This is a genomic window from Saccharothrix sp. AJ9571 (assembly GCF_021725495.1).
Taxonomy (GTDB): domain Bacteria; phylum Actinomycetota; class Actinomycetes; order Mycobacteriales; family Pseudonocardiaceae; genus Amycolatopsis; species Amycolatopsis magusensis.
Window position 1 is genome coordinate 9,840,484 of record NZ_CP091382.1, and the last position, 54,575, is coordinate 9,895,058.

Here is a 54,575-nt window from a genome sequence, read left to right on the forward strand (position 1 = left end):
GCGCTCACCGCGCCGGAAGCACTGGACCACCTGCGCCTGCGCGCGGTGCTCGCCGCCGCGGCCGCGGGCCTGCCCGCACCGGCCATGTCGGTGCACGCCAACGTCCGCGACGACGACGGGCTGCTGCACAGCACCCGGCGCGGCCGCGACCTCGGCATGTTCGGCCGCTCGGTCATCCACCCCCGGCAGCTCCCGGTGGTGCGCCAGGCCTTCGCGCCGACCGATCAGGAGGTCCTTCGGGCCCGGGAAGTGGTCCGGGCCGCCGAAGCCGCCGGCGCGCGCGGGGCGCTCGCCCTGCCCGACGGCACCTTCGTCGACCAGCCGATCGTCGACCGCGCCCGCCGCGTCCTCGAACTGGCCGCACGCCTGGCCGCCTGACCCACCAACGAGGCCCTAAGCCGCCAAGTTGGCCACCGGGCGAATGCTATGAGTGGGGCATTACTAGCGTTGAATGCAAGTAATGCCCCACTCATAGCATTCGCCCGGCGGCTCCGGTGGCCGTCGGCCTGCTGCCTGGCTTCGCCTGAACCCTGAAGCCACTGATGAGTGAATCGCCGCTTCGCACCGTGCGAACCATGTGGTACCGCACACGTTTCTCCGGAAGGGGCGGGGCCTGGCAGGTACCGATCGAGGCGCTGTGGCAGCCTTGGTTGTCGTCCTCGACGCAGTTTCGGAGAATTCCTTGCAGACCACCGCCGTAGCCGAACGCACACCCGAGCCGGCGCCGGCCGCCGCGCCCCGGCTCGCCTGGCGCCCGGTTTCGGCCATCGCGGGCGCGGTGGCGGCGCTGCTGCTGGGCACCAGCTGGCGCTACGGGTTCTTCGGCGACGAGCTCTACTTCCGGGCCGCCGGGCGGCACCTGGGCAGCGGCCTGGCCGACCAGCCGCCGCTGGTGCCGCTGGTGGCCCGCGCGATGGACCTGCTCTTCGGCGATTCGGTGGTCGGCACCCGGCTGCCGGTCATCGCGCTGGTGGTCGCCGGGGTGTACCTGTCCGCGCTGATCGCCAGGGAACTCGGCGGCGGCAAGCTGGCGCAGCTGCTCACCGCCGGGGTCTTCGCGGTGTCGCCGTTCTTCATGTACGGCGCCGGACACACGCTGTCCACCCAGTCCTTCGACTCGTTCTTCTGGACGCTGATCAGCTGGCTGCTCGTCCGCTGGGTGCGCAAACGCGACGACCGGCTGCTGCTCTACGCCGCGCTGGCCACCGCGGTCGGCCTGCAGGCCAAGGCCATGCTGCTGGCGTTCTGGATCGGCATCGCGATCGCCGTGCTGCTGCTCGGGCCGCGCGTGATGCTGATCAAGAAGCAGCTGTGGCTGGGTGCGCTGGTCGCCGCCGCGCTGGCCGTGCCGTTCCTGCTGTGGCAACGAGCCCACGACTGGCCGCAGGCGGCGATGACCGAGGTCGTGGCCAAGGAGATCGAAGCCGCGGGCGGCGGCAAGGAAACCTTCTTCCCGGTCGCCTACGCCTACGTCGCCGGGCCACTGGGCGCGGCGATGCTCATCGTCGGCGTCCTCTCCCTGCTTTTCGCGCCCACGCTGCGGCCGTTCCGCTTCTACGGCCTCGCCGCGGCGGGCATCATCGCCGCGTTCTGGTACAGCGACGGCCGCCCGTTCTACATGGCCGGGCTGTTCGTCGTGTGCTGGGCGGGCGCGGCGGTGGTGATCGAGCAGCGCAAGCCGAAACGCGCGCAGATCCGCTGGATCGCCGGGCCGATCTACGCGGTGTGCGGGGTGCTGATGCTGTGGGGCCTGCCGAGCGGGCCGCCGATCTGGCCGCTGTCCCACTTCGAGAACCAGCCGTTCAGCCCGTCCAACATGCACCTGGAGGAGTTCGGCTGGCCGCACCTGGTGGACGCGGTGGAGCGCGCCTACAAGGCGCTGCCGGAGTCCGAGCGCGCCACCACGACCGTGCTCGCCGGGCACTACTGGCAGGCCAGCGCCCTCGACGAGTACGGCCCGGAGCGCGGCCTGCCGCCGGTGCACAGCCCGCACCGCGGTTACTGGTACTTCGGCACCCCGCCCGAGACGGCCACCACCGCGCTCGTGGTCGGTTTCTCCCCCCAGGACGCCGAATCCATGTTCGCCGACGTCAAGGCGGTGACGCTGGTGGACAACGGGCAGCGGATCAACAACGGCACGCAGGGCCAGGCCGTCTTCATCTGCCGGGAGCCGCTGCGGTCCTGGGCGGAGAACTGGCAGCGGATGAGCCCGATGCAGTCCTGAGCAGAATTGAGACCGCGCGCAGCTCCGTTGAGGGTGGTGGGCGACGGGCGGGTCAGAAGGCCTCGCGCTTCACCTTCTCCGGGTGGATCACGAGGCGAACCTGGTCCGTGGCGAGGATTTCGGCGAGGTCGTCGGCGCGGGCGGGGTCCTCGTCCTGGTCCCAGTAGCGAGCCGCCAGGCGGGTGGCCAGTTCGTGCGCGCCCTCGGGTTCCACCGTGGCGCGGCCGGCGACCGAGACCCAGCGCTCCCGTTCCCCCACCGGGGCCGCGACGACGAGCGAAGCACGCGGGTCGCGCTGGAGGTGCCGCACCTTGAGCGAGTCCGGCGCGGTGAACAGCTGGACCGTGCCCTCGTCCGTGACCTCGAACCACACCGGCCGGGGCTGGGGTGGCACCGGGCCCCCGGCCATGGTCAGGAAGCCGTGCAGGGGGCGCTTGAGGAATTCGATGTCCTGGGCGGTCAGCGGAGTGTTGTCGGTGCTCATGACCTCGATTGAACACGGCCGGCTCGGACGAGCCCATGGGTAAGAAGCCGGAATACCTGCGTGATCGTCTAAACTGACCGGGTGGACGCTTTCAGTGACCTGATCCGCGGGGTGCGGGCCCACGGCTCGCTGTTCGGCAGCTCGACCCTGTCCCCGCCCTGGGCGCTGCACTTCGTGGACGGCGCGCCGCTGACCCTGTGCACGGTCCTCACCGGGGAAGGCTGGATCGTCCCGGAGCACGGTCCACCCGAGCCGCTGCGCGCCCGCGACACGATCATCGTGCGCGGGCCGGAGACGTTCACCTTCGTCGACGAGGTCGGCACCGCAGCGGAACCGGTCGCGTGCGGCGAGCACTGCGCCACACCCGAGCAGGGCGGAACCCGGCACCGGCTCGGCTGGCACGATCGCGACGGCGACGGCCCCGGCGCGACCACCCTGATCGTCGGCGCCTACCCGGTGCGCGGCGAACTCAGCCGCCGGCTGCTGGACGCGCTGCCCGTCGTGCTGCGCGTTCCCGCCGGGGGCACGTCCGATCCGGTGCTGGACCACCTCGCCGACGAGCTCGCCGTCGACACGCCGGGCCAGCAGGTGGTGCTCGACCGGTTGCTGGACTGGATGCTGGTCTGCACGCTGCGCGAGTGGTTCGACCGGCCCGGCGGTGAGCCCCCGGCCTGGTGGGCCGCCCAGCGGGACCCGGTGGTCGGCCACGCGCTGCGCCTGCTGCACGCCGAACCGGCGGCACCGTGGACGGTCGCCACGCTGGCCGAGCGCACCGGGGTCTCGCGGTCGACACTGGCCAAGCGGTTCGCCGAACTGGTCGGCGAACCACCGCTGACCTACCTCACCCACCTGCGCATGACGCTCGCCGCGGACCTGCTGGTCGAGCAGGACGCCGCGACCGTGGCGGACATCGCCCGGACGGTCGGTTACTCCGACCCGTTCGGGTTCAGCGCGGCGTTCAAACGGGTCCGGGGCGCCAACCCGAGCGAGTTCCGGCGCAGCGCGCTGGTCAACCAGTGAGCACTTCGCCGAGCACGTGGCGCTGATCGGGCCGCTGCGGGTCCTTGGCCAGCATCAGCAGGTTCTTCCACAGCGCCCAGCCGCGCGCCCGCGCCCAGGCGCCTTCGTCCTGGCCGACCGCCTCGCGGAAGGCCTCGCGGCTTTCGCGGTCGAGCAGGGTCCAGGCGACCACCAGGTCGCAGGCCGGATCGCCGACGCCCGAGGTGCCGAAGTCGATTACCGCGGTGAGCTTCCCGTTGTCCACCAACAGGTTGCCGTGAGCGATGTCGCCGTGGAACCACACCGGCTCGCCGGTCCACTCGGCCTCCAGCGCTTCCGCCCAGACGCGCGCGGCCGTTTCCGTGTCGACGTGACCGTCCAAGATGGACAGATAGCGCCGGGTATCCTCGTCGTAGCGGGCGGGTGAGGCGCCACGGTAGAAACTGTGCGCGCCGGCGAGCGGTCCGCCGGTGGTGTCGCAGCGCTGGAGCGCGCGGATGAATTCGGCTACAACGACGGCGAACGCGGGCAAGTCGTCGATCCGTTCGAGGCTGGCGGTCTCACCGGGTAGCCAGCCGCGGATCGACCACGGGTACGGATAGCCCTCCCCCGGCACACCCTCGCCCAGTATTCGCGGCACAGCCACCGGAAGCGCGGGCGCGAGCCGCGGGAGCCACTCGTTTTCCTTGGCCACAGCGGGTACGTAGCCTTCCGCGGTGGGCAACCGCACGGTCATCTCGTCGCCGAGGCGGTAGGTCCGGTTGTCCCAGCCGTCGACCTCGACCGGCGTCACCGGCAGACCGCTCCACCGCGGGAACTGCGCGGCGATCAGGCGCCGCACCAGCGCAGCGTCGATACCGGCACGACCGTCAACAGACATCCCCATGCCGCGATGATCGCCGCCCGCACGCACTCCCAGCAACAGATTTACGCGCCGCCCCCATCCCGGGCGAGTCCCACACTCAGGCAGCCGAGTTCCACACTCCCGCAGCCGAACCCCACGTTCGCCGCCCCCGACCAGGACACGAATGTGGCTTTGGGGGCGGATTCGGCCCCCAACGCCACATTCGTGTCCAGCCGGAGCTGACGGACGCTATGAGTGGGGCATTACTTGCGCTGAACGCTAGTAATGCCCCACTCATAGCATTCGGGGCGGTCAGCGAGGGGCGACGGCTGCTTTACAATACAGGGCTGTACTGTATTGTAAGTGCCATGAGTACCGCTGGGCGTCCCCGGAGCAAGGAGGCTGACGCGGCCATCCTGGCCGCCGGACTGGAGTTGTTCCTGGAGCGTGGGGCCGAGGCGTTCAGCATCGAGCAGGTGGCCAAGCGCGCCGGGGTCACCAGGGCGACGGTGTACCGGCGCTTCCCCGACAAGACCCGCCTGCTGCTGGCCACGATCGAATCGGCCTACGGCGGTCCGCCGCGGAAGCCGGAGATTCGCGACCTCGAGCACCTGCTCACCGCGTGGGCACAGGTGCTCGCGGACCCCGCCCAGCGTCGTCTCCTGCGGCGGCTCTACGGCGCGATCGAGGACTACCCCGAGCTGGCCGCCGCCTACCAGAGCCAGTTCGGCGAGGCCCGCGACGACGCCCGGCTGGCCGTGCTGGAACAAGCCCGAGAACGGGGACAGCTCCCCGAGGACACCGATCCGGCGATATTGCTCGACCTGCTCACCGGCGCGGGCTGGCAGCACCTGGCCACGCGGCCGGACACCTGTTCGGCGGCCGAGTGCGAACGCTTCCTGCGTGCCGTCTGCCACCAGGCGGGTTACCGAAGTTAGGAGACAGCCATGACCGCGCACCAGCGCACCCGTGCGTTCGCCAGGGTCATCGGACCCTACGTCGCCGTGTTCACCACCGTCTACGCGGTCCGGCTGCCCGCGTTGCAGGGGCTGATCGGCGAGTTGTTCGCCGAACCGGTGCTGATGCTGATGCTCGGCGCGCTCATGCTGGGCGCCGGGCTGGTGATCATCGGCGGCCACCGGAACTGGCGCGGCCCGCTGGCGGTCACCGTGTCGTTGTTCGGCTGGTTCGTCGCACTACGGGGCTTCCTGCTGATCGCCTTCCCCACGACCATCGAGTCGGGCGTGGAGGCGACCATGCTGTCTCCGACCGCGATGCTGCTGGCCCGGGTGTTCTTCGCCGCGCTCGCGGTGCTGGGCCTGGTCCTGACCTACGCGGGCTGGTTCTCCCGCACCACAACCTGACCCCCGGTTTGCATGATTATGCCCTTGGATGCATACTCTTGCCATGTCCAAGGTTCTCACCTCCCTGCCCACCGGCGAACGGGTCGGCATCGCGTTCTCGGGCGGCCTCGACACTTCGGTCGCGGTCGCCTGGATGCGCGACAAGGGTGCGCTGCCGTGCACCTACACCGCCGACATCGGCCAGTACGACGAGCCAGACATCGCCTCGGTGCCCGGCCGCGCGACCGCCTACGGCGCCGAGATCGCGCGCCTGGTCGACTGCCGCGCGGCACTGGTCGAGGAGGGCCTGGCCGCGCTGAGCTGCGGCGCGTTCCACATCCGCTCCGCCGGCCGCGTCTACTTCAACACCACCCCGCTCGGCCGCGCGGTCACCGGCACCCTGCTGGTCCGGGCGATGCTCGAGGACGACGTGCAGATCTGGGGCGACGGCTCCACCTTCAAGGGCAACGACATCGAGCGGTTCTACCGCTACGGCCTGCTGGCCAACCCGCATTTGCGCATCTACAAGCCGTGGCTCGACGCGGCCTTCGTCACCGAACTCGGTGGCCGCAAGGAGATGTCGGAGTGGCTGCAGGCCCACGGCCTGCCCTACCGCGACAGCACCGAGAAGGCCTACTCCACCGACGCCAACATCTGGGGCGCCACCCACGAGGCGAAGACGCTGGAGCACCTCGACACCGGCATCGAGACCGTGGACCCGATCATGGGCGTGCGGTTCTGGGACCCCGAGGTGGAGGTGCCGGCCGAGGACGTCACCATCGGCTTCGACCAGGGCCGCCCGGTGAGCATCAACGGCAAGGAGTTCTCCAGCGCCGTCGACCTGGTGATGGAGGCCAACGCGATCGGCGGCCGCCACGGCATGGGCATGTCCGACCAGATCGAGAACCGGGTGATCGAGGCCAAGAGCCGCGGCATCTACGAGGCGCCGGGCATGGCACTGCTGCACGCGGCCTACGAGCGCCTGGTCAACGCCATCCACAACGAGGACACCCTGGCCCAGTACCACAACGAGGGCCGCAGGCTCGGCAGGCTGATGTACGAGGGCCGCTGGCTCGACCCGCAGGCGCTGATGGTGCGCGAGTCGCTGCAGCGGTGGGTCGGCACGGCGGTGATCGGCGAGGTGACGCTGCGGCTGCGGCGCGGCGACGACTACTCGATCCTCGACACCACCGGCCCGGCGTTCAGCTACCACCCGGACAAGCTGTCGATGGAGCGCACCGAGGACTCGGCGTTCGGTCCCGGCGACCGGATCGGCCAGCTCACCATGCGCAACCTGGACATCGCCGACTCACGCGCCAAGCTGGAGCAGTACGCCGGGCTCGGCCTGGTCGGCAGCACGCACCCGAAGCTGATCGGGGCCGCGCAGGCCGCGTCGACCGGCCTGATCGGCGCGATGCCCGAGGGCGGCGCCGAGGCCATCGCCTCCCGCGGCCGCGCTTCCAGCGACGAGATCCTGGACCGCGCCGCCATGGAGTTCGGCACCGACTGACCGGCCCTCGTGGGTGCCCGGCCCGGCTGGGCACCCACGAGGTGGTTGACCTGAACCTTGGTTGAGGTTGTTCACTCACCACCATGTACGCGATGGTGTTGCACGAATACGGCCCGCCGGAGAACCTGCGCTACGAACAGGTCCCGGATCCGGTGCCCGGGCCCGGGCAGGTGCGGATCCAGGTCCGCGCGGCCGGAGTTCACCTGATCGAGACCGTGATGCGGGCCGGGCTGTCGATCGGCATGTCCCCGCCGCCACCCGAATTGCCCGCTGTGTTCGGCGGTGAGGTGGCGGGCACGGTCGAATCCGTCGGCCCGGACGTGGACCCGGCGTGGCTGGGGACGCGGGTGGTCGTGGGCGCGAGCAGTCCCGGTGGGTACGCGGAACTGGCCGTCGCCGAGGTGTCCGCGCTGCACCGGATCTCCGGCGACCTGGGCTTCGAGGCCGCGGTCGCCATGGTGGTCACCGGCACGACCGCGCTCGAACTGCTCGACGTCGCCCGGCTCACGCCCGCCGACACGGTACTGGTGACCTCCGCCGCGGGTGGCGTCGGGCAGTTGGTCGTCCAGTACGCGCGTGACCTCGGTGCCACGGTGATCGGCGCGGCCGGTGGCCCGGACAAGGTCGGGATCGTGCGCGCGCTCGGCGTGGACCTGGCCGTCGACTACAACCAGCCGCACTGGGAGAAGGCCGTCGGCGACCGGGTGGTCACCGCGGTGCTCGACGGGGTCGGCGGCGACAAGGGCAAGGCCGCCTTCGAACTGATCGCGGACGGCGGCCGGTACGTCACCATCGGCAACGCCTCCCAGGGCGAGTTCACGCCGGACCCCGCTCGGAACGTGACCACGACCAACGCGCTGATGGTGCTGCTCAGCAGACGCGAAGAAAGCCCGGCTTTCACCGTCCGCGCCCTGGCCGCGGCGGCCGAAGGCAAGCTCGTGCCCGCGGTTCAGACCTTCCCGCTCGCCGAAGCCGCCGCCGCGCACGCCGCTCTGGAGAACCGCGCCACCAGCGGGAAGGTCGTGCTCGTCCCCTGACCCCGGCGTGCGGACTCCGAAGTGGAGGCCGCCTCCCGGCCCACGCGTGAGTTTCGTTCGGTTTTCGCGTGGTACTTCCCGGAAGTGCGACGACTTGTGCGACTTCCGGGCGTGTACCGCCCGCAAACGGATACCCGCCTGCTGACCCGGGCGCTGGACGAAGCCGGGTTCCGCCCGGGCATCCGGGTACTGGATCTGTGCACCGGATCGGGGGCCGTCGCCATGGCCGCCGCGCGTGCTGGGGCGGCCGAGGTGGTCGCGGTCGACCGCTGCCGCCGGGCCGTGCTCACCGCGTGGCTCAACGGCAGGCTGAACCGGCTGCCGCTGAAGGCCTTGCGCGGCGATCTGTCGACTTGGGACGCCCTGGGCCGGTTCGACGTGGTGCTGGCGAACCCGCCGTACGTGCCCGCCGACCCGCGACGCCACCACGGTCGCGGGATGGCGTGCGCGTGGGACGCCGGGCCGGACGGCCGCCGCTATGTCGACGCCTTGTGCGAGCGGGCGAACGACCTGCTCGAGGTGGACGGCACGATGCTGATGGTCCACTCCGACGTGTGCGATCCGGCGGTGACGCTGGACCTGTTGCGCGAGCGGGAGTTGAAGGCATCGGTGGCCGCGCGCTGCGTGGAGCCGTTCGGGCCGGTCATGCGCGAACGCCGCGGCTACCTCGAACGGACCGGGCTGATCGAGCCGGGTCAGCAGTTCGAGGAGCTGGTGGTCATCCGCGCCGACCGGCCCGCCCTCAGCTGAGCGGAGCCCGCAGGGAGGAGCGGCCGGCGGCCCACGAGGACAGCAAGTGCTCGCCGAACCGCCCCTCCAGGAACTCCGTGGCCTGGATGCCGAACACCACGTCCGCCGCGAGTTCGGGCTCGTGCTTGAGCAGATCGCCGATGACGTCGTGCCGCAGCACCTGCTCGTGCACGGCGTCGGCTTCGATGTGCTCGGTGTAGAAGTGGCGGCACGGCTCGGGACCGTCCAATCGCGAGACCGCGGCCGCCATCCGCCGCGCGCTGGGCCCGGTGCTGATCTCGGCGGCGGCGAAGTGCCCCACCAGTGCGCCGCGCAGGCTGCGGTGCAACCCGAACAACGACATGGCGTTCACCACGGCCAGCATCTGCGCGGGCGCGTTCTCCAGGTACGCCAGGTAACCGGAGTCGAGTCCGGCGGCGTCGAGCAGGTCCGCGTAGAGCTGCGCGTGCACCCGATCACCGCGCCCGCCACCGAATTCGTCGAACTCCACGGCCACCAGCGCCGCCTTCGCCTGCCCGCGCAGCCGCGGGATGACCCACGCGTGCGGGTCGGCTTCCTTGAGGTGGTAGATCGAGCGGTGCACGAAGTACTCGTTCAGCTGCCACAACTCCCCCGAGTCCTGCAGCAGGTGCGACACCCCGGTGCCGTCGACCGGTTCGACGAGCAGCTCGTTGATCTCCCCGTCCACATCGGACCCACCGGCCACGGCCGAACGCAGGCCGCCGAGGAAGATCCGCTCCAGCTCGCCCCGCAACCGGAGCAGGCCAGGATCCCACTCCCACTCGGGGTCGACCTCGTCCCAGCCCTGGTAGTGCAGTTCGTAGCAGGTGTGCAGGGCCAGTTGCACGTCCTCGGAGAACGGGTCGTCCGCGCTCACGCCGCCGAGGTCCTCGTCCCGCCGGTCGTGCTTGAGCGCGTTGATCACCTTGGCGGACAAGGGACCTCGTGCGGTGGGCAGAACAGCCACCCTTACCTCCTCGATACTTCATGGATTCGCATCAGCCGCGCGACCCCGGCCGGACCGGCCTCGCGCTGCCGCCGCGCGCCGGTGCCGTGGTGGTGTACCCATTCGACGAGCTGTTTCACCAGCGCCAGATCACCGTGTTCCTCCAGCGCGGGCCGCACGTGCACCAGCAGTTCGGCGACCAGGAGCGCGGCGGGTTTCGGACTCCCCGACCGGAGGTCCACGCCAGGGCCGTCCAGGCCGTACCGGGCCGCCGCCCACACCGCCGCGGCCGCGACCTGGGGCGAAAACGCGGGTGCCTCGCGTCCCGCGACCACATCGGACAACGCGGTGCTCAGCAGCGCACGAGCCAGCAAGGCCTGCAACAGCGCCTCACCGACGGTGCCCGCGGTGTCCGCCACCCGGAATTCGATGGTCGGGAACTTTCCCGACAACCGCGCCAGCCAGAAACTCATCTGGCTGTCGATCAGCACCCCGCAGTCCACCAACCTCGAGACCTCACCCTCATAGGCCTCGAGGTCGGCGAAGTGCGGTGCCACACCCGAACCGGGGAAGCGGGACTGCTGCACCATGCGCCAGCTGCCGTACCCGGTGTCGCGGCCCGACTGGAACGGGGAGTTCACCGAAAGCGCCAGCAGGCTCGGCAACCACGGCCCCAGGTGGTTCAGCACCGCCACCGCCTGCTCGCGGTCCGGCACTCCGATGTGGACGTGACAACCGCACGCTTCGTAGTCGTCGACCACCCCGCGGTAGCGCTCGTCGATCGCCCCGGCGCGCCCGCTCGAAGCGCTGGGTGGCGGTGACGGCCACACCGGGGTGCCGGTGGCCAGTGGCACCGCGCCCGCGGTGGCCGCGGCCTTCGCCACCAGCTCGCGCCCGGCGATCAGCTGGTCCTCCAGTTCGGCGGCCGTCCGGCAGATTCCGGTCGTCACCTCGATCTGGGTGTCCCGCAGCTCCCGCCGGACCACGTCGTTCGCCGCCGCCCGCAGCACGTCGTCGGCCACGGGCGCGGCGATCCCGCTTTCGGCGTGGGCGAGCAGGAACTCCTCCTCGACCCCCATGGTGGTCATGGTCATCGAGTACCCGGGGTCCGGCGATCGAACCGGCGGGCCCGCGTGCGCTGGACCACTGGCTGTTTGCCGCCGGTTCGCGGTGGTATCTGACCGCGGTGAGCGACGAACACACCGCGGAACTGCGCCGGCTCGCCGAGCGGTGCTTCGGCTGGCCGGAGCTGAGCGCCGAGCAACTCGAAGCCATGGAGGCGGTGGTGGCCGGGCACGACGTGCTGGCCGTGCTGCCCACCGGGGCCGGCAAATCGGCCATCTACCAGGTGCCCACCCTGGTGCTCGACGGCCCGGCGCTGGTGGTTTCCCCGCTGCTCGCCCTGCAGCGCGACCAGATCGAAGGCCTGGCCGACAACGTCGGCGACGAGGTGCCCGACGCCGTCGCGATCAATTCCGCGCAACGCGCCAAGGAGCGGGAAGAGGCCTGGGAGGCGGTGCGGTCGGGTACCGCGGCCTACCTGTTCCTCGCGCCGGAGCAGCTGGCCAAGGACGAGGTGGTGGCGGAACTGGCCGAGCTGGGCGTGGCGCTGGTGGTGATCGACGAGGCCCACTGCGTCTCGGCCTGGGGCCACGACTTCCGGCCGGACTACCTGCGGCTGGGCTCGGTGATCGACCGGCTCGGTCACCCGCGGGTGGTGGCCCTCACCGCCACCGCGGCGCCCCCGGTGCGCGAGGACATCGTGCGGCGGCTGGGCCTGCGCGAGCACCGGGAGGTGATCGCGAGCTTCGACCGGCCGAACCTGCACCTCGCGGTGCGGCGCCACACCGACGACCACGGCAAACGCGAAGCCGTGCTGGCCGAGGTCCGGGCGCTGACCGGGGATCCGGCCACCCGGGGTGGCCTGGTCTACGCGGCCACCCGCCGGGACACCGAGTTCTACGCCGACGAGCTGGCGAAGTCCGGGATCCGCGCCGAGGCCTACCACGCGGGCATGAACGGCGACGATCGGACGCGCGTGCACCAGGCGTACCGCGACGGCGAACTGGACGTCGTGGTGGCGACTTCGGCGTTCGGCATGGGCATCGACAAGCCGGACGTGCGGTTCGTCGTGCACGCCTCCGCGCCGGACTCGCTGGATTCCTACTACCAGCAGATCGGCCGGGCCGGACGGGACGGGGAACCGGCTCGGATCGTCCTGTTCTACCGGCCGGAAGACCTGAGCGTGCAACGGTTCCTGACCGCGGCCAAGGCCCCGGAGGACACCGTCGACGCGGTCGCCGGCGAACTGCGGTCCCACGGCGAACCGGTGTCCACAGAGGACCTGGCCGAAGAGGTGGACGCTCCGGCCGCGCGCCGCACCCGTGCGGTCAACCTCCTCGAACAGGCCGGTGCGGTCACCACCGACGAGCACGGCGAACTCGCCTACGCCGACCCGGATCTGCCGGTGGACCAGGCCCGCGAGCGGGCGCTGGAGGTGGCCGAACGGAACCAGCGGCTGATCCAGTCGCGGGTCCGGGTGCTGAGCGAATACGCCGACACCACGGACTGCCGCAGGCGGCACCTGCTGGCCTACTTCGGGGAGCAGCTGGCGCAACCGTGCGGCTGGTGCGACACGTGCGAGGCCGGGACCGCGTCGGCGGCACCGGCGGACTCCGCCGAGTTCCCGGTCGGCAACCGGGTGAGCCACGCGGAGTGGGGCGGCGGAGCCGTGCTGGCCGTGGACGAGGACCGGCTCACCGTGTTGTTCGACGAGGTCGGGTACAAAACCCTGTCGCGCCAAGCCGTGCTGGACAACGACCTGCTGCGCCCGGCGGGCACTTTCACCGAGGCCTGAATCCGCGAACAGCGGCCCCCGGGCTGTTTTAGGCTCGCCGCCGCTCAGTGTTTCCGGCTACTTGGGGAGAACTTTCACGTGGGAATCAAACGTGCGGTCAGCGCGCTCGCGCTCGGCCTGATGACCCTCGGCGGCGGCCTGGTCGCCGCCCAGCCCGCGGTGGCGGCCCCGGCCGCGCCCGCCGACGTCTCGGCGCAGATGGGCTGCGGCTTCGGCGTGGTCGACGGCTGGGCCAAGTACAACCACTGCGGCAGCGGCTGGATCACCATCCGCGTCCGCTGGTTCATCGCGGGCGTGGCGGAGAAGGACCGCTGCGTCGGCCCCGGCATCACCAACCTGGAGGACGGCACGCCGGCCGACCGCTTCATCACCAACGCCTGGTACATCGGCGGCTGCTGACCCGGTGCCTGCTGTGGGTGGTGTCGCACACCGCCCACAGCGGCTTTGACCTTGACATCGGTGTGAAGGCCTACCATCGCCGAGCACGGGTTGATCTTCGACGGAGGAGTCGTCATGCCGGGAGCCATCGTCATCGGAGCGGGACCGGGGATCGGCCGGTCGGTCGCCCGCCGGTTCGCCAGTGAGGGCCTGCCGGTCGCGCTGCTCGGCCGGACCGCGGCCACGCTCGACGCGGTGGCCGCCGGGATCAGCACCGAAACGCACATCCTGACCGCCGACAGCGGCGACGAAACCTCCCTGCGTGCCGCGCTCGACACCGCGATCGAGCGGCTCGGCACGCCGGACGCGGTGATCTACAACGCCGCCATCATCCAGCCCGACGCACCCGGCGACCTGAGCGTCGACGAGCACCTGGCGGCGTGGAAGGTCAACGTGCTCGGCGCGCTCACCGCCGCCACGCACGTCGTGCCCGCGATGACCGGTGGCTCGTTCCTCATCACCGGCGGCATGCCGGAGCCGAAAGCCGACTACACCAGCCTTTCCCTGGGCAAGGCCGGGGTGCGCACGCTGGTCGAGCTGCTCGACCAGCGGTTCGGGCCCTCGGGTGTGCACGTCGCGTCGGTGACCGTGGCCGGGCCGGTCGCGCCGGGCACCGCCTTCGACCCGGACGACATCGCCGAGCACTACTGGCACCTGCACACCCAGCCGCGGGCGGAGTGGACGCGCGAGATCCTCCACAGTGGACTCACGACCGGCTGAGCCGGTCAGCCGTCGTGCACGGTGATGGCGTAGCCCTCGGGACCGGCGAAGGTGAAGGTCCGGCCGAAGGGACCGGTCTCCGGCGCGCGGAGCACGGTGATCCCGTCGGCGGCCAGCTTGTCGTGCAGCGCCTGGGCGTCGTCCGCCCGGAACCACAGCGCGACGCCGGCACCGGGGCGTTCGAGCGCGTCGAGATCGACTCCCGGCAGCGGCTCGCGGACGGCGAACGGGATCGGCGTGGTGGCGAAGACGACCGCTCCCGGCGGTGAAGCGGGGGTCCGGCGCAGGCCGAGCTCCTCTTCGAAGAAGCGGGCGGCGTCCTCCACCGCACGCACCTGGAGGGCGACGAAATCGAGTCCGGTGAGCATTGCTGGAACCTCCCACGTGTCAGGACTTTGACATGGCCGAAGGTAGCCCGGCGCCCGGAGGTATGTCAAACTCCTGACATGCCAGACGACGTGACCCAGCGCCTCGGTTACCGCCTGAAGGGCGCGGCCGCCGCCCTGCGCGGCGCCATGGACAAGGCCCTGCGCACGCACGGACTGACCGTGCCGCAGTACGCCTGCCTCGAACTGCTCGACCAGCAACCCGGCCTGTCCAACGCCGAACTGGCCAGGGGCACTTTCGTCACGCGCCAGTCGATGAACGTCGTGCTGCGCGGCCTCGAAGCCGAGGGCCTGATCACGCGGCCCGCCACCAGCGACCACGGTCGCGCACTGCCCGCCCGCCTCACCGACGCCGGACAGCACCGCCTCGACCAGGCGCGCTCGGCCGTCTACTCGATCGACCAGCGCCTGACCGAGGCCATCCCCGCGCACCGGCGCGCCCAGTTCCTCGAAGACCTGGACCGGGCGGCAGCCGCGGTGGCGGGATCTCAGCGGTAGTTGTCGTCACCGTCCGTGTCGCCCGGACGGGATCCGCGACATCCTCGATCCATCCGACAGCGACGGAGAGGATGGGGAAGATGCGCAAGGCGATCGTCACCTTCTGGAAGGATTTCGCCTACGGGATCCACGCCGGGAACGCCATCCGGCACGGCCTGCCGGTGCCCGCACGCCCGGGCGACCCGGTGCACGCCGCGTACCTGGACGGCCGGGATGTCCGCTGGCAGGCCGTTTTCGACCGCGAAATCGCCGCCGCCGGGACGGACGGCAAGCGCCGCCTGCTGGCGTTGTTCGAGACCCTGCGCGTGTGCACCGAAGACCCGGCGCTGACCGGCTGCACCTTCGCCGGGGTTCCGCCGACCGGCCCGTTCAGCCAGCAGGTCATCCAGCGACACGAGGACACGCTCAGTGACCGCATGACCGAGCTGGCCGCCGAAGCCGGCGCCCCGGACCCGGCCGCACTGGCCGGGCACCTGCTCCTGGTCTTCCGCACCGCCGCGCTCCTGCACGAGACCGGCGCACGCCCCACCGCCGTGGCGGAGGCTGCCGTCACCGCGGCCGGGCTGATCGACGGTCACCTCACAGTTCCCGCTGGAACAACCGGGTATCGAGCCACCGCTCGAGCTTGAACCCGACGTTCCGGAGGACCCCGGCTTCGGTGAACCCGCACTTCCGGTGCAGCGCCACCGAAGCCCCATCTCCGGCGATCACCGCGATCACCTGGCGCATCCCGGCCTCACGGCACTGCTCGATCAGGGAGTCCAGCAGCAACCGCCCCAACCCTTTCCCGGTCCACTCCGGCGCCAGGTACACCGTGTTCTCCACCGTGTGCCGATAGGCCGGTTTGGTCCGCCACGGTGCCGCGTAAGCGAATCCGGCCACGGCTCCCTCGACCTCCACCACCAGGAACGGCAAGCCGCGTCCGGTCAGCTCCTCGGCTTTCTGCCGCCACTGCACGGCACTCGGCGAAACCGTCTCGAAGGTGGCCGTGGTGTGCTCGGCGTAGTGGCCGAAGATCGCCGCCACCGCGTCCAGGTCGGCGTCCTTCACCGATCGGACGGCCGCCTTCTCTATAGTGAACATTCATGCACTATAGTGCACATCGTGGACCTCGGAGAACTGGGCGCGCGCATCCAGAGCCTGCGCACCGAGCGCGGCTGGACGCTGCAGGACCTCGCCGGCTCCGCCTCGGTGAGCACCGGCATGCTGTCCGCCGTCGAGCGTGGGCAGAAGGCGGCCACCATCGTCGTGCTCGCCCGGATCGCCGACGGCCTCGGCGTGCCCGTGGCCGGCCTGCTGGCCACACCCCGGCGCGTGGTGCTCCGGCGGGCCGCCGAGCAGGACGTCATCGACGAACCCGGTGGCTGGCAGCGCACCATCCTCACTCCGGTGGTTCCCGGCGTGAACTTCGAATGGGTCCGCACCACGCTGCCCGCCGGTCGCGACGCGGGGGTGTTCCCCGCCTACGCTCCCGGCTCGCACGAGTTCGTCGTGGTGGAATCGGGCGCCCTGCGCCTCACCGTCGGCGACGCGGCACACCGGCTCGAACCCGGCGATTCGCTCTACTTCGCCGCCGACGCGCCCCACGGCTACGCCAATCCCGGCGACATCCCCTGCACCTACTACGTCGCGGCGCTGATCATGCGCCCCCGCCGCCCGGCGAGGACGTAGGTACTAGTACCAAGGCCGCTTCCGCGCCGCTGCCCGGAACCACCACCCTGCACGCATGCGCGTCCTCCCCGCTTCGCCGCGTGCCCGCAAACTGGTGGTGCTCGGCCTGATCGTCACCACCGTGCTGGCCGCTTCGGCCTACGGCCTCAACGTCCTCGTCAGCGCCCGCACCTTCCAGTTCTTCGGCGGCCTCACCCACCGCGTGGAGCTGCCGGACAAACTCGTGGCCCTCACCTTCGACGACGGACCCGACCCGGCGGGCACCGGCGAACTGCTCGAAACCCTGGCCACCACGGATGTCCCGGCCACCTTCTACCTCACCGGCCGGGAACTGGAGCGGCAACCGGACCTGGGCGCGCGGATCGCGCAGGCGGGGCACGAGATCGGCAACCACAGCTACTCGCACGAGCGCATGGTGTTCGTGACCCCGAGCACGGTGGCCGACGAAGTGGAACGCACCGACGCGCTGATCCGGCAGACCGGCTACCGAGGCGAGATCACCTTCCGCCCGCCCAATGGCAAGAAGTTCCTGGCACTGCCGCACTACCTCTCCCAGCGGCAGCGCAGGACGATCATGTGGGACGTCGAGCCGGACTCCTACGCCGAGGTCGCCGCCAGCCCGTCCGGGATCGTCGAGCACGCCGCCGAGCACACGCGCTCCGGCTCGATCATCCTGCTGCACGCCATGTACGAGAGCCGGACCACGAGCAGGCAGGCCGTCGCCCCGCTGGTCCAGCGGTTGCGGGGACTCGGCTACCGGTTCGTCACGGTGTCGGAACTGCTGGCACACCCACGGGGATGACCGCCCGGACCACCCAGCGCCGTCCACGCGGGCCGGCTTCCAGCCGTCCGCCGTGCTCCGCCAGTTCGGCGGTCAGGCTCGCCAGCCCGAAACCGCTGCCGTCTCTCGATTTTGTCAGGGAGAGCAGGTCATTGACGATCTCCACCTGCCACTCGCGGTCGCGGATCCGGGTGCTGATCCGGACCCGCGTGCCGGGACCGGCGTGCCGCAGGGCGTTCGTGGCCGCCTCCGCGATCACCCGCCCGGCCAGCGCCCCGGCGACCCCTTCCGGCAGCCGCACGGGTTCGTCCGGCAGCACGAGACCGGCGGCACGCAAGCGTTCCAGCAGTTCGGGCAGCTCGGCGGTCACCGCGCCGACGTGCTCGTCGTCCTCCGCGAGGTCCCGGAGGGTCTGCCGCACCTCGGTGAGCGCTTCGCGGCCCGCGCTGAGGATCGCGTCGACGCGCTCGCGGTCGGGACCGCTGAGTTCGCTGGTGGCGCGCAACGCTTCGGCCTGCACGAGCATCACCGTGGTGGTGTGGGCGAGCGTGTCGTGCAGCCGCCTTGCCGTGCGCTCCCGGCGTTCCGCGGCGGCGCGCTCCACGCCGTGCCGGGCGAGCCGCGCACGATCAGCCACGTGCCGCCGTCGTTCCAGCCCCAGCGTCCACGCCAGGCCGAACACCACCAGTGCCAGCAAGGTGCCCTCCACCAGGCCCTTGACCTCGCCCATCACCACCGCCACCGCCGCGGCGACCCCACCGGCGACGCCCCAGCGCACGGCCTGGCGCGGCGCGGCGGCCACGGTGTAGAGGCCGAGCAGGACGGGCACGTACGCGACGTTGCGGGGTGAGCCGAGGAGCAGCTGGGCCACGGTCGCGGCACCGACGACCGCGAGCACGACGCCGGGTGCCTGCCGCCGCACGGCGAGCGGCAGCAACTGCACGGCGCCCGCCAGCACCGCCTGCCAGCTCCCCGTGCCGAGGCCGCTGGCCCAGAGCAGCGCCCCGACCAGCACCATCATGCCGAGGTCCGAGCGGGCGCGGAACTGACTGAGCACGTCCCGACAGTAGAGTGCGGGGCATCGAGGTGATCTCCGTGGTTCGTGTCGTGGTGGTCGACGACCACGCGCTGGTCCGGGAAGGACTGGCGATGGTGCTGGCCGCGCAGCCGGGCATCGCCGTGACCGCCCAGTGCGCCGGCGGCGCGGAACTGCTGGCGTACCTGGCTTCCGGCGAACCGGTCGACGTGGTCCTGCTCGACCTCTACCTGCCCGGGATGGACGGCCTGGAGACGCTGCGGGCGCTGCGCGAGCGGCTGGCCGAGCCGCCTCCCGTGCTGATGCTGACCACCATCGGGCGACGGCACGAGATCCGGCAGGCGCTGGCCCGGGGTGCCGCCGGGTTCGTGGTGAAGGACGCCACGGGGTCGGAACTGGCCGCCGCCGTTCGTGGTGCTTGTGCAGGGATCACCGTGATCAGCCCGTCCGCCGCGGCGACGCTGTGTGGCGACCCTGATCCCGGATTGACACCCCGTGAGCGGGAAGTGTTGTCACTCCTGGGTTCCGGACTGTCCAATCGGGACATCGCACGCCGCCTCGGACTGGCCGAGCGCACGGTGAAGGTGCACGTCGGCAACGTCCTGGCCAAGCTCGGCGTGACCAGCCGGACCCAGGCGGCACTGCGCGCCGAAGCCCTCCTCGGTGGCTCCCACCAAGGACGTTGACTTATCGGAAGATATCTTCCTATACTCGTCCCATGCCGCGCCGGAAGCCGGGCAGCCTGCTGCCTCTCGAGACCGAAATCCTCGCAGCCGCGTTGTCGGCCGAACGTCCGGGACAGAACACCTTCCACGGGTTCGGTCTCGCGCAGGTCATGCGGGAGCAGAGCGGATCATCGGCGCTGACCAGCCACGGAACTCTGTACAAAGCCCTGGGCAGGCTGGAGGAATTCGGCCTGCTCACCTCCACCTGGGAGGACGCGGCCGAAGCCGAGGGCCGACCACGCCGACGCCTGTACGAACTCACCCCGAAGGGAGCCCAAGTGGCCGCCCAAGCCCAAGCCGACCGGGCCCCCCGGTTCGCGCCGCGCATCGCCCCGGAGTCCGCATGACGCCGGAACGCGCGGCCGAGCTAGTGGGCCGCTGGGTGCGGTTCTACACCAGGGACCTGCCCACCCCGATCGCCGGACGACGCATCGCCGAGATCGACGCAGACCTGCACGACCACCTCGCGCACGAACGAGCCACCGGCGTCGGTGACAGCCGCATCGCGCTCGGCGTCCTGTCCCGCATGCTCCGCGGCCTCCCGGCCGACTTCTCCTGGCGAAGCCACCACCTCGAGATCCCTTTACCGGAGAACGTGATGAAGAAGCAGAAGACCGCCTACAGATCCGCCGTCGTCGTCGCCCTCTTCGGTGCGCTGACCTTGCTGTGGGGCTTGGGCGCGGTCGGCCTCATCGGCGTCGAAGGCGACCGTGCCGACCTGATGTACCTGGGCGTACTGGCCGTCGGCGTCGTCGGCACCCTCGCCGCCCGCTTCCGCCCGGCCGGCATGTCCCGCGCCCTGCTCGCCACCGCGGCCGCCACCGCCGTGGTCGCCGTAATCGCCTTCGCCCTGGGCAAACACCACTCCCCCGCCACCTCCGTCCTCGAACTACTGGGCCTGAACGCCTTCTTCACCACCCTCTTCGCCGCCTCCGCCTACCTCTTCCACCAAGCCCGCCCCCACCCCACCCCCCACCCCTAACCCCACGTTCGCGCACCCCAGTCCCACACTCAGGCACCCGAACCCCACACTCAGGCACCCGAGTTCCACACTCCCGCAGCCGAACCCCACGTTCGCGAAGCCGAATTCCACATTCAGGCAGCCGAACCCCACACTCGGGTGCCCCAGTCCGACCTTCGCGGGCCCCGCCCCCACTCACGAAGCCGAACCCCACGCTCAGCCGAGTTCCACATTCAGACACCCGAACCTTACGTTCGCGCACTCGACCCCACGTTCGCGAAGCCGAGTCCCACGTTCGCGCGCCCGAGTTCGACATTCGCGCGCCCAATCCCCACACACTCGCGGAGCCGAGTCCCGCACTCATACACCTGAACCCCACACTGCCGAAGCCGAGTTCCACACTCGAGCACCCGAATTCCACATTCAGGCACCCGAGCCCCACGTTCACGCAACCGAGTTCGACATTCGCGCGCCCGAATCCCGCACCCCCGCAGCCGAGTTCCACATTCAGCCATCCAAATTCCATACAACTCGGGCAACCAGTGCGAGCTTCACGGGCCGCTCCGCTCACGAAGCCGAACCCCACGCTCCCGCAGCCGAACCCCGCACTCAGGTAGTCGAGTTCCACATTCAGGCAGCCGAGTTCGGCCCTGGCGAGGGGCGGGCTTGGGATGCGGGTGGTCCGTACCGGTTGCGTGAGCCGGGGTAGGTGAGTGCGGAACATGTTCGCCGGCCATCGGCTTCGCCCGCCCGAACTCGGATTCGCCGCCCGGGCGTGGGGTTCGCTCGCTTGGACGTGGAGTTCGCCTGCCCGAACGTGGAACTCGCGTGCCTGAACGTGGAGTTCGCCTGCCTGGACGTGGGGTTCGCCTATCCGAACGTGGAACTCGGATGCCTGAGCGTGGAACTCGCCTTCCCAAGCGTGGGGTTCGGGTGTCTGAGTGTGGGGTTCGGGTGCGGGAGGGGGAGCCGCCGAGATGGAAGGTTACCGGCCGGGGGGGGTGTCCCTATGGGTTTGTCAAGCGGCTGCCGCGGTGTGGGCTGGTTCGGGGTGTCGGTAGTGGGTGCCGGTGCGGAGCATGGCGTAGAGGACGTCGCAGCGGCGTCGGGCGAGGCAGATGAGGGCGGCGTTGTGTTTCTTGCCTTCGGCTCTTTTGCGGTCGTAGTAGGTGCGGCTGGCCGGATCGTGCAGTGCGGCGAAGGCGGCGAGGAAGAACGCGCGTTTGAGTTTGCGGTTGCCGGTGCGGGCGGGGTGTTCGCCTTTGATGCTGGTGCCCGAGGCGCGAGTGACCGGGGCGATGCCGGCGTAGGCGGCCAGGTGTGCGGAGCTGGCGAAGTTGGAGGCGTCGCCGATTTCGAGCAGGATGCGGGCGGCGGTCCTGACCCCGATGCCCGGCATGGAGGTCAGGACCCCGGCAAGAGGGTGCGCATCGAGTATCTCCTCGACCTCGGTGGCGAGCTGTGTGCGTTGCTGGAGCACGGTTTTCAGGCTGTCGGCGAGTCTGGGCAGCACGGTGTCCGCGGCGGTGGTTCCGGGGACGGTGACAGTCTGCTCGCCGAGCGCGGTCATGATCGCCTCGACCAGTTTGTCGCCCATGCGCGGGGCGTGGGCCTTCGCTATCGCGGTGAGTTTGCGGCGCCCGGCCTTGCGGATTCCGGTGGGGCCGCCGCAGCGGGACAGGATTTCCAGGACCGCCGGATGACTGATCTTCGGGCCGATCGCGCGTTCGAGGGCGGGATGGACGCCGGTGAGCAGCCCGCGGATGCGGTTGCCGAGGCGGGTGGCCTCACCGGCCAGGTCGTCGTCGAAGCCGACCAGCACCTCCAGCTCGGCCAGGGTGTCATCACCGACGTCGACCGGGCGCAGCGTGTGGGGCAGCGAGCGGGCCGCATCAGCGATGATGAACGCGTCGCGGGCGTCGGTCTTCGCCCGCCCGGGATAGAGGTCGGCGATCCGGCGCATCGCCAGTCCGGGCAGATAGGCGACCTGGTGCCCGTGGGCTCGTGCGACAGCGACCGGCAGCGCGCCGATCGTCGCGGGCTGATCGACGACCACCAGCAGCGGCCCGTGGCTGGCGAGTTTGTCGAACAGCGCTCGCAGTTTGGGTTCGCTGTTGGGCAAGGGGCCGTCGTGCAGCCTCTTCCCGGCCGGGTCCAGGCCCACCGCGTGGTGGGACTCTTTGCCGACGTCAAGACCGAGGAACACGCCGAAACTGCTGCTCATGCACGCGTCTTTCGTCCGTCGCGGGTGGTCGCCGGTCAGGCATCGATGGCCGGCACCCACGTTACGACGAGACCTACCCGGCGGGGTGGCCGTGTCCCTATCAGCGGTCCCTCGATGCCGCCAGGCCCAGTGACACCACCCCCCGGATCATGGACTCGACTGGGGGCATCAGTCATGCCGAACCTGGCGACCACAGCTCCTTGATCAGGAACTACGAAAAAGGTAACGGGGGGCAACCAGGTCTTTCGCGGCACCTGGCTCAGAGGGGGTCTTCTGGGCCACGATGGAGCCCATGTCCAACCCAGTCCGCGCGATCCGCGAACTCGCCGACGCCTATGCCGACGACCTGGCCGAGCTCAATCCGATCATCGGCACCATGACCGGACTCCGGCCCGGTGAGGACCGGCTGCCTGACTACTCCCCCGACGGGCACCAAGCTCGCGACGAACTCGACCGTCGTACCTTGGCCAAGCTTGGCGAGTTGACCGGGACGGAACCCGGAGATCCTGACGAGCGGCGGTGTGCGCGGCTCCTGCGTGAGCGGCTCGGATCGAACTTGGCGGTCAGCGAGTCCGGTGAGCACCTTCGTGACGTGTCCAACATCCTCGGGCCGGTGCACGTCACGCGGGTGGTGTTCGCGATGATGCCGACGGCCGGCATCGACGACTGGGCGGTGATCGCCCGGCGGATGGCCAATGTGCCGGCGACGTTGGCGAGCTACACCGAGTCGCTGCGGGCGGGGGCCGCGAAGGGGCTCACCGCGGCGCCGCGGCAGGTTCGTACGGTGGCTGGGCAGTTGGGCGACTGGGCCGCGGTCGCCGACGGGAGTGGCTGGTTCGCCGAGTTCGCAACCCAAGCCACACAAGCCACCCAAACCGAACTCCCGCACTCCCTCCGCGCCGACCTGGAGCGGGCCGCCCAAGAAGCCGGAGAAGCCGTGCGCGAGCTGAGCAGGTGGCTGGCCGAGGACTACCTGCCACGCACCGAGGGCACGCCGGACGGTGTCGGCGCCGAGCGGTACCAGGTGACCGCCCGCCAGTGGACCGGCGCGAACCTCGACCTGGCCCAGGCCTACGAATGGGGCTGGACCGAGTTTCACCGCCTGCGCGCGGAGATCACCGAGGAAGCCGCGAAGGTCCTGCCCGGCGCCCCGGTCGCCGCCGCGATGGCCCACCTCAACCAGCACGCCGAGCGCATCGAGGGCGTCCCCGCCATCCTCGCCCGGCTGCAGGCGCTGATGGACGAGGCCATCACCGAACTCGACGGCACGCATTTCGACCTCGCCGAGCCGATCCGCCGGGTGGAGGCACACGAGGCGCCCACGGGCAGCGCCGCCGCGCCGTACTACGTCCGCCCCGACCGGTCCTTCAGCCGCCCCGGCCGTACCTACCTGCCCACGCTCGGCCGGACCAGCTTCCCGCTGTGGAACCTGATCAGCACCTGGTACCACGAGGGCGTGCCCGGGCACCATCTGCAACTGGCGCAGTGGGCACACCTGAGCGACCGGCTCTCGGTCTTCCAGGCGGGCATCGGCGCGGTCAGCGCGTGCACCGAAGGCTGGGCCCTCTACGCCGAGCGGCTGATGGACGAACTCGGCTACCTCCGCGAGCCCGGCGCCCGGCTCGGCTACCTGGAGGGACAACTGCTCCGGGCCATCCGGGTGGTCATCGATATCGGCATGCACCTGCGACTGCCGATCCCCGGCGACTCACCGGTCGGCGCCGGGCAGCGCTGGACGCCGGAGCTCGGCCGCGCGCTGTTCGCCGAATACAGCAGCGAACCGGATGCCTACATCGACAGCGAGATCACCCGCTACCTCGGCCGCCCCGGTCAGGCGATCAGCTACAAACTCGGCGAGCGAGCCTGGCTTGCGGGCCGCGATGCCGCCCGCACCGCCCGCGGGGCCGATTTCGACGCCAAGGCCTGGCACATGGCGGCATTGTCGGCGGGCTCCCTCGGCTTGGACGACCTGACCGACGAACTGGCCGCGCTCTGACCCGCACCGCGATCGTCGCGGCATGGCGGCCGTCAGCCCGACATTGTCTACAGTGGATCGTCCAGGTCGCGCGTGACGTCCCCGCCACCGCCGTAGTTCGGCCCGGGTTCACGCGAAAGTGGACAGTGGGCCATGTGCGGTTCGTAGCGTTGCCGCCATGCCTTCCGAGCGGACCACGCCCCCGACGATTTCCGAGCTGGCCCAGCGCCGCCTGTCCCGCCGGACGGCGCTGGCGGGTGGCCTCGCCACCGCGGCAGCGTCGTTCTTCGCCTCCGCGCCGAAAGCGAGCGCCCGAGCCGAAGGGCTGCTCGGCTTCCCCGCGATCCCGCCGAGTTCCGCCGACGAGGTCGTGCTGCCGCCGGGCTACCGGTACCAGGTGCTCTTCCCCTGGGGCCAGCCGATCGTGCCGTCCGGGCCCGCGTTCGCCGAGGACGCGAGCAACAGCGCCGCGGACCAGGCCCGGCAGGCCGGTGATCACCACGACGGCATGTGGTTCTTCCCGTTCACCGGCGGCGGTGGCCGGGCCGGGCTGCTCTGCGTGAACCACGAGGCCACCACCGAGCAACTGCTGCACCCGGACGGCCGAGCCGCCTGGACGCCGGAGAAGACCGCCAAATCGCAGGCGGCGCACGGGGTTTCGGTGATCGAGGTCAAGCGCGACCGCATCGGTGGCGGCTGGCACCTCGCCGAGTCGAAGTTCGCCCGCCGGATCACCATGACCACGCCCGCCGAGATGACCGGCCCCGCGGCGGGGCACCCGCTGCTGCGCACCAGCGCGGACCCCGAAGGCGTGCGGGTGCTCGGCACGCTGAACAACTGCGCCAGCGGCCCGACCCCCTGGCGCACCTACCTGACCTGCGAAGAGACCATCAACAAGTACTTCTACCACGGCGAGCAGCCACCCACGCCGGGCTCGCCGGAGGACCGCTACGGCATCGGCTCCGAATCCCCCTATCCCTGGTACACCACGGAATCCCGGTTCGACATGCGGACCGAGCCGAACGAGTACAACCGGTTCGGCTGGGTGGTGGAGATCGACCCGTTCGACCCGCGGTCCACCCCGAAGAAGCGGACCGCGCTGGGGCGCATGGAGCACGAGAACGCCGTCGTCGTGCGGGGCACGAGCGGCGAAGCCGTGGTCTACATGGGCGACGACACGCAGTTCGACTACTTCTACAAGTTCGTCGGCGCCGAACCGATCGACCAGGCACGCGCCGAGGGGCGCAGCCCGCTCGACGAGGGCACGTTGTACGTCGCCCGGTTCGAGGCCGACGGCTCCGGCCGCTGGCTGCCGCTGGTCCACGGCGAGCCCGGCCTGACCGCCGCCGACGGTTTCGCCGGGCAGGCCGAGGTGCTGATCCACACCCGGCTCGCCGCGGACGCGGTCGGGGCGACGCCGATGGACCGCCCGGAGTGGTGCACGGTGCAACCCGGCACCGGCGCGGTCTTCTTCACCTGCACGAACAACACCGCCCGCACCGAATCGGTCGACGCGGCCAACCCGCGGCTGAACAACCGCTACGGCCACATCCTCAAGATCGACGAGGGCGGCGACCCCGCCGCCCTGCGGTTCGACTGGGACATCTTCCTGCTCGCCGGGGACCAGGCCAGCGGCGCCACCGTGCCCGCCGACCAGGCCTTCGGCTCACCGGACGGCCTGTGGTTCGACGCCGCGGGCCGGTTGTGGATCCAGACCGACGGCACCCAGCCGCTGGTCGACGGCGCCGCGCAGAACAACCAGATGCTGGCCGCCGACCCCGAGACCGGCGAGATCCGGCGCTTCCTCGTCGGCCCGCGACGCTGCGAGATCACCGGCATCACGTCCACTCCGGACGGTCGCTCGCTGTTCGTGAACATCCAGCACCCCGGCGACTCCGGCACCCCGGACAACCCGCGCGCGAGCTCGAACTGGCCCGACTTCCACCCGGCCGGGCGTCCCCGCTCGGCCACCATCGTGGTCACCAGGGAGGACGGGGGCGTGGTCGGCGGCCGGTAACAGCTCCGTGCACGGGCGTTGACCTCGGCCACCGGACACCCCAGAGTGGCCCCATGAACCGGGCTTTCGCGCTGCTGATCGGCGGCGCGTTCCTCACGCTGGCCGTCGGCGCGCTCGCGTCGGCCGAGCCCGTGTGGGCGACGCTGCTCGGCGCGGTGTTCGCGACGGTGGGCACGGCCGGGTTCGCCTGGGTGCGCCGGCGCGGGCAGCTCGGCTGGTCGATCGCGTACGTCGTGTTGCAGCTCCCGCTCGCGTACGCGGTGTTCGTCTTCGATCCCGGGGTCGGCGCCACGCTGTTCTTCGTCGTGCTGGTGAGCCAGTGCGTGCTGCTGCTCCCGCGGCCCGGCACCGCGCTGGTGATCCTGCTCGTGCCGCTCGCGCACGCCGGGATGGCCTGGGATCAGGCGTTGCGCGAGGGCCTCGGCCTGTTCGCCTCGGTGGTCTTCGCCGCGGTGATCACCGAGTTGCTGCAGCGCGAGCAGAAGACCCGTCGCGAACTCGCCAAGGCACACGAGCAACTGCGCGACTACGCCGCGCAGGCGGAACGGCTGGCGACAGCGCACGAACGCAATCGCGTGGCGCGCGACATCCACGACGGGCTCGGGCACGCCCTCACCGTGGTGCAGATGCAGGTCAAGGCCGCGAGGGCGGTGCTGGAGAGCGACTCGGCCAAGGCCGACACCGTGCTCGCGAAAGCGCAGGAGCAGGCCGAAGCGGCGCTGGCCGACGTCCGCCGGTCGGTGAGCACGCTGCGCGAACCGCGGTCGATCCCGCCCCTGCCCGAAGCGCTGAGCGCGCTGGCCGAAGAGACCTCGGCGACCGGCATTCCCACCGAGGTCACGATCTCCGGTACCGAACGGGCGCTGCCCGACGAAGCCCGTGAGGCGCTGTACCGGACCGCCCAGGAAGGCCTGACCAACGTCCGCAAGCACGCCGGCGCCACCCACGCCGAACTCGTGCTGGACTACGCGGAGGCCGAGGTCCGCGTCGCCGTCCGTGACGACGGGACGGGTGCCGTGGACGGGCGGACGCCGGGCTTCGGCCTGCTGGGCCTGCGGGAACGGGCGGCGAGCCTGGGCGGGCGCCTGACCTTCGAACCCGCGCCGGGCACGGGTTGCACGCTGACCATGGAGGTACCCGCATGAGCCCCGTCCGCGTGCTGCTCGTGGACGACCAGGCGCTCTTCCGCGAGGCACTGGCGACGCTGCTGGCCATCCGTGACGACATCGAGGTGGTCGGCGAAGCGGGCACCGGCGAGGAAGCGCTGCACCGGACCGCCGAACTGAACCCCGACGTCGTGCTGATGGACCTGCGCATGCCGGTGCTCGACGGCATCGCCGCCACGCGCCGCCTGCGGGCCGAGCAACCCGGCGTCCAGGTCATCGCGCTGACCACGTTCGACGACGACGAGGACGTGTTCGCCGCGCTGCGGGCCGGCGCGCTCGGCTACCTGCTGAAAGATGTGTCCTCGGCGCAACTGGTGGACGCGGTGCTGGCCGCCGCCCGTGGCGAGTCGGTGCTGCAGCCCTCGGTCGCGGCGAAAGTGGTGGCCCGCTTCGCGCAGCTGCCCGACGCCGAGCCGGAGCCACGACCGCAACCGCTGGTGGTTCCGCTGTCCGACCGCGAGCTGGAAGTGCTGCGCCTGCTGGCCGACGGGCACAGCAACCGCGAGATCGCCGCGGCGCTGTTCCTCGCCGAAGGCACGGTGAAGAACCACGTGACCAACGTGCTGGCCAAGCTCAGCGCCCGCGACCGCACCCAGGCCGCCCTGCGCGCCCGTGCGCTCGGCCTGTTGTGACGCCCGGGTCATGCCACGGCATGACCCCATCCATGACCTCCGGCACCTGGCAACGACGGCTCCGGCGGCGATCCTCGGTCGAGACAGTTCACCGAACCGGAGGTCCCCGTCATGACAACCGCCGCGCCCGGCCGGAGCCGCAACCGGAAACTCGCCCGCTTCCTCGGGCACTACCTGGAAATGATCGTCGCCATGCTCGTCGGCATGATGGCGCTCGGCCCGCTCTGGCCCGATGCGTGGGTGGCCCGCGCGGATGTCGGCGCGCTCGTGATGGCCACCGACATGACCGTCGCGATGGCGTTGTGGATGGCCGTCCGGCGCCACTCTTGGCCGCGGATCGCCGAGATGTCCGCGGTGATGTTCCTGCCGTTCGTGGCGCTGCTCGTGCCGTACTGGTTCGGGCTGCTGTCGGGCTCGGCGGTGATGATCGCCGGGCACGTGCTCATGTTCCCGCTGATGCTGGCCGCCATGGTGTGGCGCCGCGCCGAGTACTGGCACTGACGCCGTGCGTACCTTCCTGCGCCGCACCTCACGTGTGCTCGCCGTCGTGCTCGTGGTCCTGCTGGTCCCGGCCGTCGGGGCGACCTTCTCCGCGCTGGCGGCGTTCGGCGCCCTCTACGTCCCTGGCCCGGAGCGGCCCGTCCCGGCGGCCGCGCCGATCCCGCACGACCCCGCCAAGCCCACCGCCGCGGTCGTCGTGGGCGACAACGGTGCCGTGGTCTCCGATGTACTCGCCCCGTACGAGATCCTGGCCGCCACGGGCCGGTTCAACGTCTACACGGTGGCGCCGCAGCGCCGTCCGGTGCCGTTGACCGGCGGCCTCGACCTGGTCCCGGACCTCACCTTCGGCGACCTCGCGGCCCGCGCGCCGATCGCCGATCTGGTGGTCGTGCCCGCGTTCCCCGATGTCGGCGAACCCAGCACGGCACCGGTCACGGACTGGCTGCGCACGCAGGCCGCCGGGGGCGCGCAACTGCTGAGCGTGTGCAACGGTTCGGGTGTGCTCGCCTCGGCGGGCCTGCTCGACGGCCGGTCCGCCACCTCGCACTGGCTGCGGATCGGTGAGTTCGAGGCCGACTACCCCGCGGTGAACTGGGTGCGCGGACAGCGGTTCGTCGACGACGGCGACCTCGTCTCCACGGCGGGCATCCTCTCCGGCATCGACGGCACGCTGCACGTGATCACGCGGATGCTCGGCCCCGATGTGGCCGCGGCGGCCGCCGCGGAAGTCGGCTGGCAGCACACCGACCCACCCGTGACCCCCGAGGCGGGCATGCCGGATCCGGTCGCCATCATCAACGCCGGGTTCATCTGGCTCCCGCCCAAGATCGGCGTGCTGCTCACCGAAGGCACCGGCGAAATCGAGCTGGCATCGGTGTTCGACACGCACGGCGGCCAGTCCCTCGCCGCCCGCACACTCGCGCTGACCGCCGACGGCGGGCCCGTGCGTTCCCGCCACGGCCTCACCTTCGTGCCGCGAGCCGGGCTGACCGGTGCCGCACCGGACCTGGACCGCCTGCTCGTGCCCGGCGCCGCCGCCGGCGGCGTGGTCCCGGTCGCCGGCGGCCCGGACCCCGAATACGTGCACCACCAGCCCGGCTTCGCCTACGAGGTCACGGTCCGCGACCTCGCGGGGAGCACCGATGTCGCCACCGCGCGATGGGCGGCGAAGGTGCTGGAGCTCCCCGCCGACAGTCTCGTCCTCGACGGCCCGGCTTGGCCGTGGGTGCCCACGCTCTTCCCGCTGCTCCTCATCCTGCTGGCGGGAGCGGCGGTCGCGTGGTGGCTCAGCCGGTCTCGCAGAGCGCGGCGTCGATGACGTCCTCCCGCACCGGGTTCGTGGCCGAGGACATCGTGTTGGTGACCATCGAAGCGTGGCGGCCGCCGTCGGTGACCGCGGTGAGCGAGGAGTGCCCGGTCGCGAGGTCACCGGGGTGTCCCCACGCGTTTCCGCCGCACGACAACGGTTGCCGGACCAGTGCGAGACCGTAGCCGTAACCGGGAAGACCCCCGGGGATCGGCACGGTCCGCCGCATCTCGGCCAACGAACCGGCGGACACCACCTGCCCGTCGAACAACGCCCGGTAGAACGTCGACAAGTCCTCCATTGTGGACAAGACCGCGCCCGCGGTGCTCGCCAGCGAGGCGATGTCGACTTCGAGGACGACGGGGATGCCGAAGGTGGTTTCGGTCCAGAAGAAGAACGGTCCCACCCGGCCGCCGGTGTAACCCGGGACGTAGGGCGTCTCCAGCGATTTGTCGCCGGGGGCCGGGAAGCGCGTGTCGGACAGGCCAAGCGGTTCGATGATCCGGCTGGTGATCGCCTCGGCCGCCGGTTTCCCGGTGAGCTGCTCGATCAGCAACCCGGCGACGTGGTAGTTGACGTTGGAATAGGCCCAGCTCGTGCCCGGCTCGGACAACGGCGGCGTGCCCAGTCCGATGCGGACGAGGTCCCGCAGGGTGAAGGTGCCGTCCGGGTTGGTCGGCTTGAGGTACGCGGTGATGGGCGGGCTGGCGATCCCGCTGGTCTGCTGGAGGATCTGCCGGACGGTGATCTTGGTGCCGTCGTACCCGTTGCCGGTGACCACCCCCGGCAGGTACCGCTCGATCGGCGCGTCCAGCTCGACCAGTCCTTCGTCGACCAGTTGCAGCACGACGGCCGCGGTGAAGGTCTTGGTCTGGCTGGCCGCGCGGAAGTGGTCGGCTGGCCGGATGGGCAGGTTCGGGCTGCCGATGTTCGCGGTGCCGCTGCTCAGGTTCCACGAAGCGGCGCGGTCCCCCGCGAAGATCGCGGCGCCCGGTCCGGCCTTGGCGCGGTAGCGGTCGAGGACCTCCTGGGTACCGGCGTGCTGGGGCTGCGCCGACGCGGGCGCGGCCAGCGCGGCGGTGGCGGTGACGGCGGCCAGCAGGCACACCCACCGCCTTGGGGCGACGTTCTTGGTCACTCTGGCTCCTCACCGTGCTGGTGGTGCCAGCCTGCTCGCAGGCGATGAAATCGCGATGACACCGCGATGTTCGGCGGATCCGCGCGGCCTGAACCTGCCAGACCGGGACCCCTCCCCGCTCCGGTGAGTAGGAAAGGAGCATGCGGAAAGAAGTGCGGCTCGGCGCCGCGGCCCTGGTCCTGTGCAGCCTCGCCGCTTGCGGGACTCCGGACGGGACACCGGCCGCCCCGCCGCCACCACCGACGAGCACCCCGGCTCCACCGCCCACCCCGGACCAGGTCGCGTGGCTGAACGAGTTCTGCGAAGCGACCCAGGTGTTCTTCTCTCCCCCGCAGCCGCCGGAGGACCTGCGCGACGAGTTCGTCGCGATGGACCTGGACACCTACCTGAGTTCGGTGAGCAGCGCGCTGCAGAGCGTCGACTTCCGGACCACTTCCCTGGCCCCGGAACGGTTCCCGCGCGGAGCGGAGCTGGTGGACGCGTACACGAAGACCGCGGAAGAGCTGAGCACCAAGTTCGGCGGGTACGCGAGGCAGTTCGACGTCGCCGAGGACACCCTGCGCGGTTGGGTCACCGAAGTCTCGTCCACGCTGAAGACACTGAAGCCGCAGGGACTCGACCTGGCCACGCTTTCCGCCGCGGACGGCACGGTCGCCCAGGCACACCAGCAGGCCGAGAAGTGCCGTCCCACCAAGGAAGAAGAGGGCAAGCCGTCGGCCACGCCGGTCGACCTGCCCGCGGCCAAGGACGGCGAGAACCTGGCTGCCTGCGGTGACGGCCGGTGCGAGGTACTGGTCACTCCCACTGCCGTGGTCCCGGCTCCGCGGCGGTACGGGTTCACCCTCGTCCGCGTCCGCAGTATTTCCGGTGGGGTGATGCAGGTCGGCGCCAAGTTCGACGGCGGGGCGATCACCTCGCCGCTGGACACCGGCCGCTCCACGATCATGAACGGCCTGGAAGTGAAGGCCGTGGCGGTCGGCGACGGCAAGGCGGTGCTGAGCTTCTCACCCGGCTGATCGGGAAATGCCGGCCAGGTGGGCGCGGAGCACAGTCCGGCTCAGCTCGGGCGTCATCCGGTCGGGCTGCACCACGCCGTCGGTGAGCAGGCCGTCGATGAGCGCGCCCAGCCGTTCGACCTCCACCTCGATGTCCAGTCCATCGGCCAGGTTGCCCGAAGCGGCCGAGCGTTCGAGCACCTTGCGGATCATCATCCGGGTTCCGTCGTAGAGCTTGCGCAGCAACGGTTGCAGCCGAGGACTCGTGCGCGCGGCATCGGCGAAAGCGAGCCACACCACGCATTCGGTGTAGCGCTCGTCGTCGAGCGGCAGGAGTTCGGCCAGCAACTCCTCGACCGCGGCGCGGCGAGCCTCCGCGGACGGCGCGGCCCGGACGTCGTCGACCCTGGCCAGCACCCGCACCGACACCCGCTCGATGAACACCTCGAGCGCGAACTCGATCATCTCCTCGCTGCCGGTGAAGTAGTGCCGGACGGATCCGACGGCGAGCCCGGCCTCCGCCGCGACGTTGCGCAGGGACGCCTGGGCCAGCCCCCGCGTGACGACCACGCGGAACACCGCCTCGGCCACCGCGGTACGCCTGCTCCCGGGATCGACGATCTTCGGCACGGTTGCCTTTATAGCACAGCCTTGCTAATTTAACTGGCACGGCTGTGCTAAATAAGGGGGAACCATGCCTGGCTGGTTGACGATCGTCCTGGTCATCGCGGGGATCGGCTACACCGTCGTCCGCCGCGCGATCGGCGAACCACTTGCCGCGCGCGACCTGTTCGCCACCCCGGTCGTCCTGCTGGCCCTCGGGGTGCACCAGGTCGCCGAAGCCGGCCACCCCGCCGCCGGGGACTGGTTCTGGCTGGCTCTCACCTCGGCGACAGGCCTCGCCTTCGGCTTGCTGCGGGGCTCGACCGTGCGCCTGCTCGTCAAGGATGGCGTGCTCTGGCAGCGCTACCCGGCCCGCGCCTACGCGGTGTGGGCGCTGTCGCTGGTGGTCAACGGCGGCCTGGGTTTCCTGGCCACCTCCACCGGCATGAACGGCGATCTCCGCTCGATCCCGCTCTCGATCGGCGTCGGCCTCCTGGGCGAAGCCCTCGCCGTCGGCGCACGCGCACTGGCCACCGGCTTGCCCTTCGCCCCCACCAGCACCGGATCCTTCCGCGGTCCACGCCCCACGGAACTCCCCGACGCACCCACCGTCCGGCAAGCCCTCACCACCCTCACCAGCACGAGGCGTTGAGGGCGCAACGGTGGTGGCCGGCTATTCGGGCGACACGCCGAGTTCCGCGGTGGCATGCTCTGCGGATGGGTGCGACACGACTGATCCTTTCGCCGTTCGACTCCGGGCACCGCGAACGGCGGATGGGGGCCGGGCCGTCCGCGTTGCTCCGGGACGGGGCGGATCGGGCGCTGGCCGCGGACCAGGTGGTGACCGTGGAGCTGGAGAAACCCGGCTTCACCCAGGAAATCCGCACAGCCACCGAAATCCAGCGGGCCATCGCCGGGCACGTCCGCCGCGCGGTGGCCGACGGGGTGGCGCCGGTGGTGTTGTCCGGCAACTGCAACGCGTCCGTCGGCGTGGTGGCCGGACTGTCCACGAACGACGACGACCTCGCGGTGCTCTGGCTCGACGCGCACGGCGACCTGAACACCCCGGAGACCACGACTTCGGGCTTCTTCGACGGGATGGGCCTCTCCGTGCTCACCGGCCGCTGCTGGAGCACGCTCGCCCGGACGATCCCCGGCTTCCGCCCGGTGCCCGACGAGCACGTCCTGCTGATCGGCGCCCGCGACCTCTCACCGGAGGAGCGGACCATTGTGGACGGGTCCGGCATCCGCCTGCTCCCGGCCCGGGCGGACGAGATGGCGGCGGCCCTGCCGGAGGTCCGCCGGGTCCACCTGCACATCGACCTCGACGTGCACGACTCGCGGCTGGTCGGCCCGGCCAACGAGTACGCCGTGCCCGACGGCCCCGACGCCGCCGAGGTCCAGCGCATCGTGGAGGCCGTGAGCGCTCGGCTGCCCATCGTCAGCGCCACGTTCGCCGCCTACGACCCGGCCGTCGACACCGACGGCACGGTCCGCACGGCGGCACTCGACCTCATCCGGCTCGTCGGGACGAAGGTCTCCGCGCTAGACCACGCCGGCCGCGATTAGCTGCTGCCAGATCTCCCCCTGGTCGACCACCTCGACGCCGTGCTTCTCGGCCTTGGTCAGTTTGGCGGCCCCGACATCGGCGCCGGTGATGAGCATGTCGGTGCTCGCCGAGACCGACGAAGCGATGGCCGCACCGGCCTTCTCGCACAACCGCTGGAAGGTCGGGCGGGCCACCTTCTCCCCGGACCGCGGGTCGCTGATCGCCCCGGTGACCACCACGGTCTTGCCCGCCAGCGGCGCCCCGGCCGCCACCACCGGCGGCAGGTCCTCCTCGCGCACGTCCAGCGAAACCCCGCGCTCCCGCAACCTTTCCAGCTCCGGCCGCAGCCGGGTCAGGTGCTCGATCAGCGACGCGGCCACCTTCGGCCCGATGTCCTCCACGGCCACGAGACCGTCCACACCGGCCTCGGCCACCTCTTCCAGCGAGCCGAACCCCGCCCGGCACAACCGCGCGGCCGTGCCCTCCGAGGCCATCGGGATCGCGAGGCCGATCAGCGCCCGGCGCAGCCCGACCTGACGGCTCGCGTCGATCGATTCGATCATGCGTGTCGCGGAGACCTCGCCGATGCGCTCGAACTCCAGCAACTGTTCCTTGGTCAGCCGGTAGAAGTCCGACGGGTGCTCCAGCAGCCCCACTTCGGCCAGCCGCTCGATCCACACCCCGCCGATGGCGTCGATGTCCGCGGCCGCCCGCGAAGCCCAGTGGATCAGCCGGCGCACCGTCTGCGCGGGGCAGGAAACGTTGGTGCAGAACAGTTCCCGGCTGTTGCCCTGCTCGGTCAGCGGCTGCCCGCACGACGGGCACTCGGTGGGCGGCACGATCTCCCGCTCGGCGCCGGTGCGCTTCGAAGCGTCGAGCACCCCGGCGACGAACGGGATCACGTCACCGGCGCGGCGCACCAGCACCGTGTCCCCGATCTTGATGCCCCGCGCGCGGATCACCTCCTGGTTGGCCAGTGTCGCGCGGCTGACCGTGGTGCCGCCCACGAACACCGGCTCCAGCCAGGCGACCGGCGCGATCTTGCCGGTCTTGCCCACGTCCCAGACCACATCGGACAGCAAGGTGGTCTTCTCCTCGGCGGCGAACTTGAACGCCAGCGCGCCCCGGGGTGAAGCCGACCGCGTCCCGGCGGCGGCGAAGGCGTCCCGGTCGGCCAGGCGCAGCACGGCACCATCGAGGTCGTAGTCCAGGTCGTTGCGCTGCTCCTCGATCGCCGCGATCACCGCCTGCGCCGCTTCCGCGTCGGCGCAGTGGCGCATCTCGGCGGCGGTGAACCCGAGTGTCCGCAACGCGCTGGCCAGGTCGGTCTCCGCGCTGTCGGGCTCGGTGTGCAGGTCGAAGGCGAAGAACCGCAGGCGCCGCCCGGCGACGGTGGCCGGGTCCTTGGCCCGCAGCGTGCCCGCGGCGGCGTTGCGCGGGTTGATCAGCGGCTTGTCCGGGTGCTCGGTGTTGTAGGCGGCGAAGGTGGACCGCAGCATCACCGCCTCACCGCGCACCTCGACCCGGCCCGGCGCGTCGACCCGCTGCGGGATCCCGTCGGTCAGCGCCCGCACCAGCACGGTCACGTCGTCACCGGTGGTGCCGTCGCCGCGGGTGATCGCCCTGGCCAGCCGCCCGTTCTCGTAGACAAGCGCCAGCGACAGGCCGTCCAGCTTCGGCATGACCACCACCGGCTGCCCGGGGAACCGGTCGAAGAAGGCCGCGACCTGCTCGGGCCTGGTCGCCTTGTCCAGCGACAGCATCGGGCGCGAGTGCCGGATCGGCGCGTGCAGCACCCCGGGCGCGCCCACCTGCTCCAGCGGGTTCGGCTCCGGCGTCAGCTCCGGGTGCGCCTCGATCAGCCCGCGCAGCTCGTCCTCGATCGCGTCGTACTCCGCGTCCGCCACGACCGGCGATCCCCGGTAGTAGGCGTCGCGCAGCACGACGAGCTGATCGGCGAGTTCCTGTATGCGTTCCCGAGCGTCCACGACCGGAGACGTTACCCGGGCCCACCGACAAACAGCGGGATCCGGCGCCCGGCGACCTTCACCGCCGGCGTACTGGGCCTGCGGCCGGGGCGCGGCGGCGGGCGGTCACACCGTCGAGAGTGGACTCGCACAAACGGTTCGACGGCAGCCGGTCGTCGGTCATTTTCCGGCTTCCTCGCCGGATCGACGTGTCACTTCTTCGTCCGGTTCACCACCACCAGCACGACGACGCCGACGATGAGGCCGACCAGCAGCACGAACACGAACAGGTGCCAGGGCTGGATTGCGAACACGTGTCCCCCTAGTTCGAAAGGAGGACCACCCTACACTCCCGCCCACGCGGCACTCCGCCGAACTCCCCGGATCGACCGCAGCCGATCCGGGGAGTTCCTACTCGAATCGGGAAATGCGGAAATCGCGGGCGGCACAGTTCACGGACTTTGATGCCACCAGCGGAAACGCGGCACTGATTCGTTCACCGGGAAATCAGGCGAACAACCGGGAGCACGGGACCGGGCCCGGTCCCGTGCTCCGCGGCCGGTCAGATGTTGAGGTACCAGCGCTGGTTGACGCGGTCCCAGTCGCAGGTGTGCAGGCTCAATTGGTCGTCGTGGCCTTCGTACGTCGCACAGAGGCCGGTTTCCTCGTTCTTGAGCTGTTTCTGGTAGTGGTCACCGCGGATCCGCCAGCGCTGGCCGGGGTCGTCGCCGTTGCAGTCCGCGCCGATGACCCGGCCTCTGTGCGCGGTGGCGCACAGGTCGGTACCGGTGTTCTGGATGGTGCGGTTGCTCCAGAAGATCCAGTGCTGGTTTTCGCTGCCGTGGAAATCACCGGTGATGGTCGGTTCGCCGTCCCACCACGTCTGCTGCCACACCCGCTCCGTGCCGTTCGCACTTTCGATCACGTAGTCGGCGGGCTCGTCCGCGGTGGCGGGCACGGTCAGCGCGAGGGGCGAAACCGCGACGAAGAGACCGGCGATAATTCGGGAGGTTTTCATCATTTTTCCTTCTTCGGCGGGATTAGGCAGAGACCATTACAACCCCGCGCGGCCGGGCTTGTGAACAAGGCGAACACGTTGACGCGCCGACAGAACACGTCCTGGGGGGTGACCCCTTCCCGGCGTCACGCACGGTGGCGGACCGCGAGCCGGGACTGCGCCCCATCGAGTGCGTAACGCGGGCCTCCACAACGGAGCGAACGATGTGCCACAACCCACCGTTGTGGGCGTAAGTTCCCCCGCGTGGAACTCGATGCGGTTCGCACCTTCGTCGCCGTGGTCGAGGCGGGCCGGTTCCAGGCCGCCGCCGACGAGCTGGGGATCACCCAGCAGGCGGCTTCGAAACGGGTGGCCGCCCTGGAACGGCGACTCGGCGTGAAGCTCTTCGTGCGCACGGCCCAGGCCGTGCGGCTCACCGTCGACGGCCAGGCCCTGCTCCCCCACGCACGCGAACTGCTGCGCGCCGCCGAACGCGCCACCGCGGCCGTCACCCCGGGCCGCAGGCCGCTCCGCGTCGACGTGGTCAACCGCCGGGTCGCGGCCTCCCACCTCCTCCACGCCTTCTACCAGCGGCACCCGGGCATCGAACTCGACGTCGTCGCCCTGACCGGCGCCCACGCCGGCTCGGCGCTGGCCGAGATCACCGCGGGCACCCTGGACGCCACCTTCCGATCCCTCCGGGACTCCGCGGGCCAGGTCCCGGACGGACTGCGTGCCGCGCGCGTCATCGACGACCGGCACCAGCTTCTCGTCGGGCCACGGCACCCGCTGGCGAACGCCGCGTCCGTGCCGCTGGCCGAGCTGTCCGGGCACCCGATCTGGATGCCCGGCCTGTCCGAGCCCGAGCCGGTCGGCTACTACCAGGACCTGGCGCAGGCGTTCGGACTCACCATCGACACGCTCGGCCCGAGCTTCGGCGTCGAAGCCCTCCTCGCCGAAATCGCCGACTCGACCCGGCTCGCCACCTTCGTCGGCGAAGGCTCGCGTTACCTGTGGCCGGAAAGCTACGACCTCCGCCGGATCCCGGTGGTCGACCCGACCCCGGTCTACCCGCATTCGGTCATCTGGCGAGCGGACAACCCGCACCCCGTCCTCGCCGACTTCCTCCGCTACCTCCGGACGGGATACCGAGCCGAAACCGGGGACGACGTGTGGGCGCCTGGTTGGGCCCGTTGAATCAGCCGACCAGCGCCGGAGGTACTCGGGGCGGCCACACGTGGGCGTCCAGGGCGCCGATCGAGTAGGCGCGGGCGACCAGCGCCGTGCGGTTCGGTACGCCGAACCTGCGCAGCAGGGCGTTGACGTGGTAGTCGACCCCGGGGCTGCTGAGGTGCAGGCGGGCCGCGAGCGCGTTGCTCGCTTTACCCACCGCCACGCCTTCGAGGATGAGGGCGCCCGTGGTGCTGAGGCGACTCCCGCGGGTGGTCACCATGGCTTGCCCGCCGACCGGGTTCAGGGTGACGACCACCGAACCGGCGTGCGACGCCACGCAGGTCAGCGACGCGGTGAAGGACAGGTGACCCGTGTCGATCGCCGTGGCGGGGAGCCGGGCGCAACACGTGCGGCCCTCGGCAATCTCGACGAGAGGGCGTCGCAGGCGGGGTCGGGCGTCTGGCACCAGCAGGTCGCAAATGTTCCGCCCCGCCAACGGTTCCGAGGCCAATTCGTGCCAACTGGAGAACTGGTTGCTGACGCGGTGGATCCGCTGCGCCGGATCCACGTCGAGCACGATGTCGTCGCAGTCGATCAGCATCCGGCTCACCCCCTGGCCAGTCGCCGGCGCTCGATGACGGCGGCCACGGCGTAAGCGAAGCCGCCCGCGAGCGCCAGGATCCAGAACAGCCCGGGTGTGCCGAAGAGGACCGAAACGCCCGCGATCAGCACGAGGCAGGTGCCGAGGTTGTAGTGCAGCGCGTTGCGTCGCGCGACGCCCTCGGCGAGGTAGAGCAGGCCGACCACGAGGCTGGATCCGGCGGGCCAGAGCATGGCCTGCAGTTCGGGGTGGTCGATCGCGGCGGACAGGCCGGTGATGGTGAGGAACAGGGCGGTGAAGCCGGTGATCCAGGCGGCTCCCAGCAATTTTCCGGCGAGCGCCTCGGGTTTTCCGGCACCGCGCTGGGCACGGGTCGCGGCGATGGTGGCATTCACGGTGCCGACGGCGAGGCCGATGCCGAGCAGCGTCAACGGCAGCCAGCCGGGCAGCCGGACCAGCGGATCGGCGCCGTGGGACGCCGCGGCGGCACCGTGGCCGACCACGTAGGCGAGCCCGAAGCTGATGTAGGTGGCGAGGTTGTCGACCTCGCCGGTGCCGGGGACGATCGGGGCGGTGGTGGTCATGGTCGGTACCTCCGGGAATCGTGGACTCAGACAAGACGGGACAGGGAAAAAGCGATTCGCCGGCCGATGTCGTCGGGCCAGCGGAAGGAACCGGAGACGGCACGCTGGTGGGCGAGCCCGTGCAGGCCCAGCCACAGCGCGACCGCGTCGGCGGCGGGATCGGTGCTGGTGCAGTGCCCGGCGGCCACGCAGCGGGCGAGGCAGTCGGCGAGAACAGCCAGCACGTTCGACGGCCCGGTTCCGCTGAACATGGCGCGGTACCGCTCGGGATGTTCGTGGGCGAAGTCGAGATAGGCGCGGCAAACGAGGTAGAGCCGCCGCCGGGGATCGCCGTCCGCGTCGTCGACGGCTGACCGGAGCCAGCCGGACAGCTCGGCGAAGGCTTCCTGGACGACGTCGAGCAGGACCGCGGGCTGGTCGCGGAAGTGGGCGTAGATCGAGGGAGCGGTGATGCCGGCCCGGCGGGCGACGGCCCGCAGGGTCACTGCGCGCGGGTCACCGCAGGCGTCGAGCAGTTCGGTCGCGGCGGAAAGGATTTCGGCGCGGAGCTTGCCACCTTCACCACGCCGGTTCCTCGGCCTGCCGCCCACTTCACGGCCGGCTCGGGTCCGGCACCAGGACGACCTTGCCCGCGACCGTGCGCGATTCGGCGAGCGCCAGCGCCGCACCGGCATCGGACAGCGGGATCTCCGCGGCGATCTGCGGGACGAGGACGCCGTCGGCGAGCAGCCGGAGCACCTGCGTCAGGTCCTCGCGAAGCCGGGCGCGGAAGGCGTCCAGGCGGCGCTTGCCCGCCCAGAAGTTGTAGAAGAACGCGCTCTTGCCGTTCGGCAGGTGGTTCCACAGCATCAGCCGCCCGAACAGTTTCAGGACAGGCAGCTGCGAACTGCCGTCCACGTCCTTCGAAGCCGCGGTGCCATAGGAAACCAGGGTTCCGCCGCGGCGCAGCAGTCGCCACGATTCGACGATCCCGGCGCCGCCGACGTGGTCGAACACGGCGTCCACCCCGTCCGGCGCGATCTCCCGGATCCGCCGGTACAGCTCGGGATCGTGGTAGTCGACCGGGATCACGCCCAGCTCCCGCAGGGCGGCGTGGTGGCGGACCGACGCCGTGCCGATCACCTTGATCCCGGCGTGGCGCGCCAGTTGCACGAGGGTGGAGCCGACACCGCCGTTGGCGCCCAGCACCACGATCGTCCCGCCCGCGCGCACTTCGGTACCCCGGTGCAGCATCTGCCAGGCCGTGATCCCGTTGACCACCACGGTTTCCGCGGCGGCCGCGGAGACGCCGTCCGGTACGGCGACCAGATCAGCGGCGTCCAGCACCAGGGCGCTGGCCCAGCCACCGACCTTGGTGACCGCGGCGAACCGGCGGCCGAGCAGCGCGGAGTCCACGCCGGGGCCGACCGCGGTGACCGTGCCGACCACGTCGTACCCGGGCACGAACGGGAACGGCGGCTGGTTGAAGTACTTGCCGCGCCGCATCTGCTGCTCGGCGAACGACACGCCGGTCGCGTCCATGCGCAGCAGGACCTGGCCCGCGGCCGGGGCGGGGAGGTCGCGGGTGCGGACGTGCAGGCCGTCCGCGTCGACCTTGCCCGGCAGGACCACCTCGGTGGCGTTTCCCATGATCTGTCCCTTGTCTCGCTCGGCTGTGCTTACAGCCGTAAGACTACGAGCGTTAGCCGACCGATGACAAGGGTTAACGGAGATAAGTTTTCAGGTGTAAGGTAACCGGCATGGACACCGAGAAGGCCGCGCCCCGCACGCGCAACCGCCGCGGGGAAGGCGCCCGCCTGCGCGACGAGATCGTGGCGGCGGCGGTCGAACTGCTCGACGAGACCGGCGACGAGTCCGCCATCACCCTGCGCTCGGTCGCGCGCCAGGTCGGCATCGCCGCGCCGTCGATCTACCGCCACTTCCCCGACCAGCCCGCGATCATGCTGGCCGTGGTGCAGAACGCCTTCGCGGACCTGGACGCCCGGCTGCGCGCCGCCACGCACGCCGCCGACGGCCCACGGGAGCGGCTGTTCGCCATCTGCCACAGCTACCTGGCGTTCGCCGAGACCCACCCGGGTCGCTACCGCACCATGTTCGGCGGGCTCTGGATCCCCGATCTGAACGAGAGTTCACTGACCGAGGAAGACATGTACACCCTCGGCGAGGCCACCCTGCGCCTGCTCTCCGACTCACTCGGGGACTGCGTGAACGCCGGCTGCGCCACCAGCACCGACCTCGCCGCCGACGCGGTCGCGTTGTGGCTGGGCCTGCACGGCCTGGCCCACCAGCGAGCGGTGGCCCCTTCTTTCCAGTGGCCCGAGGACATCGCCGAGCGCGTCATCACCGCACTCGCCCACCTCACCGGAAGCTGACCGTCCTATCCGGACAGGCCACCGGGCCAGTCGGCGCAGGACACGACTTCGAACCCCCGGCTGGGGAAGACCGCGTCCATGAAGAAGTCGTGCATCGCCGGATCGCCGTCCGCGCAACCGTCCCGCAGCACGGTCACCCGGTAGTCGCGGTCCGCCGCGTCGTAGCACGTCGCGGCCACCATCGCGCTGGTCGCGACTCCGGCGATCGCGACGGTGCCGACACCGCGTGCCCGGAGCACGAGGTCGAGATCGGTACCGGCGAACGCGCTGGCGCGGCGTTTCCGCACGACGACATCCTCTTCGGCGACCGGCAGGTCGATTCCGATCCCGGCCGATCCCTCGTGGAAAGCGTCCCCGGCGTCGAAGAACGCCCTGATCATCGGATTGCCCGGCGGCAGGTCGGCTCCGTTGGCCCGGAAGGCGATGTGCACGAACACCACGAGAGCCCCAGCCGCACGGGCACGGGGCAGCAGTTCGGTCAGCGGCGGCACGACTCGCTCGGCGAACGGGTAGTTGCCCGTGATGCCCCGCTGGATGTCACCGATGATCAGCGCGGTGGTCATGACCCGTCCATTCGCCACCAACCAGGACCGGATACAACGAAGCCCAGGTCGGTGACCTGGGCGGATGCTCCCCCGATTGGACTCGAACCAATAACCTGCCGGTTAACAGCCGGCTGCTCTGCCAATTGAGCTACAGGGGATCGCTGGCCTGACCGGATCACTCCGGCCTGACACGAAGAACTCTAACCCATGCCCTCAGCGCGCTCGCACCGGGCCCCCGTCCGCGATCTGAGGAACAATGGACGCGAGCGAACAAAGGAGGCGTACAGGCATGAAGAAGTTCCTGCTGGGCGCTGCGGTGGGCTACGTGCTGGGCGCACGGGCGGGCCGCAGCCGGTACGAGCAGATCGTTCGCACCTACCGCAAGCTGGCCGACCACCCCGCCGTGCAGGGCGCGGCCGGGATCGCCAGGGCCAAGGTGGGCGAGAAGCTGCCGTTCGGCGAACGGCACAGCACCAACGGGCACCGGGCCACCCACCAACCCAGCCAGAGCTAGGAGACCCGCGCCACGGTGAAGACGCGGCGGAAGGGGAACCACGTGGTGCCGTCCGCCCTCGGCGGGTAGGCATCGCGCAGCAGCGAGCCCAGCTCGAAGCGGAACCGTTCCCAGTCCGCCGCGTCCAGCGCCGCCTTGACCGGGCGCAGCACCGTGCCGGTGATCCACTCCAGCACCGCGTCCTCCCCGGTCAGGTGCTGCACGTACGTCGTTTCCCAGGCGTCGACCGCGCACCCCCGCGCCGCCAGCAGTTCCGCGTAGTCCTGCGGCTCGCTCACCGTGTCCTCGCCGGGCAGGTCCAGTGACCGCGACCACCGCGAAGTGGCCGCCAGTTTTCTCACCAGATCGTGTGAAGGTGCCCGGTAGTTTCCCGGCACCTGCATCGCGATCCACGCCCCTGAAGGCAACGCCTCCGCCCAGCGGACCAGCAGCTCACGGTGGTTCGGCACCCACTGCAGCACGGCGTTGGTGAGCACCACATCGGTGTCGGCAGAAGGCTCCCATCGGGTGATGTCGGCCAGGGTCGCGTCGACACCGTTGGCCCGCGCCGCGGCGACCATGTCCGGTGAGCTGTCGAAGGCCTCCACCACCGCGCCCGGCCAGCGCCCGGCCAGCGAGGGCGTCAGGTTCCCGGGACCGCACCCGGCATCGACGACGCGGCGGGGCTCGGCGGCCCCCACCCGCGCCAGCAGGTCGTGGAACGGACGAGCGCGCTCGTCCTGGTAGTCGAGGTACTTCGCCGGATCCCACATGCAGTACGACTGTACTGCTAGACCTCCGGCTCCACCAGCTTCCGCGAGGCGTCCTCGGCGATGCCGGCCACCAGCTCCGGGTCCACCCCGGGATCGGCGCGCACCTGCAGCACCGTGCCATCGGTGCCCGGCACCTTCCGGGTGAGGAACCACGCCACCCCGCCGGGCAGCTCCTGACGGTGCCGCGCCCGGATCGAGCCGTCGACGCGCTGGCGCACCATCGGCGGCACCTTGCCCGGCGCCTCGACGCCGAACCGCACCGGCGTCCGGTCGGTCAGCAGAACCGCTTCCCCGGCTTTGCCCGTCTCCTCGGCTTCGGTCACCGTGAGCGTGTTCTCGCCCCAGACCGCCTTGCTGATCAGGTGCCAGCCGATGCGACGCGGACCGCCCTCGCCGGGCACCCACAGCCCGAGCGGGGTCACCACCAGGTACCCGCCGCTGGTCACCGGCGCGGCCGCCAGCGCGTCCTCCCCGGGAGCCAGTTCACCGCCGAAGTCCTCCGGCAGCCGGTCGCCGAACAACCGCTTCCACAGGCCCATCAGTCCAGCCCGCCCACAGACTGCTCGCGCAACGCCTTGCGGTACTGCTCCAGCGCCACCAGATCGCCGAACAGCGCCCGGTAGTCGTCGGGCGCCTCCACCGGCGACAGCCGGGTCAGCTTCGACTTGATCTCCTGGATCTGCCTGCCCACCAGGTTCTCCTGCATCGCCGCGAGCACACTGGAGACGTACCGCGCGTCCACCTCGCCCCTGGCGCGCAACGGTTCCACCGACAGCTCGCTGAGCACCCGCCGCACCATCCCCTGTGGACAGTGCTGGGCGGTCGCCTCGAGCAGCGCCGGGCCTGCCATGCCGCCCGAGGCGCCGCCCGCCTCGCGGATCCCCTTGCGGATGGCCGAATACGCCGGGTGCGTGAACGCCTCGTCCGGCAGCGCGTCGAACTCCGGACCGGCCAGCGCGGGCTCCTGCAGCGCCGCCTTCAGCGATTCGCGCTGCACGGTCAGGCGCGGGTCGCCCGGGTTGGGCCTGGTCACGTCCTGCGGGTTCGACGACGCGGCCGCCGCAGGCCGTCCCTGCTGGGCCTTGTCCTTGGCACCCGCGGCCGCGCGCACCCGCTTGACCACCATCGACTCGTCCGGCCAGCCGACCCACCAGGCCAGCTTGGTGGCGTAGCCGTCCCGCTTGGCGCGGTCCCGGATCTGCGCCACCATCGGCACCATCTTCTGCAGCGCGGCGACCTGCCCGTCCACCGACTCCAGGTCGTAGGAGCGCAGCAGGCTGCGGATGGCGAACTCGAACAGCGGGGTCCGCCGCGCCACCAGGTCCTTGACCGCGGTGTCGCCCTTGGCCAGGCGCAGCTCGCACGGGTCCATGCCGTCCGGCGCCACCGCGATGTAGGTCTGCCCGGCGAAGGTCTGGTCGCCCTCGAACGCCTTGAGCGCCGCCTTCTGCCCGGCTTCGTCACCGTCGAAGGTGAAGATCACCTCACCGCGGAAGGCGTCGTCGTCCATCAGCAGGCGGCGCAGCACCTTCATGTGGTCCTGCCCGAACGCCGTGCCACAGGTGGCCACCGCGGTCGGCACCCCGGCCGCGTGCATGGCCATCACGTCGGTGTACCCCTCGACGATCACCACCTGGTGCCGCCGCGAGATCTCCTTCTTCGCCATGTCCAGCCCGAAGAGCACCTCGGACTTCCGGTAGATCGGGCTGTCGCTGGAGTTGAGGTACTTGGCCTCGATCCGGTCGTCGTCGAACAGCCGCCGCGCGCCGAAGCCGACCACGTCCCCGCTGAGGTCCTTGATCGGCCACAGCAGCCGCCGGTGGAACCGGTCGATCGGGCCCTGCCTGCCCTCGCGCACGAGCCCGGACTTGATCAGCTCGGCCAGCTCGAACCCGCGCTTGAGCAGGTACTTGGTCAGCTTGTCCCAGCCGCCGGGGGCGTACCCGCAGCCGAAGGTCTTGGCCGCGACCGGGTCGAAGCCGCGCTCGTTGAGGAAGTCGCGGGCCATCCGGCCGTCCTCGCCGAGCAGCTGCTCGGCGTAGAACTCGGCGGCTGCCTTGTGCGCCTCGACCATGCGCGAGCGGGTGCCGCGGTCGCGCTGCACGCTCCCGCCGCCGCCTTCGTAGGTCAGCCGCAGGCCCACCCGGTCGGCGAGCCGCTCCACGGCTTCGACGAAGGTGAGCTTCTCGAGGTCGGTCAGGAACTTGATGACGTCGCCGCCGACACCGCAGCCGAAGCAGTGGAAGGTGCCGTGCGTGGGGCGCACGTTGAACGACGGGGTCTTCTCGTCGTGGAACGGGCACAGCCCCTTCAGCGCGCCGCCACCGGCCCGGCGCAGCGCCACGTACTCGCCAACGACTTCGTCGATCCGGTTGCGGTCACGCACCTCCGCGATATCGCTTTCCCGGATCCGTCCCGCCACGTGTCCACTCTAGTGCTCGGCTCCGGCGCCCGGCCCGGGCGGTTCCGGAGGGCACCGGATGCTGCAGACTCGGGGTATGGCCGTCACCGGGGACCTGCTGGCTGAAGAGTTCACCGCCCACCGCGCGCACCTGATCTCGGTGGCCTACCGGCTGACCGGCTCGGTGTCCGACGCCGAGGACGCGGTGCAGGAGGCGTGGCTGCGGATGGCCGGGCTCACCGACGCCCAGCGCGCGGAGATCCGGGACGCGCGCGGCTGGCTGACCACGGTGGTGGGGCGGCTCGGGCTGGACCGGCTGCGCTCGGCGACGGTCCGCCGCGAACGCTACGTCGGCCAGTGGCTGCCGGAACCGATCATGGCCGGGTTCGGCCCGCGCCCCAGTGAGGACCCGCTCGACGTGGCCGTCCGCGACGACGGCGTGCGGATGGCGGCGATGGTGGTGCTCGACCGGCTCACCCCCGAGCAGCGCGTGGCGTTCGTGCTGCACGACGCGTTCTCCGTGCCGTTCGCCGAGATCGCCGGAATCCTCGGCTGCTCCCCGGCCGCCGCGCGGCAGCACGCCTCACGCGGGCGGAAGGCGCTGGAAGAGGCCGATCCGCCACCGCGGGCGCCGATGGCCGAGCAGCAGGCCCTGCTGGAACGGCTGATGGCCGCGTTCAACGCCGGTGACGTGCGCGCGGTCGCCGAGGTGCTGCACCCCGACGTGGTGCTGATCGGCGACTCCGACGGCAAGGCCAGGACCAGCCGCCGGCTCATGGTGGGCGCGGACAAGATCGCCCGGTTCCTGGCGGGCCTGCTCCGGAAGTACACCGACAGCGCCTTCGACGGGGCCAGGCCGGTGCTGGTCAACGGCGACCTCGGGCTGCACCTGCCCGCCGCCCCCGGCGACGACGGCCACGTCCCGCTGGACGTGCACGTCACCACGGTGGCCATCCGCGACGGCCGGATCGTGGCGATCTACGACCTGGCCAACCCGGACAAGCTGACCCGCCTGCCGGACTGACTCACGAGCCGGGCACGGAGCCGATCGGCGGGGGCTTGGGCGGGTCACCGGGCACCACCTGGCCGAGCGTCTCCGTCCAGTTCTCGCCCCACAGCCCGCTCTGCTGGATCTTGACCAGCCAGTCGTTGACGAACTCCTTGAACGACTCGTCGCCGTGCCGGATGCCGATGCCGTAGGACTCTTCGGTGAACGGCTCGCTGACGATCTGGATCTTGTCGTTGAGCTGGGCTGTCCCGGCGAGCAGCGTCATGTCGTGCACATAGGCCACCGCGTCGCCCGCCTCGAGCGCCTGGATGCACTCGGTGGCCGCGCCGAAGGTGCTCAGCTGCACCCCCGGCGCGTTCCGCTTGATCGCGTCCACGCTGGTGGTGCCGGACACCGCGACCACCTTCTTGCCCGCCAGGTCGGCCGGGGTGGAGATGCGGTTCTCCGTGCTCAGCGTGGCGATCGCCTGCCCGGAGACCAGGTACGGCCCGGCGAAGCTGATCTTGCGCGCCCGCTCCGGGGTGATGGTGTAGGTGCTGATCACCGCGTCGACCGTGCCGGTCTGCAGCACGGCCTCCCGCGTCTCGGAGATCGACCGCACCACCTTGAGGTTCGGCTCGCCGATGAGGTACTTCGCCAGCAGTTTGCCCAGCGTGGCGTCGAAGCCGACGGTCTCGCCGGTGATCGGGTTGCGCTGGGACATCAGCGGCAGGTCCAGCTCACCGCCGATGAGCAACTGCCCGCGTTCGCGGATCGCGGCCGCGGTGGGGCTGGCCGCGATCTCGGCTTCGCTCGCCACCGGAGCGCGGTCGAGCAGGCTCAGCGGAGCCGACGGCGCCACCCCTCCCGCGGGCGCGCCACTATCACTGCACCCGGTGAGGGCCAGCAGGCCCACCGCACCCAGTGCCACCACAGTCCGCAGCCAAGACGCCGTTGTCACGCCGCGTTCCTCCCTCGTGGGGTTACGACCCCGGGACGGAACCCAGCTGCGGAGGGGCCGGTGGCTGACCGGCGACGACGGTGCCCAGCGACTCCTTCCACAGCTCTTCCCAGATCCCGGCCTGCACGATCTTGGCCAGCCAGTCGTTGACGAACTTCTTGAACTCGGTGTCCCCCGGCGGCAGGCCGATGCCGTACGGGTCGCTGGTGAACGGCTGGCCGATCACGCGGATCTTGTCGTTGAGCCTGGCCGCCCCGGCCAGCACGGTCAGGTCGTGCACGTAGGCCACCGCCTGCCCGGCTTCGAGCGCCTGGATGCACTCGTTGGCCGTGCCGAAGGTGCGCACCTGCGCGGTCGGGGCCACCTTCTTGAGCGCCTCGACGCTGGTGGTGCCCGCCACCGCGGCCACGGCCTTGCCGTCGAGGTCGGCGGGCTTGCTGATGGACCGTTCCCGGCTGAGCGTGGCGATCGACTGGCCGGACATCAGGTACGGCCCGGCGAAGGCGACCTTCTGCGCGCGCTGCGGGGTGATCGTGTAAATGCGGATCACCGCGTCCACCGTGCCGACCTGCAACAGGGTCTCGCGCGTCTCGGGAGTGGCTTTCGCGATCTTCACCGTGGATTCGCCGATGATGTATTTCGCCAGCAGCTTCGCCAGCGTCGCGTCAAAACCTTCGGTTTCGCCGGTAATCGAATTCCGTTCGGAAAGCAACGGCAGATCGAGTTCCCCGCCGACGATCAACTGGCCGCGCTGGCGAATGGCCGCGGCGGTGGGGCTCGCGGCCAGTTCCGCCTCGGTGGCCACCGGGGCCCGGTCGAGCAGCCCGCCCGGCCCGGGCGCGGGGCCGCCCCCCGGCGTACCAGGGGTGTTCGGGCCACCACAGGCGGTCAGTGCCACCAGTCCGGCGGCCGCCACGGCCACCGCCGGCCAGCGGCGTGCCGGAAACACCCTTATCATCTCGTGCCACGCTCCATTCGTCATCCCGCGGCCGTGCCGGAACCAGATTCAATAGCCCACCGGCATTACTGACTGGCCCCCGAGACTTCCCAGCCGGAGCACACAAAACCCGCTCTTGGCGCAACCATAACCACGCGGAACCACTAATTGTTAGCCCGAATCTCGGTGAGTGATAAACCAACTCGGCCAATCCCGTGCACGATCTTGTCCGCAGGCCGCGAATGCGGGAGTGGGGCGGCCCGAACGGCCGGAAGACCGATCCCGGACCCCTTCCGGGTACCCGAGATCGATCTTGTCCGGTAACGCTTCTGTGACCTGCTCAGTGATTAATCGGAAACTGCTTAACCGGCCGCGGGCGGCGGCGGGGTGACCTGGGGCACACGGCAGGCGTCTCCCGAGGTGAAGCCCTGCTCGGCGATGTCCAGCGCGGTGTTCATCCGGGCCCGCATGTTCTCCAGCGCGATCTGGTAGGTCAGCTCCAGCACGCCCTTGCGGCCGAACTCCGCTTCGAGTTCGGCGACCTGCTCGTCGGTCACCGCGACCGGGGTGGCGGTCATCGCGTCGGCGTAGGCCAGCGCGAGCCGTTCCTGACGGCTGTACAGCGGCGACCCGGCGTAGTCGTCGATCGACTTGAGCCGGTCGATGTCGAGGCCCTGGTGCCTCTGCAGCATGGTGCCGAAGTCGACGCACCACGAGCAGCCGAGCTGGACGGCCGCCCGGTACACCGCCAGTTCGCGCACGCTGACCGGGAGTTCCTTGGCCACCCGTTCCGCGAACAGCTCGGTCACCAGCCCGGCCCAGAACACCCTCGGGTTGTGCGCGCTGACCGCCATCGGTTCCGGGATCGCGCCGAAGCGCCGCCGCGCGACCCGGTCGATGACGCGCAACACGATCCCGCCGTCCTTCGTGGCCAGCGCGGGGATTCGAGGCATGGTCGCCCTCCTTCGTCTCGTCCTACGCACTGGTGGACGAGACGGCCTCCTCGGTTGTGACAGCGCGCGGCGAGCAGGCGAGCGCGACCACCATGGCGAGCGCGGCGGCGGCGAACACCACGGTCAGCCCCGCCGCGCCGAACCCGCCGGTGACCAGCAGCGCGAGCCAGCCGAGCACGGTGGTCCCGGCGACCCCGCCCGCCTGCCTGGCGAAGGTGAACACGCCCATCGTGGCGCCCATCTCCGCCGGAGCCGCCCGTCCCTGCGCGAGCACGGTGTAGGCGGAGACCACGAGCATGAAGCTGCCGCCGGTGAGCACCAGCCCGGCGGCCAGCAGCGCCACCCCGCCGGTGTGGAGGGACACCGCGATCAGGGTGAGCCCGGCGATGCCCGTGACGCAGCCCCAGCGGCCCCAGGCGAGCATCCGCGGCCAGCGCCGGGCCAGCACGGCGAAACCGCTGGAGACGAGCAGTGAGCCGCCCGTCATGGCCAGCAGCAGGAGCCCGGCGGCACCCGGGTCACCGCGGACGCCGAGCGTGATCACCAGCGAGACGTAGGTGAACGTGCCGTAGAGCGCGATCCCGGCGAGCGTGGTCGCCAGCACCGAGCGCACCACCACGCGGTCGCCGAAGATCCGCCGCGGGATGAGCGTCTGCGTCCGCGCGAAGGCGAATCCGGCGGCCACCGCGAGCCCGGCCAGCAGCGGCGTCCACAGTGGACTGCGCGCCAGTTCCGGCACCGTGCCGAGCGCGGTCGCCGCGGCACCGGCGAGCACCAGCAGCGCCGAACCACGGAGGTCCAGCCGCTCGCCCCGGTCACCGGGACGGCGGCCGGGCAGCCCGGCGAGCCCCAGCACCAGCGCGACCGCGCACAGCGGGAGGTTGCCCCAGAACAGCCAGCGCCAGCCCCAGGCGTCGGCGACCAGGCCGCCAGCGGGCGGTCCGGCGAGCGAGGCGACGGCACCGACGGCGACCTGCCAGCCCTGCCGCCGGATCAGTTCCCCGCGGCTGAACAACTCGCCGAGCGCCGCCATCGCCCCGACGATCAGCCCGCCGGCCCCGGCGCCCTGCACGGCCCGCCCGGCGATGAGCGAGCCGATGTCACCGGCCACCGCGCACCACGCCGAACCGGCGGCCAGCAGCGCGACGGCGAGGCCGAACGCGGCCCGTCGCCCGTACAGGTCACCGAAGCGGCCGTGGATCGGCGTGGAGACGGTGGCGGTGAGCAGGGAGGCGGCGGTGATCCCGGCGACCGCCGGACCCGCGTCCAACTCGGCGCCGATCATCGGCAATGCCGTGACGACCACGGTCAAATCCAGTTGTGCCAGCAACATCCCGAGTAGGAGGCCGGCGAAGGCGAGCGAGCGACTACGCTGATTCGCGTGCATATCGCACACGTTAACGCGTGCGATATGCACGCATCAAGGGCATGGCAGTATGTCCGGCCATACCCGCATGGGTGATCTTGGTTTCGAAGAAAGGCTGAGGTGACCGAAAACGAGAAAGTCCGGCCCGGCCAGCACGGTGGCGGACCGGCGTTGTTCCGGTTGGTCCGGTTCTGGTCGCGCCGGTGGGCGCCCGAGGTGGTCGAGCGGCTCTACGACGGCGCGCCCGAGACGTGGACGGTCCAGAACCTCTACGTGATCGACGCGATCCACAGCGCGGCGCAGGCGGATCCGGAGGTGACCGTGGCCGACGTGGCCCGCCAGCTCGGGCTGGACCGCTCGGTGGCGAGCCGGATGATCACCGACGCGGTCCGCGACGGGTTCGTGCTCCGCGAGACCTCCGGGCAGGACGCCCGCCGCGCCCGGCTGTCGCTGTCTTCCGCGGCGGAGAAGTTCCTCGCCGCCGCCCAGGAGTACCAGCGCTCGGCGTTCGGCGAACTGGTCGCGCACTGGCCCGCCGAGGACCGGCGGCGGTTCGCCGGTTACCTGGGCAGACTCGCGGGCGAGGTGTTGCGCTAGCCCCGAACGGGGTCGGTGATCCTGGCGAGGAAGTAGACGGCGCCGGTGCCGGCGTGGCGGACCAGCAACAGGAACGGCCGGTCCACCCGCACCTGTACCGGATCGCCCATGGGCATGGACACCATGCGGATCATCGCCGCGGTGGCCGCCGCGCCTTCCAGGCCGCTCTCGTCGATCCGCAGCACCGCCTGGTGCAGCACGTCCGAGACGACCAGCCGCGGATCGGGGCTGAGGCCGGTCAGATCGGCCTCCGGGCCGAACAGCGTCCGCACGCCGAGCGCCTTGAGCACGGCGGTGAGATCGGTGCGCAGGTCCAGTTCGAGCTTCGGCAGTGCCAGGCTCACCTGGGTGAACTGCTTGGCGGACAACAGTTCCGCCAGTCGCTCGGCGTCCAGGTCCGCCTCCGCGGCGGCCAGCTCGCCGTCCGGCAGCAGGACCACGGCCTCCACGTCACCGACCGCGGGCAGGGTGACCACCTGCCAGCCACCGGTGTGCGCGTACCCGAGTTGTTCGGTCTGCTGCATGGTCGGCACCCGGACCTCGCCGCCCGGCGTGCGGAAGGGCGCCTCGGTGGTGGCGTGCTCGCGGAACGGGCTGGTCCACGCGGTCTTCAGGTAGAGGGCGTTGACCACGGCGGCCACGGTGTCCGGGCCGACCGAACCGGGGGTGAGCAGTTCGGGGATCAGGTCGTGGGTGGTGGTGGCGATGTCGGCGTTGATCGTCCGGCGTGCGCCCTCGGGGTCGTCGACGAACGGCGCGCTCGCGACCGAGCCGTTGGGCCAGTCCGCCAGTTCCGCGGTGAACTCGTCGCGCAGTTCCAGCCCGTCCCAGGCCCACAGCGTGTTCGCCACCTTGAGCACCGGGGTGTCCTGGTTGTCCGGGCCGTGCAGTTCGGCCGCGGCCCGCAGCAGCTTCGCCTGGCCGTCCACCTCGCCGAGCAGCCGCACCAGTTCCTCGGCCGACTCACCACGCGCCGCTCTGGCCACCAGCGTCAGCGCGCTGGCCGCGGAGTACGGCGAGAGGCAGGTGCCCGCGGCACCGGCCTTCGAGTGCAGGGCGAGCGCGAACCGGAGGTGCCGGAGTTCGGCTGGAGCTGCCATGTCACCGACCCTACCTGTGCATCCCCGTGTGCCACGAGTGCCAAGCGTGGGCCTGGGCGTCGGTCAGCGAGGCGACCTGGTCGATGACCACCCGCAGGCGGGCCGCGTCGTCGGCCGCCTCCGCCCACGCGGGCTGGAAGACCGGGTCCAGCGGCTCCGGCGCCCGCCGCACCAGCACCTCGACCAGCTCCGCGAGCAACTGGCGCTGGCCGTCCTGCATGGCCAGCCGCCGCGGGTCGCTCATCACGTACCGCAACGCCAGCGCCTTGAGCAGCGCGACCTCCGCGGCCACCTGGTCCGGCACGGCCAGCGACGCGGCGTACCGGGTGAGCGGGCCGTCGCCGTGGACCGCCCTGGTGCCGGTCACCGCGGCCGAGGCGAACCGGCCGACCAGCTCGCTGGTCATCCGCTTGAGCGCCACCTGCGCGCCGAGCGAGGAGTCGTAGCGCCTGGCCAGCTCGGCCACCACCGGCAGCTCCAGCAGCCCGCGCGCCGCACCCTCCAAAGTGGACACCGGACTGGCGGAGAAGTGCTTGGCCGCCAGTTCCGCCAGCGCCGCCCGCTCCTGCGCGTCGGCCAGCACGCGGAAGGAGATGCGCCCGGCGAGCACGCCGTCCTCCACGTCGTGCACCGAGTACGCCACGTCGTCGGCCCAGTCCATGATCTGGGCCTCCAGGCAGGTGCGCCCCTCCGGCGCACCCTCGCGCATCCAGGTGAACACGCCGAGGTCGTCCTCGTAGACGCCGAACTTCGCCACGCCCGCGCGCCGCGGCCACGGGTACTTCGTGGCGGCGTCCAGGCAGGCCCTGGTCAGGTTGAGCCCGGCGCTGGCGGGCCCGTCGAGCACCTTCGGCTCCAGCCTGGCCAGGATGCGCAGCGTCTGCGCGTTGCCCTCGAACCCGCCGCAGGAGCTCGCCGCGGTGTTGAGCGCGTGCTCGCCGTTGTGCCCGAACGGCGGGTGGCCGATGTCGTGCGCCAGCCCGGCGGTGTCCACCAGGTCCGGGTCGGCCCCCAGTTCCTCGGCGATGCCGCGGCCGATCTGCGCGACCTCCAGCGAGTGCGTCAGCCGGGTCCGCGGCACGCCGCTGACCTCGGTGCCCTCCCCCGGCCCGACCACCTGCGTCTTGCCCGCCAGCCGGCGCAGGGCGGCCGAGTGCAGCACCCGGGCGCGGTCACGCGCGAACGCGCTGCGGGCGTCGGCACGCGCGCCGGGCAGCACCGCGCCCTTGGGCGGTTCGGCGAGCCGCCGCTCGGCGTCGTGGGCCGTGTAGGAGTTCACCCGCACCAGTTTAAGCGCGGGCCACGAGAGCGGCCGGATCCGAAATAGGGGTTCCCCTAGGGACTTTCTCGGGTGCCGCCGGAAAGCAAACCAGGAGACGATTGTGATTCCGGTCACCACGAACACTGGAACCACGGAGGCGGTGATGAGTTATGACAAACGCCGAAAGAGC

The 54,575-nt window shown here is 71.0% G+C and carries 58 protein-coding genes and 1 tRNA gene (1 of these 59 running past the window's edge); 32 read left to right on the top strand and 27 right to left on the bottom strand.

Annotation, left to right across the window (positions count from 1 at the left end; genetic code table 11):
- Positions 1-378, top strand: partial view of an HpcH/HpaI aldolase/citrate lyase family protein gene (locus L3Q67_RS44845; RefSeq protein ID WP_499187456.1) — the 3' end only. The gene continues 441 nt to the left of window position 1, outside the view; the window shows 378 of its 819 coding nt (coding positions 442-819); its start codon lies beyond the left edge, outside the window; the stop codon is at positions 376-378.
- 304 nt (positions 379-682) lie between these two features.
- Entirely contained in the window at positions 683-2,224 is a 1,542-nt protein-coding gene (locus L3Q67_RS44850) for an ArnT family glycosyltransferase (protein ID WP_499187457.1), read from the top strand.
- Between the two features lie 52 nt (positions 2,225-2,276).
- Here L3Q67_RS44850 and L3Q67_RS44855 read toward each other — a convergent pair whose 3' ends face one another.
- Positions 2,277-2,708 carry a pyridoxamine 5'-phosphate oxidase family protein gene (locus L3Q67_RS44855; RefSeq protein WP_499187458.1) on the bottom strand — a complete coding sequence of 144 codons (432 nt, stop codon included), beginning with the start codon at positions 2,706-2,708 and terminating at the stop codon, positions 2,277-2,279.
- Between the two features lie 81 nt (positions 2,709-2,789).
- Between L3Q67_RS44855 and L3Q67_RS44860 the strand changes: the two genes are divergently transcribed.
- Positions 2,790-3,728, top strand: coding sequence for an AraC family transcriptional regulator (locus tag L3Q67_RS44860; RefSeq protein WP_499187459.1), 939 nt, complete (start codon positions 2,790-2,792; stop codon positions 3,726-3,728).
- On the opposite strand, the gene L3Q67_RS44865 is transcribed toward L3Q67_RS44860, so the two are convergent.
- On the bottom strand, positions 3,718-4,593 hold the full coding sequence (locus tag L3Q67_RS44865) for an aminoglycoside phosphotransferase family protein (RefSeq protein WP_499187460.1): 876 nt from the start codon (positions 4,591-4,593) through the stop codon (positions 3,718-3,720). The two genes, L3Q67_RS44860 and L3Q67_RS44865, sit on opposite strands and share 11 nt — an antisense overlap.
- A gap of 326 nt (positions 4,594-4,919) precedes the next feature.
- Between L3Q67_RS44865 and L3Q67_RS44870 the strand changes: the two genes are divergently transcribed.
- The 5 genes from L3Q67_RS44870 (at position 4,920) to L3Q67_RS44890 (ending at position 9,191) form a co-directional block, all read left to right on the top strand.
- Positions 4,920-5,489, top strand: coding sequence for a TetR/AcrR family transcriptional regulator (locus tag L3Q67_RS44870; RefSeq protein ID WP_499187461.1), 570 nt, complete (start codon positions 4,920-4,922; stop codon positions 5,487-5,489).
- Positions 5,490-5,498: 9 nt separating this feature from the next.
- Complete coding sequence (locus tag L3Q67_RS44875; RefSeq protein WP_499187462.1) at positions 5,499-5,915, top strand: hypothetical protein; 417 nt, start codon at positions 5,499-5,501, stop codon at positions 5,913-5,915.
- A gap of 43 nt (positions 5,916-5,958) precedes the next feature.
- On the top strand, positions 5,959-7,404 hold the full coding sequence (gene argG, locus L3Q67_RS44880; protein ID WP_499187463.1) for an argininosuccinate synthase: 1,446 nt from the start codon (positions 5,959-5,961) through the stop codon (positions 7,402-7,404).
- Between the two features lie 92 nt (positions 7,405-7,496).
- Positions 7,497-8,441, top strand: a complete 945-nt coding sequence (locus tag L3Q67_RS44885; RefSeq protein ID WP_499187464.1) for an MDR/zinc-dependent alcohol dehydrogenase-like family protein — start codon at positions 7,497-7,499, stop codon at positions 8,439-8,441.
- Positions 8,442-8,552: 111 nt separating this feature from the next.
- Positions 8,553-9,191: a class I SAM-dependent methyltransferase gene (locus L3Q67_RS44890; RefSeq protein ID WP_499187465.1), complete on the top strand. Its 639-nt coding sequence runs from the start codon at positions 8,553-8,555 to the stop codon at positions 9,189-9,191.
- Here the strand turns inward: L3Q67_RS44890 and L3Q67_RS44895 are convergent.
- Both L3Q67_RS44895 and L3Q67_RS44900 read right to left on the bottom strand, forming a co-directional pair.
- Positions 9,184-10,158, bottom strand: coding sequence for an iron-containing redox enzyme family protein (locus L3Q67_RS44895; RefSeq protein ID WP_499187466.1), 975 nt, complete (start codon positions 10,156-10,158; stop codon positions 9,184-9,186). The genes L3Q67_RS44890 and L3Q67_RS44895 overlap by 8 nt on opposite strands.
- 2 nt (positions 10,159-10,160) lie before the next feature.
- The gene (locus L3Q67_RS44900) at positions 10,161-11,225 is read right to left on the bottom strand and encodes a carboxylate-amine ligase (RefSeq protein WP_499187467.1); all 1,065 of its coding nucleotides are present in this window, start codon (positions 11,223-11,225) and stop codon (positions 10,161-10,163) included.
- 98 nt (positions 11,226-11,323) lie between these two features.
- Here L3Q67_RS44900 and L3Q67_RS44905 point away from each other — a divergent pair, with 98 nt between their 5' ends.
- The 3 genes from L3Q67_RS44905 to L3Q67_RS44915 all read left to right on the top strand — a co-directional run bounded on the left by L3Q67_RS44905 (position 11,324) and on the right by L3Q67_RS44915 (position 14,152).
- On the top strand, positions 11,324-12,994 hold the full coding sequence (locus L3Q67_RS44905; protein WP_499187468.1) for a RecQ family ATP-dependent DNA helicase: 1,671 nt from the start codon (positions 11,324-11,326) through the stop codon (positions 12,992-12,994).
- 78 nt (positions 12,995-13,072) lie between these two features.
- A complete protein-coding gene (locus tag L3Q67_RS44910; RefSeq protein ID WP_209665035.1) occupies positions 13,073-13,393 on the top strand; it encodes a DUF6355 family natural product biosynthesis protein in 321 nt (106 codons plus the stop codon).
- A gap of 114 nt (positions 13,394-13,507) precedes the next feature.
- Positions 13,508-14,152, top strand: a complete 645-nt coding sequence (locus L3Q67_RS44915) for a Rossmann-fold NAD(P)-binding domain-containing protein (protein WP_499187469.1) — start codon at positions 13,508-13,510, stop codon at positions 14,150-14,152.
- Between the two features lie 5 nt (positions 14,153-14,157).
- Here L3Q67_RS44915 and L3Q67_RS44920 read toward each other — a convergent pair whose 3' ends face one another.
- Positions 14,158-14,520: a VOC family protein gene (locus L3Q67_RS44920; RefSeq protein WP_499187470.1), complete on the bottom strand. Its 363-nt coding sequence runs from the start codon at positions 14,518-14,520 to the stop codon at positions 14,158-14,160.
- Positions 14,521-14,598: 78 nt separating this feature from the next.
- Here L3Q67_RS44920 and L3Q67_RS44925 point away from each other — a divergent pair, with 78 nt between their 5' ends.
- On the top strand, positions 14,599-15,036 hold the full coding sequence (locus L3Q67_RS44925; RefSeq protein ID WP_499187471.1) for a MarR family winged helix-turn-helix transcriptional regulator: 438 nt from the start codon (positions 14,599-14,601) through the stop codon (positions 15,034-15,036).
- 80 nt (positions 15,037-15,116) lie between these two features.
- Positions 15,117-15,665, top strand: a complete 549-nt coding sequence (locus L3Q67_RS44930) for a hypothetical protein (RefSeq protein ID WP_499187472.1) — start codon at positions 15,117-15,119, stop codon at positions 15,663-15,665.
- Here L3Q67_RS44930 and L3Q67_RS44935 read toward each other — a convergent pair.
- On the bottom strand, positions 15,616-16,119 hold the full coding sequence (locus L3Q67_RS44935; RefSeq protein ID WP_499187473.1) for a GNAT family N-acetyltransferase: 504 nt from the start codon (positions 16,117-16,119) through the stop codon (positions 15,616-15,618). The two genes, L3Q67_RS44930 and L3Q67_RS44935, sit on opposite strands and share 50 nt — an antisense overlap.
- Before the next feature lie 21 nt (positions 16,120-16,140).
- On the opposite strand from L3Q67_RS44935, the gene L3Q67_RS44940 reads away from it, so the two are divergent.
- Together L3Q67_RS44940 and L3Q67_RS44945 are read left to right on the top strand one after the other, a co-directional pair.
- On the top strand, positions 16,141-16,707 hold the full coding sequence (locus tag L3Q67_RS44940) for a helix-turn-helix domain-containing protein (RefSeq protein WP_499187474.1): 567 nt from the start codon (positions 16,141-16,143) through the stop codon (positions 16,705-16,707).
- Between the two features lie 55 nt (positions 16,708-16,762).
- Positions 16,763-17,509, top strand: a complete 747-nt coding sequence (locus L3Q67_RS44945) for a polysaccharide deacetylase family protein (RefSeq protein WP_499187475.1) — start codon at positions 16,763-16,765, stop codon at positions 17,507-17,509.
- Here L3Q67_RS44945 and L3Q67_RS44950 read toward each other — a convergent pair.
- Positions 17,472-18,545 (bottom strand): sensor histidine kinase, encoded by a 1,074-nt coding sequence (locus L3Q67_RS44950; RefSeq protein ID WP_499187476.1) that lies wholly within the window; start codon positions 18,543-18,545, stop codon positions 17,472-17,474. The genes L3Q67_RS44945 and L3Q67_RS44950 overlap by 38 nt on opposite strands.
- A 38-nt stretch (positions 18,546-18,583) precedes the next feature.
- Here L3Q67_RS44950 and L3Q67_RS44955 point away from each other — a divergent pair, with 38 nt between their 5' ends.
- From L3Q67_RS44955 to L3Q67_RS44965, 3 genes are read left to right on the top strand one after another with little or no spacing between them, the layout of a single operon-like run.
- Positions 18,584-19,210: a transcriptional regulator gene (locus tag L3Q67_RS44955; protein WP_499187477.1), complete on the top strand. Its 627-nt coding sequence runs from the start codon at positions 18,584-18,586 to the stop codon at positions 19,208-19,210.
- A 32-nt stretch (positions 19,211-19,242) separates the two neighbouring features.
- Positions 19,243-19,596 (top strand): PadR family transcriptional regulator, encoded by a 354-nt coding sequence (locus L3Q67_RS44960; protein WP_499187478.1) that lies wholly within the window; start codon positions 19,243-19,245, stop codon positions 19,594-19,596.
- Positions 19,593-20,231, top strand: coding sequence for a hypothetical protein (locus L3Q67_RS44965; protein ID WP_499187479.1), 639 nt, complete (start codon positions 19,593-19,595; stop codon positions 20,229-20,231). Before L3Q67_RS44960 ends, L3Q67_RS44965 begins: the two co-directional genes overlap by 4 nt.
- Before the next feature lie 997 nt (positions 20,232-21,228).
- Here the strand turns inward: L3Q67_RS44965 and L3Q67_RS44970 are convergent.
- Complete coding sequence (locus tag L3Q67_RS44970; RefSeq protein ID WP_209663709.1) at positions 21,229-22,434, bottom strand: IS110 family RNA-guided transposase; 1,206 nt, start codon at positions 22,432-22,434, stop codon at positions 21,229-21,231.
- A 292-nt stretch (positions 22,435-22,726) separates the two neighbouring features.
- Here L3Q67_RS44970 and L3Q67_RS44975 point away from each other — a divergent pair, with 292 nt between their 5' ends.
- From L3Q67_RS44975 to L3Q67_RS45000, 6 genes are all read left to right on the top strand, one after another.
- A complete protein-coding gene (locus L3Q67_RS44975) occupies positions 22,727-24,430 on the top strand; it encodes a DUF885 domain-containing protein (protein ID WP_499187480.1) in 1,704 nt (567 codons plus the stop codon).
- Positions 24,431-24,587: 157 nt separating this feature from the next.
- Complete coding sequence (locus L3Q67_RS44980) at positions 24,588-26,426, top strand: PhoX family protein (protein WP_499187481.1); 1,839 nt, start codon at positions 24,588-24,590, stop codon at positions 26,424-26,426.
- Between the two features lie 53 nt (positions 26,427-26,479).
- Positions 26,480-27,571: a sensor histidine kinase gene (locus tag L3Q67_RS44985; protein ID WP_499187482.1), complete on the top strand. Its 1,092-nt coding sequence runs from the start codon at positions 26,480-26,482 to the stop codon at positions 27,569-27,571.
- Positions 27,568-28,224 carry a transcriptional regulator gene (locus L3Q67_RS44990; protein ID WP_499187483.1) on the top strand — a complete coding sequence of 219 codons (657 nt, stop codon included), beginning with the start codon at positions 27,568-27,570 and terminating at the stop codon, positions 28,222-28,224. The genes L3Q67_RS44985 and L3Q67_RS44990 overlap by 4 nt, the downstream gene beginning before the upstream one ends.
- Positions 28,225-28,335: 111 nt before the next feature.
- Positions 28,336-28,725, top strand: coding sequence for a hypothetical protein (locus tag L3Q67_RS44995; protein ID WP_499187484.1), 390 nt, complete (start codon positions 28,336-28,338; stop codon positions 28,723-28,725).
- Positions 28,726-28,729: 4 nt separating this feature from the next.
- Complete coding sequence (locus L3Q67_RS45000; protein WP_499187485.1) at positions 28,730-30,043, top strand: helix-turn-helix domain-containing protein; 1,314 nt, start codon at positions 28,730-28,732, stop codon at positions 30,041-30,043.
- Here the strand turns inward: L3Q67_RS45000 and L3Q67_RS45005 are convergent.
- On the bottom strand, positions 30,012-31,169 hold the full coding sequence (locus L3Q67_RS45005; RefSeq protein WP_499187486.1) for a serine hydrolase domain-containing protein: 1,158 nt from the start codon (positions 31,167-31,169) through the stop codon (positions 30,012-30,014). The two genes, L3Q67_RS45000 and L3Q67_RS45005, sit on opposite strands and share 32 nt — an antisense overlap.
- Positions 31,170-31,309: 140 nt before the next feature.
- On the opposite strand from L3Q67_RS45005, the gene L3Q67_RS45010 reads away from it, so the two are divergent.
- On the top strand, positions 31,310-32,185 hold the full coding sequence (locus tag L3Q67_RS45010; RefSeq protein WP_499187487.1) for a hypothetical protein: 876 nt from the start codon (positions 31,310-31,312) through the stop codon (positions 32,183-32,185).
- Here the strand turns inward: L3Q67_RS45010 and L3Q67_RS45015 are convergent.
- Positions 32,174-32,794 (bottom strand): TetR/AcrR family transcriptional regulator, encoded by a 621-nt coding sequence (locus L3Q67_RS45015; protein WP_499187488.1) that lies wholly within the window; start codon positions 32,792-32,794, stop codon positions 32,174-32,176. The two genes, L3Q67_RS45010 and L3Q67_RS45015, sit on opposite strands and share 12 nt — an antisense overlap.
- A gap of 64 nt (positions 32,795-32,858) precedes the next feature.
- Here L3Q67_RS45015 and L3Q67_RS45020 point away from each other — a divergent pair, with 64 nt between their 5' ends.
- The gene (locus L3Q67_RS45020) at positions 32,859-33,419 is read left to right on the top strand and encodes a DUF1453 domain-containing protein (protein WP_499187489.1); all 561 of its coding nucleotides are present in this window, start codon (positions 32,859-32,861) and stop codon (positions 33,417-33,419) included.
- A gap of 65 nt (positions 33,420-33,484) precedes the next feature.
- Positions 33,485-34,336: an arginase family protein gene (locus tag L3Q67_RS45025; protein WP_499187490.1), complete on the top strand. Its 852-nt coding sequence runs from the start codon at positions 33,485-33,487 to the stop codon at positions 34,334-34,336.
- On the opposite strand, the gene ligA is transcribed toward L3Q67_RS45025, so the two are convergent.
- Together ligA and L3Q67_RS45035 are read right to left on the bottom strand one after the other, a co-directional pair.
- Entirely contained in the window at positions 34,313-36,304 is a 1,992-nt protein-coding gene (ligA, locus tag L3Q67_RS45030) for an NAD-dependent DNA ligase (protein WP_499187491.1), read from the bottom strand. The genes L3Q67_RS45025 and ligA overlap by 24 nt on opposite strands.
- A gap of 541 nt (positions 36,305-36,845) precedes the next feature.
- Positions 36,846-37,304: an RICIN domain-containing protein gene (locus L3Q67_RS45035; RefSeq protein ID WP_499187492.1), complete on the bottom strand. Its 459-nt coding sequence runs from the start codon at positions 37,302-37,304 to the stop codon at positions 36,846-36,848.
- Positions 37,305-37,544: 240 nt separating this feature from the next.
- Between L3Q67_RS45035 and L3Q67_RS45040 the strand changes: the two genes are divergently transcribed.
- On the top strand, positions 37,545-38,477 hold the full coding sequence (locus L3Q67_RS45040) for a LysR family transcriptional regulator (protein WP_499187493.1): 933 nt from the start codon (positions 37,545-37,547) through the stop codon (positions 38,475-38,477).
- Position 38,478: 1 nt separating this feature from the next.
- Here the strand turns inward: L3Q67_RS45040 and L3Q67_RS45045 are convergent, their stop codons facing one another.
- Genes L3Q67_RS45045 through L3Q67_RS45060 form a run of 4 tightly spaced genes read right to left on the bottom strand, consistent with a single transcriptional unit; the run spans position 38,479 to position 41,267 of the window.
- The gene (locus L3Q67_RS45045) at positions 38,479-39,054 is read right to left on the bottom strand and encodes a helix-turn-helix transcriptional regulator (protein WP_499187494.1); all 576 of its coding nucleotides are present in this window, start codon (positions 39,052-39,054) and stop codon (positions 38,479-38,481) included.
- A 5-nt stretch (positions 39,055-39,059) separates the two neighbouring features.
- Entirely contained in the window at positions 39,060-39,638 is a 579-nt protein-coding gene (locus tag L3Q67_RS45050; RefSeq protein WP_499187495.1) for an ABC transporter permease, read from the bottom strand.
- A gap of 26 nt (positions 39,639-39,664) precedes the next feature.
- Positions 39,665-40,228, bottom strand: a complete 564-nt coding sequence (locus L3Q67_RS45055) for a TetR/AcrR family transcriptional regulator (protein WP_499187496.1) — start codon at positions 40,226-40,228, stop codon at positions 39,665-39,667.
- Position 40,229: 1 nt separating this feature from the next.
- Positions 40,230-41,267 carry a medium chain dehydrogenase/reductase family protein gene (locus L3Q67_RS45060; protein ID WP_499187497.1) on the bottom strand — a complete coding sequence of 346 codons (1,038 nt, stop codon included), beginning with the start codon at positions 41,265-41,267 and terminating at the stop codon, positions 40,230-40,232.
- Between the two features lie 110 nt (positions 41,268-41,377).
- On the opposite strand from L3Q67_RS45060, the gene L3Q67_RS45065 reads away from it, so the two are divergent.
- Positions 41,378-42,010 carry a TetR/AcrR family transcriptional regulator gene (locus tag L3Q67_RS45065; RefSeq protein ID WP_499187498.1) on the top strand — a complete coding sequence of 211 codons (633 nt, stop codon included), beginning with the start codon at positions 41,378-41,380 and terminating at the stop codon, positions 42,008-42,010.
- A gap of 5 nt (positions 42,011-42,015) precedes the next feature.
- Here L3Q67_RS45065 and L3Q67_RS45070 read toward each other — a convergent pair whose 3' ends face one another.
- Together L3Q67_RS45070 and L3Q67_RS45075 are read right to left on the bottom strand one after the other, a co-directional pair.
- Entirely contained in the window at positions 42,016-42,573 is a 558-nt protein-coding gene (locus L3Q67_RS45070; protein ID WP_499187499.1) for a cysteine hydrolase family protein, read from the bottom strand.
- Positions 42,574-42,640: 67 nt separating this feature from the next.
- Positions 42,641-42,713 (bottom strand) — tRNA-Asn (locus L3Q67_RS45075).
- 131 nt (positions 42,714-42,844) lie between these two features.
- Here L3Q67_RS45075 and L3Q67_RS45080 point away from each other — a divergent pair.
- Entirely contained in the window at positions 42,845-43,069 is a 225-nt protein-coding gene (locus L3Q67_RS45080; protein ID WP_499187500.1) for a hypothetical protein, read from the top strand.
- Here L3Q67_RS45080 and L3Q67_RS45085 read toward each other — a convergent pair.
- Genes L3Q67_RS45085 through dnaG form a run of 3 tightly spaced genes read right to left on the bottom strand, consistent with a single transcriptional unit; the run spans position 43,066 to position 46,243 of the window.
- Positions 43,066-43,821, bottom strand: a complete 756-nt coding sequence (locus L3Q67_RS45085; protein ID WP_499187501.1) for a trans-aconitate 2-methyltransferase — start codon at positions 43,819-43,821, stop codon at positions 43,066-43,068. The genes L3Q67_RS45080 and L3Q67_RS45085 overlap by 4 nt on opposite strands.
- Before the next feature lie 17 nt (positions 43,822-43,838).
- Positions 43,839-44,360, bottom strand: coding sequence for a hypothetical protein (locus L3Q67_RS45090; RefSeq protein WP_499187502.1), 522 nt, complete (start codon positions 44,358-44,360; stop codon positions 43,839-43,841).
- Complete coding sequence (gene dnaG, locus L3Q67_RS45095; protein WP_499187503.1) at positions 44,360-46,243, bottom strand: DNA primase; 1,884 nt, start codon at positions 46,241-46,243, stop codon at positions 44,360-44,362. Before dnaG ends, L3Q67_RS45090 begins: the two co-directional genes overlap by 1 nt.
- A gap of 76 nt (positions 46,244-46,319) precedes the next feature.
- Between dnaG and L3Q67_RS45100 the strand changes: the two genes are divergently transcribed.
- Positions 46,320-47,246, top strand: coding sequence for a sigma-70 family RNA polymerase sigma factor (locus L3Q67_RS45100; protein WP_499187504.1), 927 nt, complete (start codon positions 46,320-46,322; stop codon positions 47,244-47,246).
- A 1-nt stretch (position 47,247) separates the two neighbouring features.
- Here L3Q67_RS45100 and L3Q67_RS45105 read toward each other — a convergent pair whose 3' ends face one another.
- From L3Q67_RS45105 to L3Q67_RS45120, 4 genes are all read right to left on the bottom strand, one after another.
- On the bottom strand, positions 47,248-48,171 hold the full coding sequence (locus L3Q67_RS45105) for a glutamate ABC transporter substrate-binding protein (protein ID WP_499187505.1): 924 nt from the start codon (positions 48,169-48,171) through the stop codon (positions 47,248-47,250).
- 22 nt (positions 48,172-48,193) lie between these two features.
- Positions 48,194-49,129, bottom strand: coding sequence for a glutamate ABC transporter substrate-binding protein (locus L3Q67_RS45110; protein WP_499187506.1), 936 nt, complete (start codon positions 49,127-49,129; stop codon positions 48,194-48,196).
- 341 nt (positions 49,130-49,470) lie between these two features.
- Positions 49,471-50,061: a carboxymuconolactone decarboxylase family protein gene (locus L3Q67_RS45115; RefSeq protein ID WP_499187507.1), complete on the bottom strand. Its 591-nt coding sequence runs from the start codon at positions 50,059-50,061 to the stop codon at positions 49,471-49,473.
- Between the two features lie 22 nt (positions 50,062-50,083).
- Positions 50,084-51,448: an MFS transporter gene (locus L3Q67_RS45120; RefSeq protein ID WP_499187508.1), complete on the bottom strand. Its 1,365-nt coding sequence runs from the start codon at positions 51,446-51,448 to the stop codon at positions 50,084-50,086.
- Between the two features lie 99 nt (positions 51,449-51,547).
- Between L3Q67_RS45120 and L3Q67_RS45125 the strand changes: the two genes are divergently transcribed.
- Complete coding sequence (locus L3Q67_RS45125; protein ID WP_499187509.1) at positions 51,548-52,024, top strand: MarR family winged helix-turn-helix transcriptional regulator; 477 nt, start codon at positions 51,548-51,550, stop codon at positions 52,022-52,024.
- On the opposite strand, the gene L3Q67_RS45130 is transcribed toward L3Q67_RS45125, so the two are convergent.
- Positions 52,021-53,124, bottom strand: coding sequence for a serpin family protein (locus L3Q67_RS45130; RefSeq protein WP_499187510.1), 1,104 nt, complete (start codon positions 53,122-53,124; stop codon positions 52,021-52,023). The genes L3Q67_RS45125 and L3Q67_RS45130 overlap by 4 nt on opposite strands.
- Positions 53,125-53,134: 10 nt before the next feature.
- Positions 53,135-54,403, bottom strand: coding sequence for a deoxyguanosinetriphosphate triphosphohydrolase family protein (locus L3Q67_RS45135; protein ID WP_499187511.1), 1,269 nt, complete (start codon positions 54,401-54,403; stop codon positions 53,135-53,137).
- Between the last annotated feature and the right edge of the window lie 172 nt (positions 54,404-54,575).

Bases quoted from the DNA above. Each gene is read 5' to 3' on its own strand.
- L3Q67_RS45080 (WP_499187500.1), top strand. From the start codon at position 42,845: ATGAAGAAGTTCCTGCTGGGCGCTGCGGTGGGCTACGTGCTGGGCGCA.
- L3Q67_RS45025 (WP_499187490.1), top strand. From the start codon at position 33,485: ATGGGTGCGACACGACTGATCCTTTCGCCGTTCGACTCCGGGCACCGC.
- argG (WP_499187463.1), top strand. From the start codon at position 5,959: ATGTCCAAGGTTCTCACCTCCCTGCCCACCGGCGAACGGGTCGGCATC.
- L3Q67_RS45085 (WP_499187501.1), bottom strand. From the start codon at position 43,821: ATGTGGGATCCGGCGAAGTACCTCGACTACCAGGACGAGCGCGCTCGT.
- L3Q67_RS45045 (WP_499187494.1), bottom strand. From the start codon at position 39,054: ATGCTGATCGACTGCGACGACATCGTGCTCGACGTGGATCCGGCGCAG.
- L3Q67_RS45120 (WP_499187508.1), bottom strand. From the start codon at position 51,448: ATGCACGCGAATCAGCGTAGTCGCTCGCTCGCCTTCGCCGGCCTCCTA.
- L3Q67_RS45100 (WP_499187504.1), top strand. From the start codon at position 46,320: ATGGCCGTCACCGGGGACCTGCTGGCTGAAGAGTTCACCGCCCACCGC.
- L3Q67_RS44980 (WP_499187481.1), top strand. From the start codon at position 24,588: ATGCCTTCCGAGCGGACCACGCCCCCGACGATTTCCGAGCTGGCCCAG.
- L3Q67_RS44960 (WP_499187478.1), top strand. From the start codon at position 19,243: ATGCCGCGCCGGAAGCCGGGCAGCCTGCTGCCTCTCGAGACCGAAATC.
- L3Q67_RS45090 (WP_499187502.1), bottom strand. From the start codon at position 44,360: ATGGGCCTGTGGAAGCGGTTGTTCGGCGACCGGCTGCCGGAGGACTTC.
- L3Q67_RS44945 (WP_499187475.1), top strand. From the start codon at position 16,763: ATGCGCGTCCTCCCCGCTTCGCCGCGTGCCCGCAAACTGGTGGTGCTC.
- L3Q67_RS44970 (WP_209663709.1), bottom strand. From the start codon at position 22,434: ATGAGCAGCAGTTTCGGCGTGTTCCTCGGTCTTGACGTCGGCAAAGAG.
- L3Q67_RS44975 (WP_499187480.1), top strand. From the start codon at position 22,727: ATGTCCAACCCAGTCCGCGCGATCCGCGAACTCGCCGACGCCTATGCC.
- L3Q67_RS44920 (WP_499187470.1), bottom strand. From the start codon at position 14,520: ATGCTCACCGGACTCGATTTCGTCGCCCTCCAGGTGCGTGCGGTGGAG.
- L3Q67_RS44875 (WP_499187462.1), top strand. From the start codon at position 5,499: ATGACCGCGCACCAGCGCACCCGTGCGTTCGCCAGGGTCATCGGACCC.
- L3Q67_RS44900 (WP_499187467.1), bottom strand. From the start codon at position 11,225: ATGACCACCATGGGGGTCGAGGAGGAGTTCCTGCTCGCCCACGCCGAA.
- L3Q67_RS44935 (WP_499187473.1), bottom strand. From the start codon at position 16,119: ATGTTCACTATAGAGAAGGCGGCCGTCCGATCGGTGAAGGACGCCGAC.
- L3Q67_RS44985 (WP_499187482.1), top strand. From the start codon at position 26,480: ATGAACCGGGCTTTCGCGCTGCTGATCGGCGGCGCGTTCCTCACGCTG.
- L3Q67_RS45070 (WP_499187499.1), bottom strand. From the start codon at position 42,573: ATGACCACCGCGCTGATCATCGGTGACATCCAGCGGGGCATCACGGGC.
- L3Q67_RS44855 (WP_499187458.1), bottom strand. From the start codon at position 2,708: ATGAGCACCGACAACACTCCGCTGACCGCCCAGGACATCGAATTCCTC.
- L3Q67_RS45065 (WP_499187498.1), top strand. From the start codon at position 41,378: ATGGACACCGAGAAGGCCGCGCCCCGCACGCGCAACCGCCGCGGGGAA.
- L3Q67_RS45110 (WP_499187506.1), bottom strand. From the start codon at position 49,129: ATGATAAGGGTGTTTCCGGCACGCCGCTGGCCGGCGGTGGCCGTGGCG.
- L3Q67_RS45010 (WP_499187487.1), top strand. From the start codon at position 31,310: ATGCGGAAAGAAGTGCGGCTCGGCGCCGCGGCCCTGGTCCTGTGCAGC.
- L3Q67_RS44930 (WP_499187472.1), top strand. From the start codon at position 15,117: ATGCGCAAGGCGATCGTCACCTTCTGGAAGGATTTCGCCTACGGGATC.
- L3Q67_RS44965 (WP_499187479.1), top strand. From the start codon at position 19,593: ATGACGCCGGAACGCGCGGCCGAGCTAGTGGGCCGCTGGGTGCGGTTC.
- L3Q67_RS45020 (WP_499187489.1), top strand. From the start codon at position 32,859: ATGCCTGGCTGGTTGACGATCGTCCTGGTCATCGCGGGGATCGGCTAC.
- L3Q67_RS44885 (WP_499187464.1), top strand. From the start codon at position 7,497: ATGGTGTTGCACGAATACGGCCCGCCGGAGAACCTGCGCTACGAACAG.
- L3Q67_RS45035 (WP_499187492.1), bottom strand. From the start codon at position 37,304: ATGATGAAAACCTCCCGAATTATCGCCGGTCTCTTCGTCGCGGTTTCG.
- L3Q67_RS45060 (WP_499187497.1), bottom strand. From the start codon at position 41,267: ATGGGAAACGCCACCGAGGTGGTCCTGCCGGGCAAGGTCGACGCGGAC.
- L3Q67_RS44995 (WP_499187484.1), top strand. From the start codon at position 28,336: ATGACAACCGCCGCGCCCGGCCGGAGCCGCAACCGGAAACTCGCCCGC.
- L3Q67_RS45115 (WP_499187507.1), bottom strand. From the start codon at position 50,061: ATGCCTCGAATCCCCGCGCTGGCCACGAAGGACGGCGGGATCGTGTTG.
- L3Q67_RS45050 (WP_499187495.1), bottom strand. From the start codon at position 39,638: ATGACCACCACCGCCCCGATCGTCCCCGGCACCGGCGAGGTCGACAAC.
- L3Q67_RS44865 (WP_499187460.1), bottom strand. From the start codon at position 4,593: ATGGGGATGTCTGTTGACGGTCGTGCCGGTATCGACGCTGCGCTGGTG.
- L3Q67_RS45130 (WP_499187510.1), bottom strand. From the start codon at position 53,124: ATGGCAGCTCCAGCCGAACTCCGGCACCTCCGGTTCGCGCTCGCCCTG.
- L3Q67_RS44915 (WP_499187469.1), top strand. From the start codon at position 13,508: ATGCCGGGAGCCATCGTCATCGGAGCGGGACCGGGGATCGGCCGGTCG.
- L3Q67_RS44870 (WP_499187461.1), top strand. From the start codon at position 4,920: ATGAGTACCGCTGGGCGTCCCCGGAGCAAGGAGGCTGACGCGGCCATC.
- L3Q67_RS44925 (WP_499187471.1), top strand. From the start codon at position 14,599: ATGCCAGACGACGTGACCCAGCGCCTCGGTTACCGCCTGAAGGGCGCG.
- L3Q67_RS44990 (WP_499187483.1), top strand. From the start codon at position 27,568: ATGAGCCCCGTCCGCGTGCTGCTCGTGGACGACCAGGCGCTCTTCCGC.